Genomic DNA, 56,898 nt, shown 5'->3' on the forward strand with positions numbered 1-56,898 from the left:
GCATCAGCCAGCCTTTTACAAGCCTTTCCATGTCCAAGCATGCTTATCTGGAAGGTCTTGAAGCCTTAACATACAGGCTGCAATCCGGAAAGCGCGCGGTCATTTTCTTTGAGCATCTTGACCGGAACAAAGCGTTGCTGACCCAGTTTCCCAAACAGATTCAAAATGAGTTGTTTGAAGCGATTAAAGCGTGTGAAGAGGAAAAAGCAGCCGAGAAGCTCCGGCTTTTGCTGGACGCCATCTGCTCTGAGAACGCGAACCCGCATCAATGCCAGGTCGCCATTGCGAGACTGCTGAACAACTTAATCGAATATATGCACCTGCTCGGCATCGAACTGTTCGAATCGGATGGAAACAAAATGCTGTATGACGATATATTTGAGCTGACCACATTGGAAGAGATCGAAAGCTGGCTGAACAGACAGATGATCGGAAAAATGATCGAGACGCTCTCAGTCAGAGAAGAATCGCAGTACAAAAACATCTCAGAGCAAATCGTCCATATCATCCAGCAGGAGTTCGATACCGATCTGACCCTTGAATCCATCGCCGGAAGACTCCATTACAACCCGAATTATTTAAGCAGCATTTTCCGAAAAGAAATGAAGATATCATTCAGCGAATATTTATCATCATATCGTCATCATATCGCGAAAAGCTGGCTGACCGAAACGACCTTGTCCGTCAAAGAAATCTCTGAAAAACTGAAATATAAAAATCCGCAAAACTTCATCCGTTCATTCAAAAAACTGGAAGGGATCACACCCGGAAAGTACCGCGAATTGAAAAATCATTCGGCATAAATAATAACCACCCGTCATCAAGGGTGGTTATTATTTTTGATGTCCCCAATTATGCTGGACATAAGCCGCCATGGGTTTGCATTTATGTTAAATGATTTAAAATCATACATGAAAAGGATACTTCCTGTTAGGAGGTCATTAAATGCCATTAGGAACTTTAATAGTTTCCATCTTAGCCGTTATCGGTACTGTATTTCTGATTATTAGAGCATTTAAAAGACAAAGATCCAATTGAGTAAGAAGGAGGATGCCTCAAAAACATCAATTGGTTATTTTAGAACCAGAACAGACTGTTCAGTAGCAGGCGAAATCGCCCCATCCTATAGAGTCAAAATTACATAAAAACAATCCCGGGGGCCGGGATTGTCTCCTATTTCTCCGCTTTTTGAAACGCTTCTTCATACTCCTTTATCACTTGATCGCCGCCGTTTGAGCGCCATTTTTCGACCGCTTGTTCAAATTGGCTTTCATCTATCTTCCCGAGGATGAATTGATATGTGGCATCATCGATGATCTTTTGCAGTTCATCTCCCCTTTCCGATTCGGTTTGGGAGTACAGGCTCTCAGCCGGGTTTGAGACGATGATCTTTTGATTGTCTTCTGTCAGCTCTTCATATTTTGAACGAAGCGGATCTCCCGTGTTTTTCAAATAGGCTTTATCAATGCCGACAAGTGAGACAAGCGGCTGAATTTCGGCTTGCCAGTCTTTCAGGTTTTTCTCAATGCGTTTGAAATGTTGATCCCCTTCTTTTTTGTAGTGAACCCCTTCGATGCCGTATGTCATCAGGCTGTAGACATCCTCTTCTGCAATTCGGTCAAAAAAGGCTAAAATCCGTTTCAGCTCTTTCTCCGTTTTGACGCTCGTTTTCGGAAAGGCGAAGATTCCATTATGTCCGCCGGATGCCCAGACGTGTTCTTTCCCGTCAGGTCCTTTGATGCGGTTGATGATATCAAGCTCCATCTTGTCATCAACAGACTGGTCTCTTAAATTGACGGCATCGACCATGTTTCCTACATAAATGCCGGCTTTCCCTTGAGAAAACAGCTCCTGCTGCTGTGTTTTGCTTGTTACCGGAAAATCCTTATTGATCAGCCCTTCGTCATACAACTTTTTCATATACTTCATGGTGTCCATATATGCTGTCGTCATGAAAGCAGGTGTAAACTTGCCGTTCTGTTCTTTCCAGTCTGTCGGCATCCCCATATATGAACCCAATGTTTTAAACGCCCCGTAAATCAGATCATTTCTGTCGGCAAATCCAATCGTATCCTGCTTTCCGTCTTGATCTGGATCATTTTCTGTAAACGCTTTGGCCGTTTTGTATAAATCATCCAATGTTTTCGGCATCTCGAGACCCAGGTTGTCGAGCCAATCTTTGCGGATGACGATCCCTTGTCTTGATAGCGGGCGCTCTCTGTAGATGCCGTAAAGCTTTCCATCGATTGATGCATTTTTATTGATGAGCTTGTTCATTTTGCTCAGATTCGGATAATCCTTTAAATAAGGGCCGACTTCCCAAAACATCCCCGATCTGAAGGCATTCATGACAGATGAATTTTTGATGTCCTGAATGGTGACCACTTTCGGCAGGTTTCCGGCGGCGAGGGCGGAATTCAAGCGGTCTTCTTTGACCGCATCAGGCACCCACATTAAATCAAGCTTTGTATTGGTGAGCTCTTCAATTTTTTTAATCGCCGTATCCTTTGGCGGCTGCTGGTGATAGAGAATCACCATCCAGCTCAAATCAAGGGGAGAATCAAGATCCACCTTCTCATCCTTTGAAGAAGCCTGGTCGGCTCCCTTCGAGCAGCCAAGCAATCCCCCCGCCAAAAGCAGCAGCATCAACATCGGGATCAGCCATTTTTTCCCCATATCGTCCCCTCCGTTTTCATCCTTTTATAGATCCTAATAACGCTCCCTTTGCAAAGTGCTTTTGAATAAACGGATATACGAGCAGCACCGGTATGGTCGCAACGACGATAACCGCCATTTTAATCGTTTGCTCCGGAGGCGGTGAAGCCGCTCCCATTTCCGTCATATCTCCCTGCATTCCGCTTGATACAATCACGATTTGCCGAAGCAGAACCTGAATCGGCCACTTCGTCGAATCATTCAAATACAGAATCGCCTGCATATACGTGTTCCAATAGGTGACGGCATAGAACAGTGAAATCGTCGCAATCGCCGGCAGGGACAGCGGCAGAATGATGCGGAAGAAAATCCCCAGATCATTGCAGCCGTCCATTTTCGCTGATTCTTCCAAACTATCCGGGATATTTTGAAAGAAATTTTTTAAAATGATCAGGTTAAAGGCATTGATGGCGGTCGGGAGAATCAGAGACCAGTAGGAATCCAAGAGTCCAAGTGTTTTGACGACGAGAAATGTCGGGATCATACCGCCGCTGAAGAGCATCGTAAAGACGACTAAAAACATCAGCACCCGTCTGCCCGCCAGCTCTCTTCTCGACAATCCGTAGGCCATCAGTGAGGAAAGAAACATGCTGACCGCCGTTCCTGCGGCCGTCACAAGAATGGAAATGATTAAGCTTCTGTAGACAATATCGGTCGAAAAAATATATTTGTACGCCTCCAGTGAAAAAGTCGTCGGGATTAAAATGAACTTTTTCGAAATCACCTCTTCCACTGTCGCAAAAGAAGCGGCTATCACATGGATAAACGGCAGTACACAAACCAGTCCAAATCCCGCTAAAAATGAATAATTCAATATGTCAAACAAACGGCTACCTGCAGAATGTCTGATCGTCATTCCACCCCTCCTTGTAAGCGCTATCAAAAAATTACGATATCGTGTCTAAAATGTAGCAAACAGAGGTGAGAGCGTCTATAATCATTTTTTAAGCAGGGGCGGGAAAACGGAGAATCGGATTATGACCTTAAGAAATGACATGTCAGGTCCCGAGAAGGTCTGACGTGTTGACTTTCGGCGTGTAGCCCAGCTCGCGGACAGCTGAGTCAATCGACCACGGCTTCTGTGGATTGTCGCTGACTGCGTAATATGTACCATACGTGATCCCGGATTCGATGGCGGCTTTAAAAATACTGATAAGGTCCGTGTGCGACAACAGTGTTTTGATTGTTCTCGGCTTTTTATGAAGCGTTTCTTTTTCGTTGTCAGCCGCTGTTCCGATCCGCAAATTGATAACGGAATGCGGAGCCTCTGAATGATGTGCAAACAAATGACCGAGGTTTTCGGAAGCCAATTTCAACAGTCCGTACAAGCTTTTGGACTGCGGGTAGTCATCTGTCTGGATCTCCCTCTCTAAAAGAGACACCCCGTCTTTTTCATAAACATCTGTGACATGGTTGCTGCTGGCAAAAATAACTTTGGGAACACCGCACTCGGCTGCCGCCCGCAAAATGCTGTACGTCGCTTTAAAGTAGATGCCGGTCATTTTCTCGAATTCATTTCGGTCAAGGAGATCGCCGGACGGCTTTACAGCCAAAAGGTTGATCAGCACGTCTGTCCGCGCCGGAATACTGTTTACCACCTGTTCATAATCTGTTGCATCACCGCGGACAAACCGGGCTGACATTGCCGATTCAGGCTTTTTCAAATCCATGACCGTCAGCTCATACCCGTCCCGTGACAGCCCCTTGGCTAAAATGCGCCCCACCGTTCCGTTTCCTCCGAAAATCATCACCTTTTTCACAGCTTTTTCATTCCTCCTGTTCAGAGCCACGTTTTTAAAAAGTCAAGCGCTTTCTGCCTCATCACAGCCGTTTCAATGTGGCCGGAATGAGAGCGGAACACTTCATAGCGTTCGCCCGCGTTTTTTTCTTTATACACAGAAGAAAGCTTTTCCTCAATGATGTCAATTCCTGTGACAGGCGTCAGTTTGTCCGCTGTCCCGACAAGGCTCAGATGCGGCCTTGGTGCGATCAGACTTTCGATTTGGGCAGTGGAGAAGTGCTTGACGAGCCCCGGAACGTAAAAATACAGATTGTGGCGGTCCAGGTTTTGCGTTTTGAGCAGTGTTTCACTGTCGACTTGGCCGCACATATCAACGCATACGCTGACCCGTTCATCCAATGCCGCCGTCCACCAGGCCATCACTCCCCCCATTGACATTCCAAGCGTTGCCATCCGGCTGCTGTCCGAATCATCCCTGGCTTCTAGATAGTCGAGAGCCCTCAGGCTGTCGTACACCATCATTCCCCACATCACCCGGCCTGTCCACAGCATTTCTTTAAACGTCTCGCTTTCCGTTTTCCCGTGCCTGTCTCCGAACGCCCAATGATCGATGGCAAGCGCTGAGAACCCAAGGGATGTGAGCTCCTCGGCATATGGCGGCGACGCTAAATATTCCGCACCTTCAAGAAGCTCTTTTTTTCCTCTCTCATAACGCCCGCCGTGGGAATGGCAATAAAGCACGGCTGGAAGCGGGCCCTTCGCATGCTTCGGCTTTGCAAAATAAGCCGGAACCGGTTCCATCCCGTTTAAGTCAAGCAAAAGCGTTTCAACCATGAATGATTCCTTTTCTTCAATCCTAAGGGTGCTGGCTTGAATGTCCCTTTTTTCCGGCAAATCGCCGAGCAATTTGAAAAGGTGTTTGCGCATATTGGTGCTCCTTTCTTTTTATCGCTTGATTCATTAATACGATTTGAAAGGGCTTTTTACCTTTTTCCAGCTGAAAACGCGAGCCTTGTTCAAAACAAAAAAGGCGGTCATAAGAAAGATAAACAACAATACCCATGGTGATGAAAAAAGGAGAAGCAGTAAAAAACATGCCGTTAAAAAAAGGCAAACCATTTGGTAAACAAGGCCGGATAGCAGCTTATAAGCAGCGGCCAGACCGCACAGCGAATGGCAGATGAAAAAGGCGTTTGCAATCGCAACCAGGGCCTCAACATTCAGAATGTGAAAAAACAAACAGACAAAAACCATCGTATGGATGCAGAATATCAATCCTAAAGCTGCAAGCGGCTGATTGCTCTTTGACCGGTACGCAAAAAACCCGCCGGCTTGCGAAGCTATAAGCCTGGCAACTCCGCCCGCAACCTGAAAATAAGCGCTCATACACAGGACAGCAGTCAGGACTGCAATCACCGGCAATGCAAAAGAACCGAACAGCGGTGTCAGCATGATCACAAGCTTCAACTGTCCGCTTTCAAAGCGCTCAGGATCAATCCATTGAACAGCCGCGGCTGTCACCAGGTAAATCACGGTTACCGTGAGACAGCTGATCATGACGGCCCGGGGAATGGTTTTCTTCCGGTCTTTCACCTCCATGCTGTAATTGCCGACGATTTCCCAGCCGACCAACGCCCAAAACAGCAAAAGCAACCCCCAGCCAAAATCGGCAAACTGAAATGTCCCTTCCACGAGCGGCCCCTCCCTGAAATGAGGAACGGATGCCACACTGCTCCCAAACAAGACGAGCGCAGCCGCCGTGGAAAAGATGAAGGAAACCATCCCGACAAACGAAAGATTAAAGCACAGGACAATCATGCAAATGATGAAAAACAAAAAACCATATCCTGCGGCGGGGATCGAAACATCGCCTGCAAGCGAATGAATATATTCGCTTGCCGTCATTAACACTGCGGCGGGTCCGAAGCTGGCAGCCATGATAAAATAAAAGACAGCAACCTTTTTGATCCGGGGACCGAACGCTTTTTCAGCCGCATAGGCGACCCCCGCATCATTCGGATGCTCAACGCTTAACCTGGCAAAGACCCAGGCAAATAAAAAGCCGATGCCCATCATCAGCAGCCACGCAAAAATCGCGTAATCCCCCGCTATCTGATGAATCATCGGCGGCAATAAAATAATCCCCGATCCTAAAATAGGCCCTGTCATTAAACCGCTTAGCAACACGGACCCAAGCTTTTTTTCTTTCATAAAGAGCACAACCCTTCCAAGAAGCAATTTAAAATGATTGTAATCTTGTTTGTTTAATCAGTAAAATAGATATTATCGATTCCAAGATTCGAATTTTTCGATATTAGAAAAAAAGGAGATAGTTGAAATGGAAATCCGGCATCTGAAAACGTTCAAAACCATTGTGGAAATCGGAGGCTATACAAGAGCGGCCGATTATTTGGGCTATGCGCAATCAACCGTGACATCACACATTCAGGCGATCGAACAGGAAATCAGAAAGCCGTTGTTCTACCGGTTGGGGAAAAAAATGCTCTTGACAGAAGCGGGGAAACACCTTCTCCCTTATGCGGCGGAAATGATAGAGCTTTATGAAAAAGCGAGGCACATTCCCGAAAATGACCAGGAACCGTCGGGAAACTTAACCATCGGGGCTTCCGAATCTTTAACCGTTTACAGATTGCCTGCGATTCTTCATGAATTTACAAGCCAATATCCGCAGGTGACGGTGACATTAAAGTCCTCAACATGCTGGCAGCTGAGGGATGAGCTGAAACAGGGTAAAATTGACATCGCTTTTCTATTGGATAAGGAGCGCAAAGAGGATGACCTTCAGATCGAAAGTCTTGTCGCAGAGCCGATGGTGTTCGTGTTTCCAAAGGGACATCCATCCGGTGAGACAGCCTTTGACGACCTGGCTTTTTCCGCGAATGAAACGTTCTTATACACGGAACACGGCTGCAGCTACAGGGACTTTTTTGAGGAATACTTGCAAAAACAAGGCGTCATAACCGATCATACGATGGAGTTTTGGAGTGTAGAGGCGATAAAACAATGCGTGATGTGCGGTTTAGGCGTCTCTCTCCTGCCATTGATCACGACGAGGACTGACATCAGCGAAGGGAAGCTTCAGGGCACAATGGTCCGCGACGCCCTTTTTTCTACACAAATGGCTTATCATAAAAACAAATGGCTGTCGCCTGCCATGACGGCTTTCCTCGAAATTGTCCGCAGGCAGGCCAAAGAATGGGCGCAAGAGTTGGCAGAAGTTTAGATGCCTTCGGTATTCATCAGGACGATTCGCCATCCATCAGGATCTTCGACTGTCACGCCTTTGTCTTTCCAATATGGATTTTCCGGCGGCACTTCTTGATATCCCATAGCAGCGAGCCTCTGCAAAATGGCCTTGATTTCATGCGAATCAGGCATGTAAAACACGAGCAAATTGTCTTTTGTCGGTGCGGGGCAGGGGCTTCCGCTGACATGGGAAGTGAACTCCAGATGGTATTTTTCATTCGGCAGGCCGAACATCACACCGTCATAACCGGCATGTCCGGAAAATTCGCCAAGCCTTTCTAATCCCAGCCCTTTTTCATAAAAATCGATGACTGCACTCATGCGGTCTGTCGGCCGTGCCATTCTGACCTGCACAGCGGAAAAATCGGCAAACTTCATGATGATCACACTCCTTTATCCATATGTTACGACTGACGCCGGCTGCTGAAACCGGCTAAAATCATGAAAAACCCTCAGACTTTGGCCTTAAAGAGGAGCCGGTTAAAAAAAGAACCATTGCGAGAAAAAAGGCTTCGGCCCTGTGAAATCCAGGGCTGAAGCCTTTTCTTTAATAAGCCGGTTAATTCGCGACTATATTCACTAGCTTTCCGGGAACAGCGATCACTTTTCTGATCGTTTTTCCTTCCAGCTGTTCTTTTACTTTGTCATTGTTTTTGGCCAGTTCTTCAAGCTCTTCTTTTCCAGCATCAGCCGGTACGTTTAACTTCGCTTTCACTTTTCCGTTCAGCTGAACGACGATTTCGATTTCATCATCGACAAGCTTTGCTTCATCATAGACAGGCCATGATTCATATGTGATCGTTCCTTCATGCCCGAGGCGGCTCCACAGCTCCTCAGCAAGGTGCGGCGCTACAGGAGAAAGCAGCTTCACAAAGCCTTCCATGTATTCCTTCGGAAGCTCGTCCGCTTTATACGCTTCATTGACAAAAACCATCAGCTGGGAAATCCCTGTATTAAAACGCAAGCCTTCAAAATGGTCTGTCACTTTCATGACTGTTTCATGGTAGACGCGCTCAAGCGTTTCACCGGCGCCTTCTTTGATCTTGCTGTTCAGCTCGCCATTGTCATCGATAAACAGACGCCATACACGGTCTAGGAAACGGCGGGCTCCGTCAAGTCCTGTCGTTGACCAGGCGATCGATGCATCGAGCGGTCCCATGAACATTTCGTACAAACGGAGCGTATCCGCGCCGTGCGTCTCGACAATTTCATCCGGGTTGACGACATTGCCTTTAGATTTGCTCATTTTCTCGTTGTTTTCGCCAAGGATCATGCCTTGGTTGTACAGCTGCTGGAACGGCTCTTTCGTCGGGACGACACCGATATCATAAAGGAATTTGTGCCAGAAGCGCGCATACAATAAATGAAGAACCGCATGCTCGGCGCCTCCGATATACATATCGACAGGAAGCCATTCCTTTAATTTTTCCGGCGAGGCGAGTTGATTCGGATTATGAGGATCGATATAGCGCAGGAAGTACCAGCAGCTGCCGGCCCACTGCGGCATTGTATTCGTTTCCCGTCTTCCTTTTTTGCCAGTCTCAGGATCTGTCACTTCCACCCACTCTTTAATGTTGGCAAGCGGGGATTCACCTGTACCGCTCGGCTTGATTTCAGACGTTTTCGGCAGCATAAGCGGGAGCTCTTCTTCAGGGACGGGTGTTGATGTGCCGTCTTCCCAATGAATGATCGGAATCGGCTCGCCCCAGTAGCGCTGACGGCTGAACAGCCAATCGCGGAGGCGGTATGTCACCTTTTTCTCACCTTTGCCGTTTTCTTCAAGCCACTCGATCATTTTTGCAATCGCAGCCGCTTTATCAAGACCGTTCAGAAAATCGGAATTGATATGTTCGCCATCTCCTGTATAGGCATCTTTCTCAACATTCCCGCCTTTAACGACTTCTTTGACGGGCAGACCGAAGGCCGCAGCAAACTCATGATCGCGTTCATCATGGGCCGGCACAGCCATGACCGCCCCGGTTCCGTATGTAGCCAGAACATAATCCGCAATCCAGACCGGAATGTTTTCTCCGTTTGCCGGATTGACCGCGTAAGCCCCTGTGAAGACGCCTGTCTTCGTTTTGGCCAGGTCTGTCCGCTCTAAATCGCTCTTTGACTGAATCTCTTCAATATAGGCATTGACTGCATCCTGCTGTTCTTTCGTCGTAATTTTTTGAACAAGCTCATGTTCGGGAGCGAGTACGGCATATGTCGCGCCAAACAGTGTATCAGGACGCGTTGTGAAAACGGTGAACGTTTCATCGCTGCCGTCGATGGCAAAATGGACGTGAGCGCCTTCAGAGCGGCCGATCCAATTCCGCTGCATTTCTTTAATGCTTTCCGGCCAGTCAAGCTCTTCAAGATCTTCAAGAAGGCGGTCGGCGTATGCCGTAATTTTCAGCATCCACTGCTTCATCGGACGGCGTTCTACGGGGTGGCCGCCGCGTTCGCTTTTTCCGTCGATGACTTCTTCGTTGGCCAGAACCGTTCCGAGCGCAGGGCACCAGTTGACAGGCACTTCATCTATGTAAGCGAGTCCTTTTTCATAAAGCTTTAAGAAAATCCACTGTGTCCACTTATAGTAGGCCGGATCTGTTGTATTCACTTCACGGTCCCAGTCGTACGAAAAACCGAGGGCCCTAATCTGGCGGCGGAAGTTGTCGATGTTCTGCTTTGTAAAGACCGCAGGATCGTTTCCTGTATCAAGCGCATATTGCTCAGCCGGAAGCCCGAATGCGTCCCAGCCCATTGGATGCAGGACATCATACCCTTGCATCCGCTTCATGCGGGACAGGATATCCGTTGCTGTATAGCCTTCGGGATGGCCGACGTGCAGCCCTGCACCTGACGGATACGGAAACATGTCCAATGCATAAAATTTCGGTTTGGATTTATCTTCAAGCGTGGCAAACGTTTTGTTGTTCAGCCAATAGTCCTGCCACTTTTTTTCGATTTTTTGATGATCAAAACTCAATTGAAAAACCTCCTTATTGTGCGTACGGCTTCGTTGTTTCAAGTATGGACGGGCCTGACAGCTTTATATTCAGATTATTCTAAAATCAAAAAAACTCTCCCATCCCCAAAAGGGACGAGAGATTTTCCCGCGGTACCACCCTTGTTAGCGTGCAGGCTGCACACTCACTTGATATCTTTAACGCAGAAATGCGGCAGCAGCTTATCACTGCTGCAACTCTGAGGCGAGTTCAGAAGCGCATTTGATTGACTTTCACCAGCCGTCAACTCTCTAAACAAAATGGGCTTCTTACTGCTCCTCTTCACCGTTCTTGCCGTAACCGTAATCTTATCTGTATTTTATAGAATTCTGTTCATAAGTGCAAGCAGGTTTGTATACAATGGGAATGTGCTGAAAAAAGGGTAAGAGTGAGGATCTTATTCATGTGGAGATTTGTTTTGCCGTTCGGAGTTCTGTACATTTGCCTGCTGTTCTCTGACAAAGTCAAAACTTCTCAATACAGCTTCACCGCCGTAGCCTGCAATAATCGATAAAATCACAAGCTGAATTCCCGAGTCGGGTTCCGCAGATAAAACAAGCAAAATAGAAGCAACCATACTGACAAGAATATCTTCAAAAAATCCAAGGTAAATGAATCGTTTCGTTGTTCTCGGTTTCTCAAGGCGCCCTCTTTTTTTAATATGCCCGAGAACCCCCATAATCCCTCCAATCAAACAAGCAACAAAAACTTGATGCAGCATCTTCATCACCTTCCTAAAGCCCTTATTTAGTCAAGCGACTTCAGGCCATCGAGCAGCCCCCCTAGACCCCTGTGCGATGATATTCGATACTACCAAACAGAAAATGTGTTCTGTCTTTGAAGAAAAAAAGCTTGTTTCTTCCATTATATGTGAAGATTTGGTTGATAATCTTGATTCCTTTGATTCATTTTCGAGTAATTACAATTACCTATTTTTTCTATGCATTGTCATTACTGTGGTGATGGGTTGGCAGCTGCTTTTCTTTCCTTCCGTATAAACATGCCGTTCCGATGCCGATCGCTAATATGGCGATCATCACCGCCAACAAAGCCTGCATGCTGAAAACATCAACCAGCACGCCGCCAAAAAGAGGCCCGATCATCCTTCCTCCTGTGGCCATGCTGTTGACAAACCCTTGGTAAAACCCTTCTTTTCCCTGCGGGGCGAGGCGGTTGGCTATCGTCGGAACCGCCGGCCACACAAGCATTTCACCTATCGTCAGCACGATCATGGCAGCAAGGAACGCCGGAAAATGTTCCGCCGCAAACAAAATGCCGTAAGCAAACATAAAAACGACAAAGCCGATCACAATCTGTTTCAACAGCGATTCGGCTACCCGTTTCACAAAGAGGCCGATCAGCGGCTGTCCAAGGACGATCAGCGCTCCGTTTACCGTCCATAACAGGCTGTACTGGCCAAGGGATATACCAAGCTCCTGTGTGTGTGAAGCGATGGTTGAGGACCACTGGGAATAGGCGATCCAAGCCAGAAGATATCCCGTACATACGATCATCAGGGCGGCAAACCGCGGCTTCACATTGACCGTATCGGCATGATCGAGAACAGATGACTGAACCGTCTTTTCCGTCCGGATATGTTTCAATCCAAAAAACGCAATCAGGAAAAACAATGCATAGAGAAGCGCATTCGCAAAAAATACATAAGTGAAAGAAAAAGAGGCGACAAGCCCTCCGAGGGCCGAACCTACGGCAACCCCCGCGTTTTGTGCCACATACACTGCGTTAAACGCTTTTCTTCCGCCTTCCGGCCAAACCGAACCGGCCATTGCATAACATGCCGGAAAAACAATGCCCGAACCAAAGCCGGCCGCTGTCAACAGAAGAATGTAAGCGGTCCAGCCGTGAAAAAAGACAAGCCCTGACAGGCAGGCAAACGTCATCACAATTCCTAAAAGAACCGTTTTAAAACCGCCGATTTTATCAAAGAGAAGTCCGCCGCACAAGTTGCCGATGACATTCGCACCGGAGTTGAGCATCAACACGAATCCGGCTGCTGTTAAAGATTTGCCCAGGTGCTGGTGAATATAAATCGTATTCAGCGGCCACAAAAAAGAAGCTCCCGTTACATTGATAAACATCCCGATGACCAAAAGCCATAATGTTCGCGGCATTGTTTTTCCTTCTTTCTAAATTTAGTTCCTCCTAGATTCTATTCGTTCTCCTTGTTTTTTTCAATTGAAGAGAATTCTGTTTTCCTCATTTAAAAAACCCCTTTGAAAAGGGGCTTTTAATATTCAGCAAAAGGATCATTTCTGTTTTTCCGCTACAAACCGCTGATGAGCGCTTTTTTCAGGTCCAGGAGCATGATGTAATTGCATCTTCTCAGGCCCGCCGCCCTCTTTGTTCCATGCGTCAACAAACTGTTTTGCCTCGGGACGTTTACCGCATCCTGCTAACGGATGATCCGGCTCTTTCGCTTCAGCCGCTCCGCCGGGCTTTTTGCCTGTTTCTTTCGATTGAAGTTCTGCCAAAATCCCATTTTGAAACAAATCGATATAACGATTTTCTGCACTTAGTGACTCCGAAAAAACAGCCGCCGTTGCTTTTTTACGGGGTTGAAAATGAAAATACTGTTCGATCTCGTCCACGCTGATAATCTTTCGGCTGCCGCTGTCCGTCCCGTTTGCCCATGAGACGAAGAGCGTCATGATGACCGCCAATCCCAGCGCACCCGTCATCGTGATCACTTTGATCCCCTCCTAATCAAAAAAACTCTTCCGCACTCTGCAAGAGTTTTTTCCGCTTTCCTTTAAACATCCTACATCTTGGCTGCTCCGATCCCTCATTGTTCATCAGGTCTCAGCTTTCCTTTTTTCTATCGGCTATTTTGCCATTCATTTTATGCAGGTTACAGAAATATCTAGTTAAACATTTTTTTCATAATAAGTTAAAATATGATTATCAAAACAGAAAGGAGAGGAAAAATGGAATCTTTAATGGGGATTGGATTTTTATCTATTATGTTTTCCATCGGCTATTTGCTATTTGTCTTTATTCGAAAGTTCTTTTCCAAAGAAGACAAAAGGCTTTCAAGAAAAATCTTCTATCCTTGTTTTATCGGCGGGCTTCTTCTGATGTTCATCACTGCGCCATTTACAGATCAGCAAACATATTCCGCCGCAAAAAAATCTGAAGATTTGACGGCGGAAGTGAAAGAATTAACCTCTGAAAAGTCAAATTTACAAAAAGAACAAAAGACATTAAAACAGCAGATCAAACAAGCACAAGAAAAGCTAACAGCCACTCAAACAGAGAATAAAGCGCTGAAAAAAGAAAACGAAAAACTCGCCAAAGAAAAAGACAAGCTGACAAAAGAAAAAAAATCATTGACTGAAAAACTCGCAAAAGCTGAAATCAAAAGCGGGGAGGAAAAACCGGAGCTAAAAGAAAAGAGCGCTTCCGCCGCCCCTCCGTCAAACAACAACGACAGTTCTTCGGAAAATACCGCACAAAGCAATCAAGAGTGCAAAATCAAGGGAAGCGTCAACCACATTTACCATACACCGGGAAGTACATACTACAACCGCACGAAAAACGTCGTCCAATGGTTCTGTTCAGAAAAAGAAGCCCAGGCGGCTGGATACAGGCCGCCTAAACGTTAAAAAAGCCGGCATTGCGTGCCGGCTTTCATTCTATAATTCTCTTCTTAATGCCGTCAGCACATTCGTTCTAGTCGCTTTGACGGCCGGATTGAGGCCGGAAAGGATCGCGACGCCTGCGCTGATGGCGGTGGCGATGATGACAAGGCTCAACGGAATATAAGAAAATGTAATGTTGAACTCTTCCCCTCCGCCTTGAGTCATGGATGTCAGAAGCGGCGGAATCATTTTGTTCACTAAAAAGCTGACGCCGTAAGAAATGACCACACCGAAAACCGATCCGATGATGCCGATATAGGCGCTTTCCATCAAAAACATTTTGCGTATCACATTCGGGCTCGCGCCGATCGCCTTCATAATGCCGATTTCCTGTGTGCGCTCTGTGACCGCCATCGTCATCGTGTTGAAAATGCCGATCGCGGAAATCAGTACGGCAATGACGCCGACGAAAATCAGGCCGATTTTAAAAGCCATGAAAAACACATTGATACTGTCAAGCTTTTTCGTCACTGAATCAACGTAGAACCCTTTGTCTTCCAAATCGCTTGTCAGCTGTCCAACATGTTCAAAGCTGTCGGCAAAGACTGACAGCGTTTTTTGAATGACACCGTCGGCTTTGTCCGTTTTCAAAAAGTCGCTGAATTGTTTTGCCATTTCATCGCTGATATACACATTCGTATCGCTTGCCCAATCATATGAAGGCTTCTTCGTCACTCCGACAACTTTAAAATCGTACGTTTTTTCTTTGCCTTCTTCCCCTGTTTTCTCATCGATTTGCGAGACCTTTAATTCAATCGTTTTGCCGAGAATATCTTGTTGATAGCCTTTTGGCTCTTTTATATCTTCCGCATTGCTGCTCATCTGCTTTTCATATTCTTCGGCTTCTTTTTTCGTCCAGAATGTCTCTCCAAAATGATAGCCGACAACAATTTCATTCGGGGATTTCGCAACCCGTCCGCGGTCCAGGTCAATATTGGCCTTTTGCTCCGCTGCCATATCGGTTATCGTAACATACGGAATTTGCTGATTGGTCCTGTCGCCTAATTTGGCTTCAACAGGTACATTCACTTGTGCACGCTCAATGATGGCCGCCACATCATCGCGGTCTGCAAACTCATTTAAATCTTTCTTTTGTACGGGCTTGTCACTCTGCCCCTCTTGACCGACAATATCGATTTTCGTCACAACCTGCTCCTTCATCAGCTGCTCGGTCAGCGATTTTTGCAGGCCAAATCCGACGGAGGAAAGCACGATTAAAAACGCGCAGGCCACAGTCGTCGCAAGGATCGTCATAAACACGCGGAGACGGTTTTTCTTCATATTTCTTCTGATGAATGTCAGCTGATCCTTAAACTTCAACAGGCTCCACTCCCTTCTCCAGCACACCGTCTGCTAAATGAAATTTCGTATCGGCGATCGATGCCACTTCGTCATCATGGGTGATGATCACAAAGGTAATGCCCCGCTCCCGATTCAGCTGCTTGATAAATCCAAGGATTTCCTCTTCTGTTTCCGTGTCCAGGCTTCCCGTCGGCTCATCCGCCAAAATGATGGACGGATTTAAGATCAGCGCGCGGGCGATGCTGACGCGCTGCTGCTGCCCTCCTGAAAGCTCGTTCGGATAATGGCCGGCATGATTTTCAAGGCCGACGCGGTGCAGCATTTCGGTCACCCTTTGTTTGCGCTCCGCCGGGCGGACACCTTTTAACGTAAGGGGCAGCTCAATGTTGTCAAATGTCGTCAGACTCGGAATGAGCTGAAAGCTTTGAAAGATAAAGCCGAAATGTGCGAGGCGGAACTCCGCCCACTCTTTTTCATTGAAGCCCGTTACATCCGTCCCGCCGATCGCGATCTGTCCCTTTGTCGGCGCAATATAGCCGGAGATTAAGTTTAAAAGCGTCGATTTTCCCGAACCGCTTCGCCCAACGATGCAGGCGATTTCTCCTTTTTGGACCGTGAGCGAGACATCCTTCAATACCTTAATTTCGCTTTCTCTGCCTTTTTTTCCGATTTTGAATGAGTGGTGAATGTGCTGAATGTCAATCATTTTCCCTCTCCTTTATAACAATTTTGTCTTTTTATAAATGGCAAAATAGCTGATTAAAAAGCCGATGACAGCGCCCAGGATCATGCCGAGCAGATATCCGATAATGGAATCGCCGGCGGAATAGCCCATATATCCAAAGGCGAGAACACCTAGAATAATAACCAAGATTTGAATCGGCCGATCAAGCTTCTTCCATAAGAAAAAGCTCCCGTTTCGTTCGCATGGATGTTTAATAAAGCTGACATACCCGATAAGATAAAATAGAACTCCCATTGCAGCCGGAATCAGTAAAATATATTTCGAATCCATGACCCACGAAGGATTTACGTATATAATCGGGATTAAATACTGAAAAATCGGAGAATCCACAATTGGATATCTTCCCCAAAAATGATCACTTCCTATGATGATGCCGAGATTGATAGCAGGGAGCACCACAAGTAAAACGGGCAAAATCGTTACGGAAAAAGATGTTAACAACTGGGCAAATATATTTCCCGTTAATGCTCCTGCCGCCATCACCAGAGCATACGCCATAAAGCTGATGATCATCGAGCCGACCATAAAGTGATCGAAAAATTCGACGCTTCCGGGATTTAATAGCATGATCAAAAGCTTTGACAACATGTAGCCCAGCAGCTGGGCGCCTACGATAATAGAGCTTCCCATCCAAAATTTCGTGTTAAACACCTGGCCTCGTGAATACGGCAGGCTTAACGTAAAATCCAGCAGCCCTTTGCTTCGCTCAAGCCCCACTTGGACTATCGCCAACAGCACAGCCGGCGCCCAGAAAAATTGAAGTGAACCGCCGGTTTGATAATCTAGATAAAATCGGCAATCTTTAGGATAAAAATGATCACTCAAACATCCCTGATAAGTAAAATATTCGCTTATGATTGAAATAGGAGTGCTTAAAAAGAAAAGCAAGAAAATCACAAGCAATACGGCTTGATGCTGTTTCCATTCCTTATAAAACAGCCCTCGGTCTACCATCTTCGCTTCCCTCCAAACTTCGCGATGAATACTTCCTCAAGGCTGACTGGAAGCTCGTTCCACACCTTAGGAGACAAACTTTTAAGAAACTGCTTTTTTACGTCATCTTCTTTCGGGATGAGGACTGTATAAAACACGCCCGCATGATCTAAAACAGGAATTTCCCTCTCTCTGATTTTCAAATCGACATCTTCTTCTTCAAAAGCCATCTGAATTTTGATAAAGTCGCCTTTCAGATCGTCAAGATCCATGACATTTGACAATGTATTGTCTTCGAGAAATCCGATTCGGCTGCACATCCGCTCGATATCTTCAAGCCTGTGTGATGTGATCAGGATAGCCGTATTATTCTCAGCGACTTCATCGACCATCAGCTGAAGAACGTCGTGTCTTGTCACTGCATCAATTCCGTCTGTCGGTTCATCAAGCAAAATGACGGCCGGGCGGATGGCAAACGAAAGAATGAGTGACAGCTGTTTTTTCATACCCGTTGACAGCTCCCGGTATTTTTTTGAGTCGGATATGCCGTAACGGTTCATTAATTCATTGGCATATGTAACATCAAAATCGGGATAAACATTGCGTAAAATCGCAACGAGCTGCTTGTAGTTATACTTCTCAAAATAAGGGTTCTGGACCGGCATATAAACGATATTGCGCTTCACCAACGGGTGGTCTTTAATTTTGATGCCGTCAAATAAGATCTCCCCCTGATCAGGAAGCAGGATTTGCTGAATGAGCCGAAGGAGCGTCGTTTTCCCGGACCCGTTTCTGCCGAGCAGTCCGAAAATCTCCCCTTCTTCAAGCTTAAAAGAAATATCCTTGAGCACTTGTTTTCCATCTATCGTTTTAGAAACATTCTTTACCTCAATCATTCGTCTGGCCTCCTTTCACTTCTTCGCTGATTTCCGCCATCCATTCCTGCAGCTTTTTGATATCAACTCCTGCATAATGGGCATCGATGATCAGCTGCTTTAACTGCTCTTTCATCATCGTAATCTTCCCTTCATCAAGCGTGATTTTCGCATTTTCTGAAATGTATGTCCCTCTTCCCCGCAAAGTTTCGATAATTCCTTCGCGTTCAAGCTCTTTGTAGGCTTTGCTAACCGTGTTTGGATTTGCAATGATAATGGTTGCAAGCTCTCGGACAGAAGGAAGCTTATCTCCTGGTTTCATAATCCCTTTTAAACAAAGCTCTTTCATCTGCTGAATGATCTGTTCATAGATCGGTGTCGAGCTTCTCGGATCGATTTGAATCATCTATCTCCCTTCTTTCTGTCCAATTTCAATTTTCTTCATCGTACACCAGCTCCATCCTTATTAAGAACTTACATCAGGAGTCCAAATTTCTTTATAAGCCGCTCGAAGGCAGCTGATCTTTTGTTTACAGCACATGATGCTACTAGAATTGAAGACGCTATGTATCCCTGAACTCGCGGGTCCGCCGCTCCGTTCTTACGAGATCACTCTATTTTCGGCTTGATTTGTGTGTGGATATACTCGATGGAATCGCTCGTCAGGAATTCTTGCTCCATCTTTTTCTGGATGGCAAAACTGAACACCGTAAACATAAGCAGGAATGAGCAGGCAATAGCTACCGAGACAATCAAACTCATATATTTTCCATCACTGATCAAACGTTTCATCATCAATTTTATTTTATTCATTTTGAAACTCTCCTTTTAGATGAAGAGACTGTATTGGTGTATTATAAAACATAATACACTTAATACATTAATGACATGTTTGCAGATTGTCAACATATTTTCTTAAATTCGCGTTTAAAAATTAGGTTAAAAATACTATCCAATACGGAATTCGCAATGTTCAGCAAGTATTTCTATATAATAACGACAATAAAGGATGGTTTTACCATCAGGAAAGTTGAGGGTAAAAAAAGACAGCGCCCCCCCTCAAGGGACACTGTCCGTCAGAATATCATCATGCTGCAAACGGTTTACACATGGAAAAAGCTCCGTTTGCCATCTTTTTTCTTAGTCCAAAACACGATTGCATTTCCTGTAAGAATTAAAATGAAAGAAATCACACACCAAAAACAAATGGCGTTTATAACAAAAATTTCAAGATACGTTAAATAGATAGAGAATAGCAGACCGAATAGCAGCATCGCTTTCATCAACAAAGAAAAAAGTTTTCTTCCGCTAAACATAGAGACCGCGAATAGGCACATGTAATAAAAAAATCCAAGGACTGACATTGGGATTCCGCCGATTTGGGCATATTTGCTGTTATTGACTGCTGCACAATCCCCCAGCGGACAAAAAGTACTGCTTGATAAATGCGTGAGGTAGAGATAGAGAGAAACAAGCACCCCTAAAATTGCAATGATCTGCAGCAACAACAAACGTATGTGATTAAGCATTTTCACCGGCCTTCCTTAGCATGCCATTTAGCTGGTCTTCATCCAAACCATTCAATCTCTCTTCAATGGTACCTTGTTCATTGACCAAATAAAACACAGGGAAAATTTTAAAATTCAGTTGTTTACGGATTTGAGCATTCGCCGACATAATAGGAAATTGAAATTGATGCTCCTTTTTGACTTCGGCATATTTGCCTTTATCCCCTTGGCCGATCAGTATCAGCTTTGTATCCGGATACTCGGTCTTTAATTTTTCTAAAAGAGGATATGTCTGCTGACAAACTTCACAATCGATCCGGCCGATCATCACCACAAATTTCTTACCCTTATACTCTGTTAAGGAAACCGGTTTGCCATCTACTTCTTCTCCTTTTACCAACGGAAGTTCGGCTCCTTCCTTTAATCCGCCCATATCGACAAATGTCTCAATCGCAGCCTTGGGATTGGTCACCACCCAAATACCCAGGACAGCAATCCCCAACATCACGATCAACATACCCCACTTTAAATATTTTTTCATGAGATAACCTCCGCAGTTTTCTTGATTTGGCTTTTCTGCAAGTTAGCATAATGCCCATTGAGTTCCATCAATTCAAAATGCGTACCTTGTTCAACAATTTGCCCCTTTTCAACAACAAGAATTAAGTCTGCGCGAACAACCGTGCTTAAACGATGGGCGATGACGATTCGCGTACAATCCAATTCATCAAGGTTATCATGAATTTTTTGCTCCGTTTTCGTATCCAAAGAGCTGCTCGCTTCATCCAGCAGCAAAATCCTTGGATTGTGCGCCAATGCTCTTGCTAAAGCAAGACGCTGACGCTGCCCTCCTGAAATATTCGTGCCTTCCTCTGATAGCAGTGTTTCGTACTTCATTGGAAGATTCATGATGTCTTCATGAATTTCCGCCATCTGAGCCGCACGTATCACTTCTTTTTCCGACAAGTTTTGATTATGGAAGGCAATGTTTTGAAAAACAGACCGATTGAATAGATGGATTTGCTGCGTAACCACCCCGATTTGCTGTCGCAGCTGAGATTTGTGGAGTCCGCTGATGTCCTGGCCGTCAAATAAAATCTTTCCTTGTGTCGGCTGGTAAAGTCCCAATAACAAAGATGCCAACGTGCTTTTACCCGATCCGGTTGAACCGACGATGGCCACAAATTGACCGGGCTGAATCTTGACCGAAACATTATGAATCACCTGGGGACTGTATTGATGATACCGAAATCCCACATTTTGAAGCTCTATATCGCCTTTTATTTGCGGAGGACTGATCGCCTGCTCTTCATTTTGTTCCGGTGTGGCATCAAGAATGTCCATGATGCGCCTGAAATAAGTTCCCATGAAAATCATCTGATTTGCAGTTGTGACAATATTGGTAAGCGGCATTAAGAAGCTTACTGACAATGTATAGAATGCAAACATTGAACCGAGCGTCATTTTCTGGGCGATGACTTCCTGAGTTGCAACCCACAGGACAAGAAGTGGTGCTGCGTAGCGCAGCGTTTGCAGCATGCTGTCTACGTAAGCCGTAAAGAAGCCTCTTTTGCGGGCTGCTTTCATCTGCTCTTGAAACAGACCGGACCAATGGCCGTATACACCGGGCTCTACACCTTCAGCCTTCACGACCAATATCCCTCTCAATATTTCCGCCAAATAGCTCGAAGCGCGCGTTTGGCGCAGTATCTCTTCTTGGGCATACATCTTCGTATAACGCTGGCTGATCATGAGCAAACCAACCTGTAAAATTCCGATTGCCAGAACGTACATCGTTAAATGTGCCGATTTGCTAAACATATAGAAAAGAAATAGGAACACAAGGCCGCCATCAAGAAACATTGTGACTGTGCGGGTCGATAAAATTTCCCGGACAATCATGTTGCTGTTTGCCCGCAAAATTAAATCGCCGCTGGACCGCATTTGAAAAAAATGAAACGGAAGCTGCAGCAAACGGTTAAAGAACCGGCTCATTAAATTCCAATCAAGCCGTGTTTGCAGCCATACAAGGGTTCTTGACCTGAACAATGTAAAGATAAACTGAATAACGACCAGCAAGATGATGGCAATCCCTAGTACGTTCATATAATTTGCTTCTTCGCCTGGGGTAATCACCTGATCAACCACAAACTGTACGAACATCGGAGTTGCAATGGCCAATACTTGCACCCATAGGGAGCAGGCAATAATAAAGCTTACAAGCCAAGGCTCTTGCCATAAAAAGCGAAGGTATTCGCGCCATATTCCCTTTACTTTGCGGCGTTTCAAATGTTCGGAAGGCTTCATCGTTAAGCACATTCCGGTCAAATGGTTTTCCATATCTTTCATTGGAAGGATTCGACGCCCGACAGCAGGGTCTAAAATGTGAGCTTTTTTGCCCTTTACTTTCTCCAGTACGACAAAATGATTGCCCTCCCAATGCAAAACAGCAGGAGTTTCAAGCTTATCAAGATGCTCGGGCTGCACGCGCTTTCCTTCTGCTTTTAATCCCAATGTTTCAGCCATTTTTTTTATCGTCAATAAATTGATCCCGTCTCGGCCTCCGCCTAACATATCCCTTAATTCCGTCAATGTGTATTGACATTTGTAGGAGGATAATACCATGGCAAGACAGCATAGCCCGCATTCTGACTGCTCCATCTGTTCTATGAAAGGTATACGCAAACGTTTCATCATTCCCTCCTCAATGGAGTTCCGAGTACGACGACAGGCGGCACCTTCTCAGGAGCTGCAAGACGCAATAAGCCGTATCCGATCCCTGACAGCCCCAGCATTAAGCTCGGGGTTTCCTCATTTTGAGGTATTCCGCAGCACCATCCCTTATCCATCGCTTCTTCTACGATTGCACTTCCGATTTGCATGGCATTTTTCTTCAGCTTTTCATCTTTTAAAACATCTGAAGCCAATAACAAAACTTCCAAATTGCCGAAGTCACCGTGACATTGGCAATGACTTCCGCCAAACCCTTCACGGAGCGTCGTCTGGATTGCCGTTTCAAGTTCTTCCTTCATTTTATCGTCCCGCCAGTGCTGCATTGTCATAAGCCGTCCCAGTGCTATTCCAGCCGCGCCATGGCACCATTGAACCGGATTTGTAATGCCTAGATTCTTGCGTTCTTCCCGGTAGCGAAGATCCGCCCAATTTCCCTCTTCAGGTATAAACATTGTTCGCTCATAGGAAATGGCCTGTTTGCTGCATTCGAGAAAACGCGTATCTTTTGTGGCGGTGTACAGTTCCGCCAATGCCCAAGCGATCCCTGCAGTGCCGTGAGACAAGCCGATCAGCGCCCTGCTTTTGTCAACTGGCGATGTCCAGCCGCACCCTGCCTTTTGCTCAGCTGCATTTGCAAGCAGGTGTTCGCCGCATTGAACGGCAACCTGCAGAAGCTTGTCTGACTTTGTCAAATGGTAAAGACGCAATGCCACTAGGAGTGTTCCCGCCGATCCGCCGATCAGATCAAACATTTGATCTTTTTCGATCCACTTTTCACACTCTCCGATGGCATCCGCCGCTTTCCGGATATATTTCTCTTCCTTCCATAATGCCCACAGATGGCTGTACACATAGGCAATGGAAGCATACCCGTGAAAAGCGGAGAGAGAACCGAGACCATTATACCGGTGAAGAAAGTCTTCGGCTGATTTTACCGCGGCTTCAGCTACTTCTGCATAACGCCGATCCTCGGAAATTTCCGCCAAATACGCATAAAACAACGCGACGCCAAGCACGCCGTCATATAAGGTGGCATCCAAAGGCGTAAACAGCCACCGGTCATTAAGGGAAGCGCCGATACCGATCCAGCTGACATCTTCTTTTTTGTCGCCCCAATAAGCTGCTTCCAATAACCGATCACCGATCATCATGGCCTGCTTGACAAATTCCTCAGGCGGATGCTGATGTCCAATTTTCACGTTAGAAAAATCGTTTCGGTATTGCTTAAGGTCCCAGCGCTTCAGCATCGTGGCCATCGAGGTGCGGATATACCTAATCTGTTTGGAACAGTCCTCTCTGCTGAACATCTTGATCCTAGTCAATACTCGCTCTAATACCGTAATATGATAAAAGTTCTGAATCTCCTTGCCGTCGCTGTCCCAAGCAGACAAAGAATTAATTTTCGAATAGAAGTAAGGGATGTCCCCCTGCAGCAAATCCCGTGTTTCTGAAGGTATAAGTTCCAAAAATTTATCATTTGTGTCCACTATCCGCCATAAGTAATCAAATAGCCGAACTCTGTCAAGTCCGTTTCGAAGATAATCAGGATGTAAACCGGCTTCCAGCATAGTAGAATAGGACTGTGTATGCCGAAAAATCGAACGGACTGTATCATGTTGAAAAGCCTTGACAGGCCCCTCTGAAGAAAGCAGTTCTTCCCGATGCCGCATAAATATTAAGTAAACTCGTTCAAATCCGGCAGCGATATCATCGATATAATCCTCCGGCGAAATCTCGTTCCCATTATGGCTCGGCCGATTTTTCGCCCCTTTTGAAAATCCGCTTCCTTTTACAAGCCGCATTTTGTCTGTTCTGATATTTTCGTACTTATATTTTCCCCTCGGCAGTCTTTGTCCGCCATGTCCGCCGATTCCGCTCAGTTCAATGGAACGGAATGATCCCGACTTAAATAAGGAGGCAGGCAAGATGCCGGTTCTTAATACGGACTGTGACAGTTCTTCGGAAGTTCTCTGCAAGGCGGTAAATTCGTCCTCATCCGTCGGCTGGATGTTTTGGAATAAGGATTCCAAGTCGATAAATTGCGGAAATTCTCCTGAAGCGATCATGTTTTCCATGTGCATGTCAGTCGCATACAGCATATGTAGTACCGCTATACAGCCCCCGAGCCGCTGATAAAAATGGCTTACTTGCTCAAGAGTTTCGCACTCTCTTGCTTCAGCAAATTCCTGCCAGCCGTAGCTAGTGCAGTCCATTGTATGTAAAGGTTGAAAAGATGGAGTAGCGCCTTTTTCATTCAGCCAGAATAGCAGCTGATTGAAATGAAGATCGACGCCAAGTGAACGAGGCTTATACACCAGGCGGCTGCCTGAGGCAAACTCAAAAATCATCACGCTGCGCCCATTCCGATGCAAATCACCGCTCCCTGTATTAAGGTGTGTTAGATGAGAGAAGTCTCCTGAAAAAGAATGCTGAATAGAATCATAATCAGCAAATAAACGTTCAATTCCTTCACAAATGGCATTCTTTCTCCTCATTGCCGTTTCAACCATGATGCGGGCCAGCAGAGGATATTTAGATAATAATTGAGAAATGCTTTCCTTTTTTTCAGCGTATTCAGCAATGAAATATTCAAAACGCTTTTCCGGGGTGTCTCCTTTCAGACGTCCTTCCATCCGGGCAAGATTCAATTCATAGACAAGGACGCGTTCTGCCAGAGCCAATAAGTTTTTGCATACAGCGCTGAGGATGCTCCGCCTGATGACGGATTCTTCCGCACATACCCGTCCGTATTTTATCTTCCAAATCCGGTATGTATCGGCTATGCCGGTGTTCAGCCAATCCAGAAATGGCCTAACAAAACTGATGAACATATGACTTTTCAACTCGTCATCTTCCAGGTCCACCTTGCAATTGATCGGCAAATGCTCGTTAAAAAATATGTCATCCAGCTCATCCATCCACTCGGCCTTTTGGCGGGCGGCCGGAGAATGTTTGGCGGCCAGCAGCAATTGGAAAGAACGCTTATCAAGTCCGTCATTTTGCAGACGATGTTCCATCAAACGCAAAGGTAAACCAGTCTGTTTGCACCATTTTTCCAGTTCTATTTCTTCATCGATCTTAGTATCTGCGTCATTCTCAATTGCCCTTTCATGCAAATAAAGACCCCGATTCCATGCTGCTGTCTGATCTACTGTAGACAAGCGATTTGACATTTGCCTTACCTCCCTGTCTTTTACATCATCCGTAATGACAATAGAAGACAAGGGTGAACGAATTCTCCCTTGCCCTCTATAAAAGGTTTCCATTGTTGAAAATAAAATATATATAGCGTTTGGAAAACCTTCAATTTAATCCATGCTCAACGATGCTGCCTGTTGAATACTTTGCAGCTGCTGGCATAGATATAGAATGTATAATATTTTATTAGCAGCAGACAAACACGCTGTTAGGACAATCGTCAGTGATTGTGCATGCCCAGCCGCAGCCTGCAGCTCCTGCTGCTTCTTTCAATTCTTCATCAGATAGAGTAACAACCGTATTCTTCAATTCTTCCATTTTATTCACCTCTTTTTAATTTTAGAGCATTTCTCTCAAAAAATTGGTAAAGAAGAACTTGTTTACACGAGTTTGTACTTAGCAGCAAACAAACACGCTGTTAGGGCAATCGTCAGTGATTGTGCATGCCCAGCCGCAGCCTGCAGCTCCTGCTGCTTCCTTCAATTCTTCATCAGACAAAGTGACGACTGTGTTCTTCAATTCTTCCATCTTTTCACCTCCTTTCAATTGGGATTATTACCTGTATTTCCTATTATATGAAAAGAGAGGATGATGTCAAAGGGATTTTTCAAAATAATTCAAGACTTGCAACACCCTTTTAATTTAGTAATTTTCTAGTATAATTAAACCCATTTATTAGGGGTTATTTCGGTATATTTGAATCTATTTCGCATACTCATATGAAAGAAAACGGTTTATTCAATATTCCGAAAAGAGCACAACCTTTTTCATAAAAAGTTTTTTATTATATTTATATAAAGTGGAATTTAAAAAATTTTTTAAAACCCGACTAAACTTATATAAAAACAACAAGATGGAATATTTACACTTTTTGACGCTTTTTTAACCTGAATGTAAAATAAAAAAAGATAGACTCCCATCAGAAGTCCATCTTTTTTTTATTTCGATACGCCGCCATCATGATAAATGGCGTTTTTCAATTGTTTCAAATACTGAAAGCGAATAAACAAGAAATACATGCATTGAATGAGAAGAAATGCACCAAGCACGAATGCTGATTCTTTGATGAGTGAAACACCTGCCGCTTCAAAAACATGCTCCAGTGCAGTAAGTGCAACGGCCCCATGAGTCAGCGCCACGCCAATCGGAACAAAAAACAGCAACATAAGCTGCGTCGTTATGATGTTTGACATCTCTTGTTCGGTTAAACCTAATTTTTCGATTGCCTGCAGCTGAGCCCGGTCATTTTCAAAATCAGTATATATTCTAAAGTATAAAAAGCTCCCCGCAGCAGCAAAAAACACGGCCCCAATGAATAGACCAGCAAACAAAACATGCCCCATTTGCTGTTTTATTTCGTTAAAGTACAGCGCTTTTGCCTGAAAATGATAAGCGTCATCCTTTAAGGAACTTTCCAGTTTATGCTGAATCTCCTTTGAAACCTTTTCAGTCTGCTTCCAGTCCGCGATATCATATGCATAAACTTTTCTTTCATTCTCGCCATTTCCCAGCTGCGCGTATAGATCATCAGATACAATCAGGGCCCCGTTATAGCCGGTGAATTTCAAAAGAGGCGCTGGAACGGCTTGAGATTGAATGACATGAATCTTTTTTTGACTTTCTTCGAGCGTCCATTCACTTTTTTTAGCCGCGCTCATCCCTTTGTTGAAAAGAAAAACGGCTTGGCTTCCGGCAAGATCGATGGATTGTTTATGGCTTTCGATCACTTTATTATAGTCGGAAGCCTTTAATATGGTCAGCTTATTTGAAGTGCTAACATCGGTTTCGTTTTTTATACTCATGATCGTTTTTTCATAATGTATCTTTTCTTTGTTCAGTAAACGTTCGATCATTTGAATATCGTTTTGCTGATGAGAGCCGCCCGCTGGTGATTCATATTGAATGGCAGCCTCGGGTTTATCTTCTTCCATTTGCAGCAATAATGACCTTAATCCAACAAGTGTTCCGATTGCGGTGCACGCTACCGTTGAAACGATCGTTACAATAAAGAACATCCGGGCATTATCCCTCAACCGGTAAGCCAGATCAGAGAGCGTGATCAAATTTGTTTTTTTCCAATAAAATTGTTTTTTCTTCTTTGATAATTTGATGAGGAACACACTGAGTTGTGAAAACAATAAATAAGTGGCAATAATCACAGCTATCGTTACAGGAATCATTGCAGCTAGAACCATGATTCCCCTTACAAGCAATGCAGCCGTATATCCGCCGATCAGCAGCACAACGGCCAAAACAGTCAAAAATGGGGAAACTGCCGGGTCGGGCTTTGGCTTGGCGGTTCCTTTCAACAATGAAATAATGGAACTGTTTTTTAAAATCGCGGCTGTGAAAAAAGAAATAAACAAAAATAGAGCCATGAACGAAAAAAATGTAACCCCTATGGCCTTGAGAGGCCAATAAAACCCGAGGGAATAATCAATGTCCAGCAGCTTGGAACCGAGAGCTAAAATTCCCTGCGAGAGAACAAGTCCGGCCGCAATCCCGGAAATGGTCGAAGCAAATCCAATCAGCAGGTTTTCCAAAAACACAAGAAACTTTAATTGCATATTCGTCATGCCAAACATGCTCATAATTCCAAATTCTTTTTTGCGTGTTTTTAATAAAATGCCCATTGAATACAATATAAAAAAAAATGTAAATACATAGATGATAAACTGGGCAAAATACATTCCTGTCTGTGCTCCCGAACCCAGCGTTCCGCTTTTTTCCAAGTTGAGATTTGGATGAAAGGCGAGCATCGAATAAACGAAAAAGAGCATGACAGAGAAAGCGCTGCTTAGAAAATAGCCGGCATAAAGGCGTTTATTGCGCAACACATTATTGAACACCAGTTGGCGAAAGCTCATCTTTATTTCCTCCTATAGCCGATAAAACCGTCAAAATTCGATTAAAAAACGCTTGTTGATCCTCTTCTTTATAAATTTCGTTATACAGCGTACCGTCTTTAATAAAAATGATGCGGTCGCAATAACTGGCCGCCAATGGATCATGCGTCACCATCATCATGGTCACGCGGTTCTCCCTGTTGATCTTTTTTAAAATTTCCAGCACGTCTTTTGCCGATTTAGAGTCTAAATTCCCCGTGGGCTCATCTGCTAAAATTAATTTCGGTTGATGGATAATGGCACGGGCGATCGCTGTTCTTTGCGATTGTCCGCCCGATATTTCGTACGTGCGTTTGTTTAAAATATGCCCAATCCCGAGTTTTTTCGCGATCGCGACCGCACGTTCTTCCATTTCTTTCACATCCGTTCCCTCAAGCGTGAGGGGCAGCACAATGTTCTCGATGACAGTCAACGTTTTCAAAAGATTAAAGTCTTGAAATACAAATCCCAATTCTCTCCGGCGGAATAGCGCCAATTTCTTTTTGCTGAGGTTGCGGACGTTTTCTCCATTGATCAAAACATCACCGGAATCAGGCGTATCAATAGTCGAAATCACATTTAAAAATGTCGTTTTTCCGCTTCCGGAAGGACCCATGATTCCGACAAATTCACCTTCCTTAACCGTCAGGCCAATATTGGACAATGCCTGATAAGGAACCTTACCATTGTATACTTTTGAAAGATTTTTCACCTTTAAAATATCCACTATTAACACAATCCTTCTAATCAAATTTTAATCGTTAAACCGAACGCGCGGCTGCCGATTCTTTTATGAAAGGATCGCTCTGGAAGGATCTGAACGATCCTTCTCCAGAGCTACTGAACATCACGTCGTCTAAACATGGCAAACCCGATCACAAATATAATAAGAAATGAGATAAGCGAAATGCTTAAAAAGTAAGAGTACCCGGGAAGCTCATTTCCTCCAGTTCCGGGATTGAGTGTCAAAGAAGGAAGCGACCACAGATAATACTTTCCATAAGAGCTGTTTGAAATGACCATACCTGCAATCGATGCTGCCAGGCCAACACCGACCGGAACTCCAAGACTGTGAAATCGAATGCTGAGCAGCATTTGCACAGCCAAAATCGGCAAACACGTTATCCAGCACAACAAAACACTGATTGCCAGCGAATGATAAGGGATCGTCCCGATATCAACAATTTTTCCGGCAACAACCATTCCTGCGAAAAAAAACAGCATCGATATACCGACCAATAAAATATGGACAATTGTTTTGGCAACATAAATATGAACGTATTTAATCGGAAGAACAAACAAGTGTTTCCAATTGTTTTCGGAATGTTCAATTCGTGCGAGCCAAACAGCCATTACAGCAATTGATAAAGGAAGCAGCAGCATCGCGTAAAAGACGACGACCTGTCCGAGCAGTTTATCCCAAGGGACTGCATCCCCCTGCAAAAAGACTTCTTTATAGCGTACAAAGTTGAAAGCACCGAAGATAACCATGATCAAAGGTGCAATGATCATCAGCAGCCATACGTATGAACGTTTAAGTTTTAACAGCTCCATCTGCATAACATGCGTAAACTTCATAATTATCATGTCCCCCTTTCTATACATCCCTGCGGACAAACTCGCGGCATCCCGCCCATAAGCAAATGATGCCGACAATCAGGGACTGACAGATATACCACATCACATTTGTTCCTTCATTCAAGGTGATCGGCAGTGTCAAATACGGATAAACCCATGGAAGCCAATGTGTAAATGTAGACTGGACGAAAAAGATAGCTGCTACTGTGGCACAAATGGCTACACCAAGAGGAATTCCGGAATTTTTAAATCTGATGCTGAGCCAAAATTGGACTGCAAGGACTGCAAATGTTCCCAAAAGCGCAGCACCGATCGTTTTGACCAGATCATCAACCGGCACAGCGCCGGATAAATTCAACAGCATGGCGCTCGCAATCATTCCGATTCCTAAGATCACCGAGCTGATGATAATAAAAAAGAGAACAAGCGCCACTTTGACAAAATATAAATATCCCCGTTTAAACGGAAGAGAAAACATATACTTCCAGCTGTTGTTTGTGTTTTCGATTGAAACGACCATTCCGGACAGAATAGCGACAAGAATAGGCAAAATCAATAATGCCCACATCGATAAATGCTGTGCAATAAAAATCGTCCAAGGATCAGCCCCCGGTTTGACGACGCTATCGTAGCGCACAAAAAAGTTGGCGAGTTGGAGCAATACAATCAGCAAAGGAGCCAGGATGACCGGAAAAGCAATTCGGCTTTGTTTCAGCTTCATCAATTCTGCTCTCATTATGGTCCAAAACACTTACAGCGCCCCCTTTCCTCCGGTTAATTCAAGGAAGATCTCCTCCAGCGTCCGCACTTTCACAAACAGATGGGAAACTTTCAAGCCATTTTGAACCAGCAGGCTGTTAAGATCAGCCGGATCGTCTTCAAAATCCGGAATGCATAACACATCATGTCTTAAGTCAGCTTTTATTTGTTGTTCGCTGAGAAGTTCTTTCGCCTTTTTCGGATCATTTACTTTAATTTCTAAAACGGGCTTATTCTCATCTTGAAGTTTGGCTAATTTTCCGTGAAACTTTAATTTCCCCGTCTGAATAATGCCGACATGGGTCGCGACCATTTCAATTTCCGCCAGGTTATGACTGGAGATAATGACGGTAATGCCAAAATCCTCCGGCATCCTTTTGATCAGCTGACGAATCTCATGAATCCCGCTCGGATCAAGACCGTTCGTCGGTTCATCAAGGATCAGCAATTCTGGAGAACCGAGCAAAGCCAAGCCGATTCCCAAGCGCTGCTTCATTCCGAGTGAATACTGCTTCACCTGCTTATTGGCCGCTTCCTTAAGGCGGACAATGTCCAGCACTTCCTGAATGCGTTGATCTGATACGCCTAAAATTTTGCTGGACAGCTTCAGATTTTCGTACCCTGTCAAATTTCCATAGTAGGAAGGGGATTCCACCAGGGCCCCGACCTTGCTTAAAATAGCTAACCTATCCTTTGCAAAGGATTTTCCAAAGAGGCGGACCTCTCCTTCCGTCGGCTTCATTAAACCGAGCAGCATCCTGATCGTCGTCGTTTTGCCCGCGCCGTTCGGGCCCAGAAATCCAAATATTTGGCCTCTTTCAATTTCCAAATTAAGGTGATCGACTGAAACCTGCTCACCAAACTGTTTTGTCAATCCTTTTGTCTTAACCAATACTTCGTTGGAGTTCACGATTGATTTCCCCCTTTTTCTTTATTTCATCAATGATTTGAATAAATGCTGTCAATCTAAATAAATTCTTGTGATTCCCCCTTGGCAGTGAACTAAGTGTATTCATATAAGTAGTACACTTAATACAATAATGACACACAAAAGATTTGTCAACAATTTTTCCCAAAAAAAAGACCCCAATTAATGGGGCCTTTCGAATGACCTTTGCAGGATCATATTGTTTTGAAGGGTTTGCAGCTGAAGTCTTTTGCGGTAAATCTCTTCCCTTTGCTGTTCATTGGAAAACAATGAAAGCTTATTTAAATCATTTACGGCATCTTCAAGCTTCTGCTGCGCTTCGCTGTATTCTATCTCATTGTAATGTTCCTGCCTGCTTGCAGTTTCAAATTGAGATAACGCATATTCATAAGCGTCTTCGCTTCTTTGGATGTGTTCTCCGACGGATTGTCTTGTTGCCAAAGAAAACCCCTCCTTAATGGAAAAATCCATCGTGATTAGTTTGACCACTTCAGCCTTTATTCAATAAAGAAAATGATGGGGATTTGTTCAATTCGTATTTATTTGCTACAATTTTAGGATGTGCCATTTATTCTAAGGAGGTTCTTTAGATTTGCATCAGAACAACCCTTTTCCATACACGAACAGTGAAAAACGATACCATACATGGAATTATCATTTAAGGAAGCATTTCGGACATAAAGTCTTTAAGATAGCCCTTGACGGCGGGTTCGACTGTCCGAACAGGGACGGCACGGTCGCACATGGCGGATGCACATTTTGCAGTGCTGCAGGCAGCGGCGACTTTGCGGGAAACCGGGCTGATGACCTCATCACCCAATTTCATCAAATACGGGACAGAACGCACAAAAAATGGAAAGACGGCAAATATATGGCCTATTTTCAGGCGTTTACGAACACGCATGCCCCAGTCGACGTTCTTCGTGAAAAATACGAAACCGTGCTTGGCCTCGACGGTGTAGTCGGCCTTTCGATCGCCACACGGCCGGATTGCCTGCCGGATGATGTCGTCGAATATCTTGCAGAGCTGAATGAACGGACATACCTTTGGGTGGAGCTCGGGCTGCAAACCGTTCATGAACGGACGGCAGACTTGATCAACCGCGCCCATGATTTCCAATGCTATGTCGATGGCGTCAACAAACTGAGAAAACACGGAATACGCGTCTGCTCACATATTATTAACGGCCTTCCGCAGGAAGACTACGCTATGATGATGGAAACGGCTCAAGCGGTGGCAAACCTTGATGTACAAGGCATTAAAATTCATCTGCTGCACCTTTTAAAAGGAACCCCGATGGTGAAGCAATATGAAAAAGGCAAATTGACGTTTCTTTCCCAAGATGAATACGTCCAGCTTGTCTGCGACCAGCTGGAAATTCTGCCTCCGGAGATGATCATCCACAGAATCACAGGCGACGGACCGATTGAATTAATGGTCGGACCGATGTGGAGCGTCAACAAGTGGGAGGTATTGAACGCCATCAACGGTGAACTCGAAAAGCGCGGAAGCTACCAGGGAAAACGGTTTAACAAAACGAAAGAGGAAGCGATGTCATGACGCTGAAGAACATTTTGCCATACTCAAAAGAGCTGCTGAAATCAGCAGCCGGAGAAGGAGATATCGTCATTGACGCGACGATGGGAAACGGTCATGATACTTATTTTCTGGCTGAACTTGTCGGCGAAAGCGGACATGTTTATGCTTTTGACATCCAGGAATCCGCGTTGGAGAAGACCGCTGAAAGGCTTGGTCAAACATACGGGAAAAGGGTCACATTGTTTCAAAAAAGCCATGATGAGTTGATCTCCGCACTCCCGTCCGAGGCTTTTGGCCGGGTGGCGGCTGCCGTCTTTAATCTCGGCTATCTGCCGGGCGGAGACAAATCGGTCACAACGAAAAGCGAATCAACCATCTCAAGCATCAGACAGCTTTTAGAGGTTTTACAAGAAGGCGGGCTGATCGTTTTGGTCGTGTATCACGGCCATCCGGAAGGAAAGCGGGAAAAAAGCGATCTCCTTGATTTTTGCGCCTCCATTGACCAGGATGCGGCCCGCGTCCTCTGTTATCAATATTTAAATCAGCGAAATGATCCGCCGTTTATTATCGCGATTGAAAAAAAAGCTCAAATCAACCAATGATTTGGGCTTTCTGTTTGTTTTTATATTGCCGCATCTAGGAGCTTTTAATCCAGGGCATTTTTTGAATTTTACGATAGGCCCTGCCATTGATATAGAAGAAAAAGGATGTTTTGCCGCTCGCTTTGATCAGCCTTTTCGCCAGCCGGCCGATCTCCTTTTGCCCCGCGACTTTGTCATCTGACAAATAAACACCTAAAAGACCTCTGTTGATCAAGCGGTGGAAGTTTTCATGCGGAATACCGCGCAGATGCTCATCGGCCATTTGGATGAAATGTTCAAGCCTCTCCATCATCTCTGAATGTGACGGATAATATGTGCAAAAGTTCAAATCCCCGCCGATTAAATCCTCCTCTTGATCAATTAAATAATCGAGAAGGATGTGCAGCCCTTGTATGTATGGAAAATAACTGTCGCGTATTTTTCCCGCCATCGCTTTTGTAAAATCGGAATGGACCGAATAAGAGACTAGGCAAAAGATGCCGAGCGTTGAGCCTGCACATGCCGAAAACTCGTACCACTCCATTTCAGGCAAAGCGGATTTATAATTGTTAAACCATGCTTCAAGCCGCGGAACGCGTTCATGCTCAACCACGTGCTTATGGACTTGCAGATCACAGTAATAGCTGCAAAGTTCGAGGAGATGATCTTTGATGACATCATAATTTTCAATCTCAATCAGCACATCCTGGCACGTTTTGACCAGATCGTGCAGATAGCCGCCGTCATCCTGGTCTTCTCGAAACCGATAATAGTTCTTCAGTTCGGCTCCGACCGTCAATGCGTCTTTCATCGACTGATGGAGCATTGTAAAGTCATCCGGATCAAGAGAGGTGCTGCGGTCGCATAAATTGTCCAGATAGTCGCTTATCGTTTGATAGGCGGTAATAAACCGAATGGACTTGCTGATTTGTCTGCCTGAAAGAAGCGCCATAATGCCGCCCCCTTCACAGTGAAAGGTTTTGTCTCTGATGCTGGCCAGCGCCTGCAATTTCAGCTCTGGATTTTGAATATGTTCAGCTTTGGCCCGCCATTTGTCCAATTCCTGATGGACGAGCGGAAAAACCTCTCTGTAAACTTTCGCCATTAATCCAAATGGATGTTCCGGTACTGACAAAGAATGCACCTCCATTATGTGATATGTTGTTCAGCAAACGCTTTGGCCGCTTTAAAAACGTCCTCCCGTTCAGGCTCATTAAAGATTTCATGATACAAGCCCTCCCACTCCCTGTATGTCTTGTTGCGGGAAGCGAGCTGGTCAAACCATTTGAGCACCATTTTTTTGTCGACGAGCCAGTCAGTCCCCCCCTGCATGACAAGCAAAGGGATATTGAGAAAGGCGTCGGTCGGCTCCATCGCGCTTTGAATCGCTTTTAATATCTCCTGATACCATCTGACGGAAACTTTTGTGATATATAATGAATCATTGATATCCACTTCGATGACTTCTTTATTTCTCGTTGCTTTATCAGGCGTTATCCCGGATTCAAATCTGAGGGAAGGAGCCACAACATTAAGCCCTTTTGATATCACATCGAGAAATTTGTTCGGCTTCAATTGCAGCCCGAGACAAGGGGATGATAAAATGAGACCGGCAACATCGCTTTGGCGCTGTTTAAACCACTCGATCGCAATCAGACCGCCCATACTGTGCCCGAGAAGGAGTACCGGCACCTGAAAGGCTTTCGCCCGATCTATCCACTTGTCTACTTCATCAATATATTCTTGAAATGTGCGTATATGTCCTCTATCCCTCGTCGATGTTCCCTGGCCGGGGAGATCGCCCATGACGACATTGTATCCGGATGAACGCCACATCTCGGATAACCATTTATACCGGCCAGAATGCTCACAAGCACCGTGAACAATGACAATCGAGGCAACAGGTCTTTCCGCTTCCATGCACCACATGCTGGCCACCTCACGCTAGTTTTTAAAAACACTTGAAAGAAAGGATGAAACTGATGATCTACCCTTATCAAAACACCGAACCCGCTATTCATGAAACGGCCTTTATCGCCGACAATGCGTGCATCACCGGTGACGTCACCATCGGAGAGCAATCAAGCGTCTGGTTCTCCGCTGTTATCCGCGGCGATGTCGCACCGGTCCGGATTGGAAAAGGCGTAAATATTCAAGACCTTTCGTGCCTGCATCAAAGTCCAAACCGCCCCCTTTTGATCGAGGATGGTGTGACAGTCGGCCATCAGGTCACATTGCACAGCGCCGTTATACGAAAGCATGCCCTTATCGGAATGGGTTCGATTATTCTGGACGAAGCCGAGATCGGGGAAGGCGCCTTTATCGGCGCGGGCAGCCTTGTCCCGCCGGGAAAGAAGATTCCGCCGTTTCACCTTGCATTTGGCAGACCCGCAAAAGTCATTCGCCCGTTAACCGAAAGCGATCAGCAGGATATGGAAAGAATTCGCAACGAGTATGTTGAAAAAGGACAATACTACAAATCCCTGCAACAGAAAGATTAGCTTTGCTACAACTTTACCATTTTTTTAGGGATAAATTAAGCAAAAACCCTTCCGGCCGCGATCTGCGGCTTTTTTTTTTCGCCACGGCAATCTTTACAATTTCTTATTATGTGCTAAACATTTGTTTTTTACAATAAATGAGAAGCAACCATTCATCTAAGGGGGTTATGATGCTGAATAAACTGATGCTTGGCATGTACAACTTTGAATGCCGGATTTTTCTCGGCATGAACAGCTTGTTCGAACAAAAAGCATTAAATCGCTTTTTTCGTTCCTCAACCCATTTAGGAGGAGCTTTATGCACCATTCTCGCTTCCCTGTCGCTCATCGTTTTCGGATCAGGAAGCATACGTCAAGCCGGAACCGCGAGCGCACTTGCGCTGTTAATCAGCCATCTGCAGGTCGTGCTCATCAAAAAGCTCTACCCGCGAAAACGTCCGTATATGACGCTGAAACAAGCACAGGTTTTGAAAGATCCGCTGAAGGATCATTCCTTTCCATCCGGACACACGACAGCCATATTTTCTGTTATAACACCGATAATCGTATTCTTTCCGATACTTGCACTTTTATTAATTCCTCTTGCCATCAGTGTCGGTCTTTCGAGAATTTATCTGGGCTTGCACTACCCGTCAGATGTGCTCGCCGGCATGCTGCTTGGCGTCTCTGTCGGCATTCTGTCATCCTTTCTCATGTAACCCGTCTTTTGTTTAAGAAATCATCATCAGGAGGGAAACAATGAAAATTGCGATTTTTACAGACACGTTTACACCGGATGTGAACGGCTGTGCCAAAACGTTAAAAAGGTATACGGACTACCTTAACAGCAAAGGAATCCCGTTTAAAGTATTTGCGCCGGAAAGCACGCATGAGACACCTTTCTCAAGCGATATCCGGCGGTTTACAAGCCTTCCGTTCTTCTTATACCCCGAATGCAGAATGGCCCTTCCAAATCTCGTCCAAATCAAAGCTGAACTTCGCACGTTCAATCCTGACCTCATTCATATCGCCACACCGTTCAACATCGGCCTTGCGGGGCTGAAGCTCGCAAAAAAATGGAACATCCCCGCTGTCGCATCATATCACACCGATTTTGACCAGTACCTTTCTTATTATGATCTGCAAATGTTTTCCAATCTCTTGTGGAAGTATATGCGCTGGTTTCATAAATCTTTTCATAAAATCTTCGTTCCCTCCAATGAAACGCTGATGCAGCTAAAAGCGAAACGGTTCAGAAACCTTTCAATTTGGAGACGGGGTGTGGACTGCTCGCGGTTTCATCCGTCTTTCAAATCCGAACAGGTCCGCGAGCGCTATGGCATAAAAGAAACATACATCCTGAGCTATGTCGGCAGGCTTGCCCCTGAAAAGGACTTGGAAACGCTGCTTAAGATCGCAAGACACCCTTCATTGAGAAAAGATGTTCACTGGCTGATCGCAGGCGACGGCCCATTAAAGAAGGAGCTTGAAAAGCAGGCACCGGCCAACATGACGTTTGCCGGCTATGTGGAAGGAGAAGAGCTCTCCCGCATTTACGCCAGCTCAGACCTGTTTGTGTTTCCTTCCCCGACGGAAACCTTCGGAAATTCCGCTCTTGAAGCGCTCGCCTGCGGTACACCTGTCATCGGCGCAGACTCCGGCGGCCTGAAAGATTTTATTCAAAACGGAAAAAACGGATTTCTTGCAGAGCCAAAATGTCCGGAAGCCTTCACAGAAGCCATTATGCATGTCCTCGGGAACCCTTCTTTGAAAAAACGAATGGAACAGGAAGCAAGAAACTACGCTCTTGCCCAATCGTGGGAGGCTATTTTTGAGAACCTCCTTGCGGAATGTGAAAGCGTGCTTGCCAAATCCATTGGAGACAGAACAGCATAATAAAAAAAAGGTTTTCGACGAATCGAAAACCTTTTTTTGCAGTTAAACAATGATGACTTCTTTCGGCTGATGGTTTAATTCTTCCGGGACATAGCGCTTTTCGACAAAAATGCTGTGCCAGATCATAAAGATAAGTACCGTCCAGATTTTACGGCTGTTGTCCGCTTTGTTGGCGCAGTGGTCTTCAAGGAGCTGAAGCACATAGTCTTTATGAATATATGCGTCTGTTTCGCTCTCTTTAATAATGCCCACGGCCCAGTCATGCATTTCGTTTTTCAACCAGTGGCGGATCGGCACAGGGAAGCCGAGCTTTTTGCGGTTCAGCACATGCTCGGGAACGATGCCTTCCGCCGCTTTTCGAAGCAGGTATTTTGTCGTGCCGTTCTTTGTTTTCAGCTCTTCCGGAATTTTTGAAGCCGCTTCAAAAACGACTTTGTCCAAAAATGGAACGCGGAGCTCCAGGGAATTGGCCATCGTCATTTTATCGGCTTTCAGCAAAATGTCCCCGCGCAGCCATGTGTGAATATCAACATACTGCATTTTATTGATTTCGCTGTAGGACTTGCTTTCTTCAAAATACGGCTTTGTCACGTCACAGTAAGAGAGGTTGCTGTCATACTGGCGAAGAAGTTTTGATTTCATACCTTCTTCAAAAATCTTCGCATTTCCGATATACCTTTTTTCAAGAGGGGTGCATCCTCTCATTAAAAAGCTTTTTCCTTTCATTCCCTCAGGCATCGCTTGGGCAACGCGGAGAAGCATTTTTTTCAAAGGCGACGGAATCCGTTCAAACGGTTTTAATGACAGCGGTTCGCGGTAAATGTTATATCCGCCGAACAGCTCATCCGCCCCTTCTCCGGAAAGGACGACCGTCACCTGTTTTTTCGCTTCCTTCGCTACAAAATACAAAGGAATCGCAGCAGGATCGGCAAGCGGATCATCCAAGTGCCAGACGATTTTAGGAAGCTCGTTCATGTATTCTTCAGGAGAAATGACGGCGCTGAAGTTTTCCAAGCCGAGCTTGTCCGCGGTTTCTTTCGCAACGTCCACTTCGCTGAAGCCTTCATGTTCAAACCCGACCGAGAATGTTTTCAAATTCGGATGAAACTGTTTGGCCACAGACACGATAAAGGAAGAGTCAATTCCGCCTGAAAGGAATGAACCGACAGGCACATCGCTTCTCATATGGACTTTGACAGAATCAAAAATCGCGTCCCTTACTTCCTGAACAAGCTTTTCTTCTTCCGTCTGCACCGGCTTAAATTGAACTTTCCAGTATGTTTTAAATTGAAGATCTTCTCCGGGACGAATCGTAAACTGCTGACCCGGTTCCACTTTTCGCACCTTTTTGTCAAGCGTTTCAGGCTCAGGCACGAATTGGAAAGATGTATATTGCTGAAGGCCTTTTTCGTTAAATTCCAGCTCAGCACCGACAGGCATCAGGCTTTTTCGTTCTGATGCAAAATAAACATGGCCGTCCGTTTTTGTAAAATAAAGCGGCTTAATGCCAAACGGGTCGCGTGCTCCGTATAAAAGCTGTTCTTGTTTATCCCAGATTAAAAAGGCGAACATTCCCCGCAGTTTTGATGCAGCCTCCTGTTTATAATGGCGGTAGGTCGCAAGCAAAACCTCGGTATCGGAATCGGTCTGAAATTGATAGCCTTTTGAAAGAAGCTCATCTTTCAATTCTATATAGTTATAGATTTCTCCGTTAAAAATAATCCAGTAGGAATCATCTTCATATGACAGAGGCTGTCCTCCGTTTTCAACATCGATGATGCTCAGCCTTCTAAATCCGAAGCCTACATGCTCATCATGATAGTACCCATCATCGTCGGGACCGCGGTGTACAATCAATTCATTCATTTGTTTAATCAGTTCTTCCTGGCCTGCCGTCTCGGATGATGGGCGATGATTGAATACCCCTACAAATCCACACATAGTATTGCCTCCGATTTTTTTAAATTTCATGCAGAGTAAGATCTGCTTCTTGATTAGACATGTATTTAAAGAAAAACGTTTCAAAAAACTTGAAAAACGAGCATATTGCCCTCATTGTTTTCAATAAAAAAACAAACATATGAAACCTGTTTTTCAAGTTTCAAAAGCGTCCCGTATCCGTCGCGAAAAAGAAAGCCGCTTGATTAAGCGGCTATGCGGTTGTTATTCTCCTAGCGCCTCTTTGCGAAGCTGATCTGCTTTATCCGTGCGCTCCCAAGGCAGATCAAGATCAAGGCGTCCAAAATGTCCGTATGCTGCCGTTTGTTTATAAATCGGACGGCGCAGGTCAAGCATCTTGATAATGCCGGCAGGTCTTAGATCAAAGTTTTTGCGAACCACTTCAATCAAAGTCTCTTCGCTCGCTTTTCCCGTACCGAATGTATCAATCGAAATCGATACCGGCTGAGCGACGCCGATCGCATAGGCAAGCTGAACCTCGCATGACTCGGCAAGTCCTGCTGCGACGATGTTTTTCGCTACATATCTGGCAGCATAAGCGGCAGATCTGTCAACTTTTGTCGCGTCTTTCCCGGAAAACGCGCCGCCTCCGTGGCGGGCATATCCGCCGTACGTGTCGACAATGATTTTCCGGCCGGTCAATCCGGCATCTCCCTGCGGACCGCCGATGACAAAACGTCCTGTTGGATTAATGAAATATTTCGTGTTTTCATCGATCAGTTCTTTTGGCACAACCGGATTAATGACATATTCTTTCAGGTTGCGCTGAATCTGCTCAAGCGTAATCTCCGGATGATGCTGTGTAGAAATCACGATTGTATCGATGCGAATCGGTTTATTGTTCTCATCATATTCAACGGTTACTTGAGTTTTTCCGTCCGGACGCAAGTATGGAAGGATTTCCTCTTTCCGAACTTCCGTCAACCGGCGGGACAATTTATGAGCAAGGGAAATCGGCAGAGGCATGAGTTCCTTTGTCTCGTTGCAGGCAAAGCCGAACATCAGGCCTTGGTCTCCGGCTCCGATCGCTTCAATTTCTGCGTCGCTCATGTCACCTTCACGCGCTTCAAGCGCCTGATCGACACCCATTGCAATATCAGGAGACTGCTCGTCTATAGATGTTAATACTGCGCATGTTTCAGCATCAAAGCCGTATTTTGCGCGAGTGTATCCTATCTCTTTAATCGTTTCGCGTACTGTCTTCGGAATATCCACGTATGTGGATGTTGTAATTTCACCGCTTACCAGCACCAAACCGGTTGTTACAGATGTTTCGCATGCGACGCGTGCATTCGGATCTTTCTTTAAAATTTCGTCTAATATACTATCCGAAATCTGATCGCAAATTTTGTCCGGATGGCCCTCTGTAACTGACTCTGAAGTAAATAACCGACGATTTTTGCTCATGTTTATATTTCCTCCTGTATATGAAGATCAGCCGTGATCTTAATGATGATACGGAACCCGTCCCTTTTACATGATATGACGCACCGGGGCATCATGACCTCTCACTTTGAAAGAATTTCCATATTTCTTATTCTTAACGAGATCCTGAGCCGATATTCCCCTTTTGCAGGCGGCCTTTCCTGATCGGCTTCCCGGCTGCATCCCTTCACGTCCTGTGAAAAACGCCCAGTACCTTCGTCCTGCTTGATACTCGGCTAAAACCTTTCACGTCCTGTGAAAAACGCCCAGTACCTTCGTCCTGAAGGCATTTTTTTTAGCAGTTTTTGTATATGGATTTATGCAATAAAAAAACCTTTTCCTATTCTCTGAGGAAAGGGTCTGGTATTGCGTGCCTTTCACTCTTATCGCTCAAGGTATTCGACACCTTGCATCAGGTTAGCACCATAGTGTTCTCAGGAACTGTTTTACATCCTTTATATAGAGAGAAACCGGTTGCTGGGCTTCATCGGGCCTGTCCCTCCGCCAGCTCGGGATAAGAGTATCCGCTCAATGAAATATCTTATCTTAAAATGGCTTGTCATGTCAATATCGGTCGAGATAAATTTGGAACAACTCTTTGAAGAAAAAACCCGAACGAAATTGCAGAAAACAGTATAGACTATAAGAGTAAATGTGTTATACTATTTCTACATTAATGTTATACACATTAAAAAACACGCAAAGGAAGGTTTTTTATGAATTCTGTAGATTTGGCGACTGACTTGCAAACATTATTAACGGGTGATAACGTCCAGTTCAATTTATCCGTTCCGCATCTTGTTGAAAAAATCCTTCACCGCAATGAGGGGGTCTTGACATCATCAGGAGCCGTACGGGCGACGACCGGTACATATACCGGCCGTTCTCCAAAAGACAAATTCATTGTTGAGGAGGAAAGCTCTAAGGAAAAGATTGACTGGGGCGCCGTAAACCAGCCGATTTCAGAGGCCGCTTTTGAAAGGCTTTACACAAAAGTCGTCAGCTATTTAAAGGAGCGCGACGAACTGTTTGTGTTTGAAGGATTTGCGGGTGCAGATGAAAAATACCGCCTTCCGATCACTGTCGTCAACGAGTTCGCCTGGCACAACCTGTTCGCGAGACAGCTGTTCATCAGGCCTGAAGATCATCATCAAAAGCCGGCTGTAGAGCCTTTTACGATCCTTTCCGCTCCTCATTTTAAAGCCGATCCGCTCCTTGACGGTACAAGATCGGAAACATTTATCATCGTCTCATTTGAGAAGCGCACCATATTAATCGGAGGAACCGAATATGCCGGAGAAATGAAAAAATCGATTTTTTCGATTATGAATTTTCTTCTGCCGGAACGAAACATTCTGCCGATGCACTGCTCTGCGAACGTCGGCGAGGAAGGGGGAACCGCTCTCTTCTTCGGTTTGTCAGGCACCGGAAAAACGACCCTTTCGGCAGATCCGAAGCGGAGGCTGATCGGCGATGACGAACACGGCTGGTCAAGTACAGGTGTATTTAATATTGAGGGCGGATGCTACGCAAAATGCATCCATTTAAGCGAAGAAAAAGAACCGCAGATTTATAGAGCGATCCGCTTCGGCTCCGTTCTTGAAAATGTCGTCGTTGACACTGAAACCGGGGAACCGGATTACTCTGACAGCTTTTATACGGAAAATACTAGAGCCGCTTACCCGATAGAGGCGATCGACAACATTGTCAAACCGAGCATCGCGGCACACCCGCAAACCATTGTATTTCTGACGGCGGATGCGTTCGGCGTGCTTCCTCCGATCAGCAAACTGACGAAAGAACAGGCGATGTATCATTTCTTGAGCGGATATACGAGCAAGCTTGCCGGAACAGAACGCGGCATCACCTCTCCTGAAGCGACTTTTTCAACCTGCTTCGGCTCGCCATTCCTCCCGCTCCCGGCCCATGTTTATGCAGAAATGCTGGGACGCAAAATTGATGAGCACGGCGTCAGCGTATTCCTCGTCAACACAGGCTGGACCGGCGGAGGCTACGGCGTCGGAGAGAGAATGAGCCTGGCTTATACGAGAGCAATGGTTCAAGCCGCAATTGAGGGTGAACTGGATCATGCAGACATGAGAACGGACCGGATTTTCGGTCTGCATACGCCGATACACGTTCCGGGTGTTCCCGATCAGGTGCTCGAACCGGCAAAAACTTGGGCGGATGAAAAAGCGTACGAAGAAAAAGCAATTCTTTTGGCAAACGAATTTAAAAAGAACTTTAAAAAGTTTTCTAATACCGGCGATATCGAAAAAGCCGGAGGTCCTCTGATCTAAAACCAATAAGCAGCAGCGCAAGATCTTGCGCTGCTGTTGTTTGAAAATAAAGACTTTTTTCATTTTTAACAAAAGAAAGTTTTCATATGATAATATGATAAAAACATTTGTATACTTCAGGAGGACATATCGATGAAATTTGGATTGCTGCCGAGAATTATCACGGCAATTGTTCTTGGTGTTATCGTTGGAAGCTTTGCTCCGCTTTGGTTTGTCAAAACCGCCGCAACGTTCAATGACATTTTCGGAAACTTTATCAAATTTGCCATTCCTTTTATTATTATTGCTTTTATCATTCCGGGCATTGGACAAATCGGACGCGGAGCTGGAAAAATTCTTGGCCTTACAGCCGGTATCGCCTATGCGTCAACCATTATCGCGGGGCTTTTGGCCTTTCTCGTCGGCTCAAACCTGCTGCCCGCCATCATTTCCGGACATCAGCTGCAGGAATTTAAAAATCCGGAAGAAGTGCTGCAAAGCGGATTTTTCACGATTGAAATGACGCCTTTCATGAGCGTGATGAGCGCGCTGATTTTCGCTTTCATCATGGGTATCGGAATCGCCTATCTGCCTGGCAAAACATTAAAAAACGCGTTTGATGAATTTCAAACGGTTATCGAAAAGCTGATCTCGTATATCATTATTCCTTTATTGCCCGTTCATATTTTCGGCATTTTCACAAATATGACGTACGGCGGCCAGGTACAGACCATCTTATCCGTGTTTGCAAAAGTGTTTGTGATGATTATTGTGCTGCACTTCGTCATTCTCTTGTTTCAATACACGACGGCAGGCCTTGCCAATGGCAGGAACCCGTTCGCACTGTTGAAAATCGTGGCGCCTGCTTATTTTACCGCGCTTGGCACACAGTCTTCAGCCGCAACCATTCCGGTGACGCTCAGACAAGTGAGAAAAACAGGCGCCAGCCAAAAAGTGGCCGATTTTGCGGTTCCGCTTCTCGCCAATATTCATTTGTCAGGCAGTACGATCACCCTGACAAGCTGCGCAATGGGCGTCTTGATTTTAAACGGGCAGACGCCGACCTTTTCAATGATGATGCCGTTCATCTTAATGCTTGGCATCACAATGGTCGCAGCGCCGGGCGCTCCGGGGGGAGCTGTCATGGCTGCAGCCGGGCTTTTACAGTCCATGCTCGGCTTTAATGAAACAAGCGTCTCCTTAATGATCGCCCTTTATCTCGCCCAGGACAGCTTGGGCACGGCGACGAATGTCACGGGGGACGGCGCTCTTACGATGATCATTCACAGACTGACTTTCAAAAAAGGTCTTGGAAATGAAGAAGATGTACCTGCATAACTGCAGAAAAGCCAAGGACGCATTCAGCGCCTTGGCTTTTTTAATTCGTTGAATTTAAGGAAACGAGTCTATATGTTAAATGTGTGCGTCCTTCTGACCATTCAAGGCGCTCCGCATGCGCCGTTCCAGTAATGTCGCCCTTCTTTGTCTTTCTGACTTCGATCGGTACGTGAAGAGGGTACACCCGATAGCCTTCTTTTTCCAGTGTAAACAAGTTTTCCTCGACCCTTGTTTCTTTTCCTTTTGTCACAATCATCGTATTAAATTCAACTGGCATTCCCACGCGAAAGCCCCCTCCTTTATCTTTTACTTTAGTTTATCATAACTTGTCCATCACCTGCTCTTCATCCACCGCGAGAGCTCTCTGACAATCCTTCTGTTTTCCCCCGGAGGGAAGTAATGGGTGAACGCATTGAAGTACCAGGTTTCAACCGATTTCCTTCTTTTCATCAATTCCTGTTCCAGGCGGCGCGCATGTTCAATCGAGACATTTTGATCGTTCACTCCGTGAATCAAAAGGATCGGCGCATCAATATGATCGAGCTTGTCAAACGGCGTCCGCCAGGCATATGCCTGCGCCGCTTTTTCCGGCGTCCCGCCGATGACCCGCTTCATCATCCTCCGCAAATCCTTACGTTCGCGATAGGTCATGACCATATCGCTCACACCGCCCCAGGAAACAAAAGAAGCGGCGGCTGATTTCATTTCTATGGCTGTTAAAATGCCCATAATTCCGCCGCGCGAAAACCCGAATATATGAACGCGTTGTTCTTTCACAAGCTCATGCTTCTGCAGCAGACGGAATGCCGCAAACGCATCTTCCCGGTCATCCCCGGCAAAATCCTCGTTCCCCTCACCGCCTTGATTGCCCCTGTAATAGGGAGCGAGAACGACAAAGCCTTGCGAGGCAAACTGCACGATCCGCCCGGGCCTGACCATACCGACATTTTTAATCCCGCCGCGCAAATACAAAAAACCGTCGTAGCGTCCGGGCGCTGCAGGTTCCGCAAGCAGTCCCTTGACTTTCAGTCCTTGTGAAAGGTATGTAACGGAAAACAGCCGCACTTGGCCGTTCGGTGATGGGAATCTTCTTTTTTCTATCCACATTTGGTCATGTCACCTCTATTTAATCCGCAGTTGTCCCTCACACCTGTTTTGCATTTAACATAAACTATTTTATGCCGAAAACAACCGAAATTAAAGGAGGGAAATCGGTTTGAAGCGTTTCTTTTTGACCATATTATCCTTCACCGTGATGCTCTTTATCCTCGCTTCCTGCAGCGGGCAGCAATCAGAAAAAGTCCGCCTGGCGGAAGTGACCCGTTCCGTTTTTTATACGCCTTTATATATCGCCATCTCCGAAGGCTTTTTTAAAGAAGAAGGCATCGATATCGAGCTGAAAACGACCTGGGGCGGAGATAAAACAATGACTGCCCTGTTGTCAAACGGCGCAGATATCGCGCTTGTCGGATCGGAAACATCCATCTATGTGAATGCACAGGGAGCAAGCGACCCTGTCATTAATTTTGCCCAGCTTACCCAGACGGACGGAACATTTCTTGTCTCCAGGCAAAAGGCGGATGATTTCAGCTGGGATCAGCTGAAAGGTAAAACGTTCCTCGGCCAGCGGAAAGGCGGCATGCCGCAGATGGCGGGAGAATACGCCTTAAAGCAAAAAGGCATCGATCCTAAGAAAGACCTTCATTTGATCCAAACGATCGACTTTGCCAACATCGCCAACAGCTTTGCTTCCGGAACGGGAGATTATGTTCAGCTTTTCGAACCTCAGGCCTCCATTTTTGAAAAAGAAGGCATCGGCCATATTGTCGCCTCCTTCGGCAAAGAATCGGGCCGGATTCCCTACACGACTTTCATGGCAAAAGAAAGCTACTTAAAGAAGAATAAAGAAACAGCGGAAAAATTCACCCGGGCGATCTATAAAGCTCAAAAGTGGGTCAAGTCACATTCCTCAAAGGAAGCCGCGCTCAGCATTCAGGATTATTTTAAAGACACAGATCTGTCCATCATTGCATCCTCTATCGAACGATATAAAAAACAGGATTCTTTCGCACTCCATCCTGTTCTTGATGCAGAGGAATGGAATCAGCTGCAAACCATTATGGATGAAGCCGGAGAGCTGCCGAAACACATATCTCACCAAGAGCTGGTCAATACACAGATCGCCGAAAAGGTCACAAAAAATCAATAGGAGGTGGCCGCATGTCTTTTTTGCAAGTTCAGGATGTCACACATACTTATTTTTCTTTGCAAGAAAAAACCACCGCGCTGGAGAATGTCAGCATCAATGTTGAAAAAGGCGAGTTTGTCTCTTTTCTCGGTCCGAGCGGATGCGGCAAAACAACGCTGCTCTCGATCATCGCCGGCATCGTGGCGCCGACGGAAGGCCGTGTTTTATTTGAAGGGCAACAGCCTGATGAAAAAGACCGGCTGATCGGCTATATGCTTCAGCAGGATTATTTGTTCCCCTGGAAAACGATTGAAGAAAACGTCCTTATCGGCTTGCGCATCTCAAAAAAGCTCAGCCTTGAAACAAAACAGGCCGCTTTGGAGCTGTTGGAAAAGTTCGGACTTCATCAAGTGGAAAACAAGTATCCGAAAGAGCTTTCAGGGGGCATGAGACAAAGAGCCGCTCTCGCCCGCACACTCGCCGTCGATCCCGGAATCCTCCTGCTTGATGAACCCTTTTCAGCCCTTGATTATCAGACAAAGCTCAACCTTGAAGACCTGGTTTTCAACACGCTGAATACCTATCAAAAGACAGCCGTCCTTGTCACCCATGACATTGAAGAGGCGATCGCCATGAGCGATCGGATCCTGCTGTTTTCAAAGCAGCCGGGTACGGTTCATAAAACCTTTGCGATTCCCGAATCTTTACGAAAGCTGACACCGTTTGAAGCAAGGCAGGAACCGGAATTTCAGGCCATCTTTCAGGCCATATGGAAGGAGCTCAATCACCTTGAACAACACTGATTTCCTTCATCAACAGTTTTTAAAAAAGCAGCAGGCGGAAAAACGACGGGTCCGCTTTTACCAAATCGCGATATTTATCATCTTTTTCTCACTGTGGGAAACGGCAAGCCGCCTGGCATGGATCGATCCGCTCATCTTCAGCTCCCCTTCAGCCGTCTGGGGGCTTTTCCTTGAAAAAATGGGGGACGGTTCATTGCCTGGACATATCGGCGTCACGGTATTTGAAACCATTCTCGGCTTTCTTGCCGGCACCTTGCTCGGAATTTTCCTGGCCGCGCTCTTATGGTGGTTTCCAAGGCTCTCCAATATATTGGACCCCTATCTCGTCGTCTTAAATGCAATGCCAAAGGTTGCATTGGGCCCGATCCTCATCGTCGCCATCGGTCCCAGTCTCACAAGCATCATTGCGATGGGCGCCATCATCAGCGTCATTATCACGACAATCGTTGTCTACACTTCATTTCAGGAAATCGATGAAAATTATGTAAAGGTCATGAAAACGTTCGGCGCCAAAAAAAGTGAAATTTTCAAAGAAGTGATTCTTCCCGCTTCCATTCCGACGATGATTTCAACGCTGAAAGTAAACGTCGGACTGAGCTGGGTCGGTGTCATCGTCGGGGAATTTTTAGTATCAGCCCGAGGACTCGGCTATATGATCATTTACGGCTTTCAAGTTTTCAATTTCACCCTTGTCATGCTGAGCCTTCTCATCATCGCCGTGTTTGCAACGATCATGTATCAGTGCGTGGAGCTCTTGGAAAGGAAATGGATGAAGGGAAGAACTTGAAAAAAGGCCCCGCTTAACAGCGGGGCCTTTTCCTAGATCATCCCCTGCTTTTTCAGCTTTTCAAGGCTGATCGTCAGGACGGAATCTTTCATGATAAAACTATACTTTCTGTTTTTGGCCATGTCATCAGGCAGGTTCTTTAGCAAAACAGGGCCTTTCGTTTCATAGTATGTCTCCTGTTTTTCAATTTTTTCGATCTCGGCAAAATAAATATTTTTGACAATCACTTTTTCTCTGCCGAGAACTTTATATTGTCCGAGATATGTCAGCTTTCGTACATCCGCGCCTGTTTCTTCTTTCACTTCCCGCAGAGCCGCTTCTTCGGCGTTTTCGAAAGGCTCGACTTTGCCGCCCGGAAATTCGTAGCCCCTGTCCTGATGGTTTGTTAAAAGCCATTGATTTTGATAGCGGCAAATGACCCATACATGTTTGGGCTTCTGTGAAAAGGGATGCTTTTCAAATGAAAGCTGAACCGTATTGCGGTAGAAATCTTTAAATTCGTACATCATAATCCCTCAAATCCGTTTCCTTGCTTCTTCCACTCATCATATCATATATTGATTCGTTCGGTATGTTTTTTGTCGAGTTCCCGCCTTTTAATTAAAGCTAATCGATATGAGAGGGTACAAGGCGGACACACCGGGCGGCTCCCGTCTATAGGTTAATCAGCAGAATTCATGTCCGCCAGACCGTTTTCACTGATGAATGTTTTCGTTTCTTCCGTGCCGAGCCGATAGAGCATTGAATATATGTCCTTCCGCAGTTCATCCAGTTTGTCGTTGGAGCTGTCATAATGGTACTCGACAGCAGGTACATGGGATCGGAAAAAGTTGACCCAATCCTCGGAATGCATCTGATCAAAATACTCTCTCAAAATGATAATGTCATCGTCTGTTGCCTTGATTTCAAACTCCCACGGGGAAGCGTCAGAGCTTTGCGAAATCATTCCATCTTGAACCGAAACAAAGTATGTCCTCTTTTCCAAAGCCAATCATCCTTTTTCGTGTTAGTATGGCCAGTTGTTTTAAAATGTTACAGCTTTCCCCGCAGTTTTTCCTTAATGATTTCAAGAATATCCACCACCACCTGCGGAACCGGGATTCCCAATGAATGGGCGGTGCTGATGATTTGAAACGCCTCATATAAAATATAAAACATGATTGAAAAATCACGGATCGAATTATCGGTTTGCAGCAGCTGGTCAAAAAAGTGGGCAACAGATATGAGAAAAATCGTGACTAACTTTTTCGCCAGCCTTGTAAACAGCCCGTTGATTGTAAATTGATCTTTCACACATTCATTCAAGCTTTTGCTTACAAATTCAATTCCCATTAACGTGATTAAAATGAAGAAAAAATATTCGATCGCGCCAAACAAAAATCCGACGGCCGATAAGCTGACCGATAGCGAAAAGATGCCTATGCCTAAGTCCTTAAACATGCGCTTCAACATCCTTTCAAAAAAGACTTTTCATAGCTTATCCTATGAAAAAAAGCTTTGAAAGGCTTGGATGAATTGTTTGACAATTTTCAAAAGAGGCTGTAAAAAGAACGAATAACACAAAAAAAGCCGGGCATCAGCCCGGCCTTTCCGTATCATCCTAAATAAGCTTTCAGCATCCAGTTGTGCTTTTCTATCGATTGGTGGATCGCCAAAAACATATCGCCCGTCGTTTCATCATTGACTTCCTCAGCAAGCTCGATTCCGCTTTTCAGCTCGTCAGCCACCGTTGAAAAATCATCGTAAATGTTCTGCACCATTTGCTCGGCCGTCTCGCTGCCGTCCGCTTCTTTAATGGATGACAGCTCAAGGCACTCCTTCATCGTGCCCACGGGCGAGCCTTGCATGGCGAGCAGGCGTTCAGCCAAATCGTCGATATACTGTGCAGATTCCGTATAAAGCTCTTCAAATTTTTCATGCAAAGTAAAGAAATCTTTGCCTTTCACATACCAATGATAATTATGTAGCTTCACATACAGCACGGTCCAGTTAGCGACTTGTTTGTTAACCGTTGTTTTCAACTTTTCTGACATCTTGATCGTCCTCCTTTGTTTACTTTTTCTTTACCCGTTTAGGTTGTGCAGGAAACATTTCTTTTACTCTTGCTCATGATTTTCTTTCTCCCATATGGTAAACTGTTGGAAAAAGCATGCGGAGGTTGCATATGATCCTGTTCTGGATTATAGTAGGTGTTTTGATTACAGGCGCCGTGCTGGCAGTGTCGCTTGTCACTACGTCAAAAGCGTACGATTACAGGCATCAGGTCGATCCCCTGCCGAATCAGGAAGAAAAACAGACCCATCAATGATGATGGGTTTCCTCTTTTTCATCATCTCCCTGATGTTCATCCCCAGGCGAGCCGACTGTCATGTCGGCTACGGGCATCGTATGCTGATTTTTGGCCGTGACATGGACTTGGATTTTATAATGTCCGTCATCCGGAAACGATTTCTCGATGCTGTAGACTCCTTTTCCTTCATGCTTTGCTTTTTGAAGCTGGCTCTCTTCCTTGCTCCCCGCCTTCCAAGATTCAAATTCCACCTCATCTGCATCTGCCACCGGCTCGTCCCCGTAAAGCACGGTCGCCTTGATGACAGCCTTTTCATTTTTGGCGACTTGTTCAGGCGCCGAGAGCTTGGCTGTCAGCACTTTGGGATTTTCATCCGATGCCGCAGGCTTTTCCGTTTGGCCGCAGGCGGTGAGGCCAATTGCTAAAAACAAGAGAACAATCCATTTTCCCCAACGCATCCTATCACCCTTTTTGTCATGTTATGTACTACATAAACAAGTGTAGCAAAGTTCAGGGATTAATGGCATTATTTTCTTTGTGAACAAAATATGAAAAACCGGCGCCATACTCTTGGCGCCGGCTGCTTATGTTTTTAGCCAAATACTTTTAATAAATCTTCTTTGTTTTGCGAAAGCCAATAGCGCATCATGCGTTTCGCACCTTCAAGATCATGAAGCTTTGCCTGCCCGCACTGCTTTTCATTTGCGGCCGGAATCTCAGTCACTTCTACGGCTTCCTTAAACGTGTCCTCAAGCAAATCGACGATTTCTTCCACCTTCGGCTCACCGCTTACGACAAGGTAATAACCTGTCTGGCATCCCATCGGCGACACGTCAATAATATCAAAATGATCGTATTTTTCAGCATATGTGCGGATCGTAAATGCGAGCAAATGCTCAAGTGTATGAATTGTATCAGGCTTCATCGCCTGTTTGTTCGGCTGGCAAAAACGGATATCAAACTTGTTGACAACGCCGTCCGTCCCAACTTTGTGAACGCCGCAATGTCTGACATAAGGCGCTTTTACCGCATCATGATCCAGTTCGAAACTTTCAACTGAAGGCATATTCCTCTCTCCCTTCCATCGGTCTTTTTGTATTATATCATACTTTACCGGTCAGTTTTCAGGTGAATGCTTTTCCTTTTTGTGCGTGTTTTGCTTATATTATAATAAAGACAAAACAAAAAGGTGCTGAAACACATGAAATCACTATTCCTCTTGATTATCCGGCTCTATCAGAAATGGATATCGCCTGTTCTCCCGCCTTCCTGCCGATTTTATCCGACCTGCTCCAACTACGGCCGTGAAGCGATCGAAAAACATGGAGCGCTTAAAGGAGGCTGGCTTACCGTCAGGCGGATTCTAAAATGCCATCCTTTTCATCCCGGCGGCATTGATCCCGTGCCTGATAAAAAGCAAAAGGATTAATTCACTTCTTCATAGCCGTTGACAACAAGGTCAAGCTTTCCTGTTTCCGGATCGATAACAAGCCCGTGCACAGGAACATCTGCCGGTGTCAGCGGATGGTTTCGGATGACTTTCACACTGTCTCTGACGCTGTCTTCCACAGAGTGAAAGCTTTTCAGCCATTGCTCAAAATCAACACCGGAATATTCAAGCGTTTCGATCCGTTCTTTTGGAATTCCGCGTTCCACCACTTTTTCCAAAAAGCTCTCAGCTTTCAGCTTGCTCATTCCGCAGTCGTGATGGCCGATTACACATACTTCATCAGCGTTCAGCTCATAGACGGCGACAAGAATGCTTCGCATAATGCTTCCAAATGGATGGGCCACAAGCGCGCCGGCGCTTTTGACGATCTTCACATCCCCGTTCCGCATGTTCATGGCATGCGGCAGAAGTTCGACAAGCCTTGTATCCATACAGGAGAGGATGACCATTCTTTTATCGGGAAATTTGCTTGTTTCATATTTCTTGTAGTCTTGCCGTTCTACAAACTGCTGGTTAAATTGCAGAATATTATCCAAAAGTTTCATGATCCGATTCCTTTCTTTTCACTTTTTTAATTTTAAATATAACATATGTCTTTTCTTTTTTTCACCATTTGCCCACGATGAAATTCGTAATAATTACGTTTTATAAGAAAGGTTGCTTCGGATACCTCCACTTTCCAACACGATTTGACGAAGATTACCTCTTTTCAAATCGGAACTATTACGATACAATGATACAGGATTTATTAAATCGGAACGATTTCAGTTTTGATGTTGAGAGGAGAAATACGATGAAAAAAGCATTCGGATTAGCATCTGCATTTATTCTTGCTGCCGGATTAACCGCAGGCTGCTCAAGCAATGGAGCTTCCGGCGACCAAAAAGAAGACAACGGAAAATTGGACATTTATACAACGATATATCCGCTTGAGGATTTCACTAAAAAAATCGGCGGTGAATATGTGAACGTCAAGAGCGTTTACCCTCCTAACGTAGAGGCCCATACTTATGAGCCAAGCTCAAAAACAATGGCGGAAATTTCCGACTCCGATGCCTTTATTTATTCCGGCGTCGGTGTTGAAGGCTTCGCAGACAAAGCCGTCAATACGTTAAAGGGAAGCGACGTGAAAATCGTCAAAGCCGGGGAAGGCATTGATCTCCTGACGCATGAAGAAGAACATGGACATGAAGAAGAACACGGGCATGAAGAACATGGACATGATGAGGAGCACGAACATGCCGATGACGGACACGACCATGGAGATCATGACCCGCACGTCTGGCTCGACCCTGTACTTGCTGAAAAATTAGCGGAAAACATTAAGAATGAGCTTGTTCAACTCGATCCCGATCATCAAAAAACATTTACAAAAAACTACGAATCTCTAAAAAAAGATTTAGAACAGCTTGATCAGGAGTTTAAACAAACTGTCGACAAGGCTGACAAAAAAGAGATCCTCGTGTCTCATGCCGCATACGGCTACTGGGAAAAACGCTATGGGATTGAACAGATGAGCGTGCTCGGCCTTTCACCGACAGAGGAGCCTTCCCAAAAAGAACTTGAAAATATCGTCAAAACCGCGAAAGAACACAATATAAAATATGTTATTTTTGAAAACAATGTAAGCAGCAAAATCTCAGAGATCATTAAAAAAGAGATCGGAGCTGAGAGCCTGACGATGAAAAACCTCGAATCCGTTACAAAAGAGGATATCGAAAAAGGCGAAGATTACATCAGCATCATGAAAGAGAACTTGACTGTTTTGAAAAAGGCATTGTCAAATCAATAACAGCTTACACGCGCATGCATGTCATGCGCGTTTTTTATTGCATAAAAAAAGACCGGAGCATCCGGTCTTTTAATCCATATTGAACCTTTTCTTAAACTGTTCGACCCTTCCGCCTTTTTCGTTGAATTTTTGTCTGCCCGTGTAAAATGGATGGGTATCTGAGCTGACTTCAACTTTAATCACCGGATATGTTTTGCCGTCTTCCCACTCCGCCGTTTCAGTAGACGTTCTTGTTGAACGGCTCAAAAAACGGTATCCGCTGTTTACATCCTGAAAAATCACTTGATATGTTTTGGGATGAATATTTGGTTTCATTGACTATTCCTCCTTTTAAAGCGTAATAATTACGTTTTATTATAAACCTTCCGCTTCTTCATGTCAAAATCATACGATTGATATGACAAATTTTAAACATCCTGACAATTTTGCTGACAGACAGGAAGAATAATCTAAAAAAGGAGGTAAACAATAAAAGGAAACTGGTGTGAATGAAAGGTGGCTTTCCGGATGAATGATTTAATGTTTGCAAGAAGCCTTTTCGGAACAACGATGGGATTCCACATCATTTTTGCCTCGCTTGGCGTCGGAATTCCTTTAATGATTCTTTTGGCTGAGCTGATTTATCAAAAAACAAACGATCCCCACTATGCGATTATGGCAAAAAGATGGACAAAGGCCCAAGCCGTTTTGCTGGGGGTTGCGATCCCGACCGGAACCATTGCAGGAACACAGCTGGCGCTTCTTTGGCCGGGCTTTATGGAAGTAATCGGAAAAGTGATGTCCCTGCCTTTTCAAATTGAAATATACGCGTTTTTTATCGAGGCATTATTCATGTCAATTTATGTATACGCGGCAGACCGTCTCTCGCCTATGATGCGAATCACAGCCGTGGTCTTTATCGTGATTGGCGCCGCCGCTTCTGCCATTTTAATCACCAATGTCCACGCTTTTCAGGGAACGCCTGAAGGCTTCAAAATTGTAAACGGGGAAATTACCGATGTGCAGCCGTGGACGGCCTTTTTTAATAAAAGCTTTGCAGTAACGGCTGCTCATGTCGTTGTTTCTGCTTTTATGACAGGCGCTTTTATCATTGCGACAATCGCCGCATATAAAATGCTCCGTAATCGCGGGAACGAAAAAGTGTATATCCTGCACAGAAAAGCGCTTCTTCTCGGACTGCTCGTCGGAGGCGTGTTTTCTCTTATCACTGCCATAAGCGGACATGAATCCGCACAATACCTGCACCGTTATCAGCCTGAAAAGCTGGCGGGTGCGGAAGGGTTATTTGAAACCCAGTCCCATGCGCCCTTGGCAATCGGCGGTATAACCGATGAAGCCACACAATCGATCAAGTGGGCGATTGAAATCCCATGGGCTCTGAGCTTTTTGGCAGGTAACCGGTTTGATACCGTCGTCAAAGGTTTGAATGAATTTCCCAGAGATGAGTGGCCTCCGCTGTTCATCCATACGCTGTTTAACGGAATGGTATTAATCGGAGGGCTCTTGATCGTCTATGCTGCCTGCGGCTTTTTATGGAGAAAAGTGTTGAAAAAGGACCATTTTCCGCGCTGGATGCTCGTCTTTTTCACGACGGCAGGACCGCTCAGCCTGCTTGCGATCGAATTCGGCTGGGTGTTTGCCTGTACCGGAAGACAGCCGTGGGTGATCTATCACATGCAGAAAACGTCTGAAGTCGTGACCTCATCAGGGTCAATCGGGATTTTATTTCTTTTGTTTTTTATCGTTTATATCATTTTGGGGGCAGCGGTGGTGTTTGTTTTACAGTATTATTTTAAACGCCATCCTGTCGAAGAAGATCTCAAGGAAGCATAAACATTACGCCATAACAGAAGGGAAGTCATATGATGCAATTGGATGGGACAACAGATGCACTGCTGGCCATTTCGATCGTCTGGGGTTTCATATTCATCTACGCCGTCATGGCGTCCATGGATTTTGGAGCCGGTTTTTGGTCGATGATTTATATGAACAAAAAACAGCTGAAAGCAACGAATATTGCAAACCGCTACCTTTCTCCGACATGGGAAGTGACAAATGTCTTTATCGTCGGAATCGTCGTGGCTCTCTTCAGCTTTTTTCCCGGCGGAACTTATGTGTTGGGAACGGTGCTTTTGATTCCCGGCAGCATCATTTTGCTGCTGCTGGCGATTCGAAGCGGCTTTTTGGTTTTTTCTCACGCTGCGAAAGGGTATGAAAAAGCGTTGACATATGTTTCAGGCATCAGCGGCTTTATTATTCCCGCCGTCTTAA

General features: G+C 45.3%; 60 protein-coding genes, 1 riboswitch and 1 other annotated feature (2 of these 62 cut by a window edge). Of the genes, 18 read left to right on the plus strand and 42 right to left on the minus strand.

What is annotated here, in order from left to right; genetic code table 11:
* Window positions 1-803: the final stretch of a helix-turn-helix domain-containing protein gene (locus ACINLD_RS17490; protein WP_409444470.1), read on the plus strand. Its footprint begins 1,507 nt before the window's first position; 803 of the gene's 2,310 nt are visible here — the last part of the coding sequence; its start codon lies beyond the left edge, outside the window; the stop codon is at window positions 801-803.
* Window positions 804-1,173: 370 nt separating this feature from the next.
* Here the strand turns inward: ACINLD_RS17490 and ACINLD_RS17495 are convergent, their stop codons facing one another.
* The 5 genes from ACINLD_RS17495 to ACINLD_RS17515 all read right to left on the minus strand — a co-directional run bounded on the left by ACINLD_RS17495 (window position 1,174) and on the right by ACINLD_RS17515 (window position 6,667).
* Window positions 1,174-2,676, minus strand: coding sequence for an extracellular solute-binding protein (locus tag ACINLD_RS17495; RefSeq protein ID WP_077736184.1), 1,503 nt, complete (start codon window positions 2,674-2,676; stop codon window positions 1,174-1,176).
* Between the two features lie 16 nt (window positions 2,677-2,692).
* Window positions 2,693-3,571, minus strand: a complete 879-nt coding sequence (locus ACINLD_RS17500; protein WP_026588330.1) for a carbohydrate ABC transporter permease — start codon at window positions 3,569-3,571, stop codon at window positions 2,693-2,695.
* Window positions 3,572-3,713: 142 nt separating this feature from the next.
* A complete protein-coding gene (locus ACINLD_RS17505) occupies window positions 3,714-4,475 on the minus strand; it encodes an NAD-dependent epimerase/dehydratase family protein (protein WP_026588331.1) in 762 nt (253 codons plus the stop codon).
* A 20-nt stretch (window positions 4,476-4,495) separates the two neighbouring features.
* Complete coding sequence (locus ACINLD_RS17510) at window positions 4,496-5,383, minus strand: dienelactone hydrolase family protein (protein WP_409444469.1); 888 nt, start codon at window positions 5,381-5,383, stop codon at window positions 4,496-4,498.
* Between the two features lie 33 nt (window positions 5,384-5,416).
* Window positions 5,417-6,667, minus strand: coding sequence for an APC family permease (locus ACINLD_RS17515; protein WP_026588333.1), 1,251 nt, complete (start codon window positions 6,665-6,667; stop codon window positions 5,417-5,419).
* A gap of 127 nt (window positions 6,668-6,794) precedes the next feature.
* Here ACINLD_RS17515 and ACINLD_RS17520 point away from each other — a divergent pair, with 127 nt between their 5' ends.
* Window positions 6,795-7,700, plus strand: coding sequence for a LysR family transcriptional regulator (locus tag ACINLD_RS17520; protein ID WP_026588334.1), 906 nt, complete (start codon window positions 6,795-6,797; stop codon window positions 7,698-7,700).
* On the opposite strand, the gene ACINLD_RS17525 is transcribed toward ACINLD_RS17520, so the two are convergent.
* The 5 genes from ACINLD_RS17525 to ACINLD_RS17545 all read right to left on the minus strand — a co-directional run bounded on the left by ACINLD_RS17525 (window position 7,697) and on the right by ACINLD_RS17545 (window position 13,424).
* Window positions 7,697-8,101, minus strand: coding sequence for a VOC family protein (locus tag ACINLD_RS17525; protein WP_026588335.1), 405 nt, complete (start codon window positions 8,099-8,101; stop codon window positions 7,697-7,699). The genes ACINLD_RS17520 and ACINLD_RS17525 overlap by 4 nt on opposite strands.
* Window positions 8,102-8,282: 181 nt before the next feature.
* Window positions 8,283-10,697 (minus strand): leucine--tRNA ligase, encoded by a 2,415-nt coding sequence (leuS, locus tag ACINLD_RS17530; RefSeq protein WP_026588336.1) that lies wholly within the window; start codon window positions 10,695-10,697, stop codon window positions 8,283-8,285.
* 107 nt (window positions 10,698-10,804) lie between these two features.
* Window positions 10,805-11,011: a binding site (T-box leader), on the minus strand.
* 102 nt (window positions 11,012-11,113) lie between these two features.
* A complete protein-coding gene (locus ACINLD_RS17535) occupies window positions 11,114-11,443 on the minus strand; it encodes a DUF4257 domain-containing protein (protein WP_142246139.1) in 330 nt (109 codons plus the stop codon).
* Between the two features lie 211 nt (window positions 11,444-11,654).
* Window positions 11,655-12,848 carry an MDR family MFS transporter gene (locus ACINLD_RS17540; protein ID WP_026588338.1) on the minus strand — a complete coding sequence of 398 codons (1,194 nt, stop codon included), beginning with the start codon at window positions 12,846-12,848 and terminating at the stop codon, window positions 11,655-11,657.
* 135 nt (window positions 12,849-12,983) lie between these two features.
* Window positions 12,984-13,424: a hypothetical protein gene (locus ACINLD_RS17545; RefSeq protein WP_409444468.1), complete on the minus strand. Its 441-nt coding sequence runs from the start codon at window positions 13,422-13,424 to the stop codon at window positions 12,984-12,986.
* Between the two features lie 237 nt (window positions 13,425-13,661).
* Between ACINLD_RS17545 and ACINLD_RS17550 the strand changes: the two genes are divergently transcribed.
* Window positions 13,662-14,339, plus strand: coding sequence for a hypothetical protein (locus ACINLD_RS17550; RefSeq protein WP_409444467.1), 678 nt, complete (start codon window positions 13,662-13,664; stop codon window positions 14,337-14,339).
* Window positions 14,340-14,369: 30 nt separating this feature from the next.
* Here ACINLD_RS17550 and ACINLD_RS17555 read toward each other — a convergent pair whose 3' ends face one another.
* The 18 genes from ACINLD_RS17555 to ACINLD_RS17640 form a co-directional block, all read right to left on the minus strand.
* Entirely contained in the window at window positions 14,370-15,695 is a 1,326-nt protein-coding gene (locus ACINLD_RS17555; RefSeq protein WP_026588341.1) for an ABC transporter permease, read from the minus strand.
* On the minus strand, window positions 15,685-16,383 hold the full coding sequence (locus ACINLD_RS17560) for an ABC transporter ATP-binding protein (protein WP_026588348.1): 699 nt from the start codon (window positions 16,381-16,383) through the stop codon (window positions 15,685-15,687). Before ACINLD_RS17560 ends, ACINLD_RS17555 begins: the two co-directional genes overlap by 11 nt.
* Window positions 16,384-16,395: 12 nt before the next feature.
* Window positions 16,396-17,376 carry an ABC transporter permease gene (locus ACINLD_RS17565; protein WP_026588349.1) on the minus strand — a complete coding sequence of 327 codons (981 nt, stop codon included), beginning with the start codon at window positions 17,374-17,376 and terminating at the stop codon, window positions 16,396-16,398.
* Window positions 17,370-18,251, minus strand: a complete 882-nt coding sequence (locus ACINLD_RS17570) for an ABC transporter ATP-binding protein (RefSeq protein WP_026588350.1) — start codon at window positions 18,249-18,251, stop codon at window positions 17,370-17,372. The genes ACINLD_RS17565 and ACINLD_RS17570 overlap by 7 nt, the downstream gene beginning before the upstream one ends.
* The gene (locus ACINLD_RS17575; RefSeq protein ID WP_026588351.1) at window positions 18,244-18,636 is read right to left on the minus strand and encodes a GntR family transcriptional regulator; all 393 of its coding nucleotides are present in this window, start codon (window positions 18,634-18,636) and stop codon (window positions 18,244-18,246) included. Before ACINLD_RS17575 ends, ACINLD_RS17570 begins: the two co-directional genes overlap by 8 nt.
* 203 nt (window positions 18,637-18,839) lie before the next feature.
* Window positions 18,840-19,043, minus strand: a complete 204-nt coding sequence (locus ACINLD_RS17580) for a hypothetical protein (protein ID WP_409444466.1) — start codon at window positions 19,041-19,043, stop codon at window positions 18,840-18,842.
* Between the two features lie 290 nt (window positions 19,044-19,333).
* The gene (locus ACINLD_RS17585; protein ID WP_051290395.1) at window positions 19,334-19,759 is read right to left on the minus strand and encodes a vitamin K epoxide reductase family protein; all 426 of its coding nucleotides are present in this window, start codon (window positions 19,757-19,759) and stop codon (window positions 19,334-19,336) included.
* Window positions 19,752-20,279 (minus strand): TlpA family protein disulfide reductase, encoded by a 528-nt coding sequence (locus ACINLD_RS17590; RefSeq protein WP_026588353.1) that lies wholly within the window; start codon window positions 20,277-20,279, stop codon window positions 19,752-19,754. The genes ACINLD_RS17585 and ACINLD_RS17590 overlap by 8 nt, the downstream gene beginning before the upstream one ends.
* Window positions 20,276-22,432, minus strand: a complete 2,157-nt coding sequence (locus ACINLD_RS17595; protein ID WP_026588354.1) for a peptidase domain-containing ABC transporter — start codon at window positions 22,430-22,432, stop codon at window positions 20,276-20,278. The genes ACINLD_RS17590 and ACINLD_RS17595 overlap by 4 nt, the downstream gene beginning before the upstream one ends.
* Window positions 22,432-25,644 carry a type 2 lanthipeptide synthetase LanM family protein gene (locus tag ACINLD_RS17600; RefSeq protein WP_409444465.1) on the minus strand — a complete coding sequence of 1,071 codons (3,213 nt, stop codon included), beginning with the start codon at window positions 25,642-25,644 and terminating at the stop codon, window positions 22,432-22,434. The genes ACINLD_RS17595 and ACINLD_RS17600 overlap by 1 nt, the downstream gene beginning before the upstream one ends.
* Window positions 25,645-25,855: 211 nt before the next feature.
* Window positions 25,856-25,987: a type A2 lanthipeptide gene (locus tag ACINLD_RS17605; RefSeq protein WP_035428248.1), complete on the minus strand. Its 132-nt coding sequence runs from the start codon at window positions 25,985-25,987 to the stop codon at window positions 25,856-25,858.
* Window positions 25,988-26,065: 78 nt separating this feature from the next.
* A complete protein-coding gene (locus tag ACINLD_RS17610) occupies window positions 26,066-26,197 on the minus strand; it encodes a type A2 lanthipeptide (RefSeq protein WP_035428248.1) in 132 nt (43 codons plus the stop codon).
* Window positions 26,198-26,607: 410 nt separating this feature from the next.
* On the minus strand, window positions 26,608-28,536 hold the full coding sequence (locus ACINLD_RS17615; RefSeq protein ID WP_277691541.1) for an ABC transporter permease: 1,929 nt from the start codon (window positions 28,534-28,536) through the stop codon (window positions 26,608-26,610).
* Window positions 28,508-29,281, minus strand: coding sequence for an ABC transporter ATP-binding protein (locus tag ACINLD_RS17620; protein WP_409444464.1), 774 nt, complete (start codon window positions 29,279-29,281; stop codon window positions 28,508-28,510). Before ACINLD_RS17620 ends, ACINLD_RS17615 begins: the two co-directional genes overlap by 29 nt.
* A gap of 110 nt (window positions 29,282-29,391) precedes the next feature.
* Window positions 29,392-30,132, minus strand: coding sequence for an ABC transporter permease (locus tag ACINLD_RS17625; RefSeq protein WP_026588358.1), 741 nt, complete (start codon window positions 30,130-30,132; stop codon window positions 29,392-29,394).
* Window positions 30,133-30,151: 19 nt separating this feature from the next.
* A complete protein-coding gene (locus ACINLD_RS17630) occupies window positions 30,152-30,883 on the minus strand; it encodes an ABC transporter permease (protein WP_026588359.1) in 732 nt (243 codons plus the stop codon).
* Window positions 30,884-31,801 (minus strand): ABC transporter ATP-binding protein, encoded by a 918-nt coding sequence (locus ACINLD_RS17635; protein WP_035428250.1) that lies wholly within the window; start codon window positions 31,799-31,801, stop codon window positions 30,884-30,886.
* Between the two features lie 180 nt (window positions 31,802-31,981).
* Window positions 31,982-32,260, minus strand: a complete 279-nt coding sequence (locus ACINLD_RS17640; RefSeq protein ID WP_026588361.1) for a YtzC family protein — start codon at window positions 32,258-32,260, stop codon at window positions 31,982-31,984.
* A 151-nt stretch (window positions 32,261-32,411) separates the two neighbouring features.
* On the opposite strand from ACINLD_RS17640, the gene ACINLD_RS17645 reads away from it, so the two are divergent.
* Both ACINLD_RS17645 and ACINLD_RS17650 read left to right on the plus strand, forming a co-directional pair.
* A complete protein-coding gene (locus ACINLD_RS17645; protein ID WP_077736174.1) occupies window positions 32,412-33,380 on the plus strand; it encodes a TIGR01212 family radical SAM protein in 969 nt (322 codons plus the stop codon).
* Entirely contained in the window at window positions 33,377-33,961 is a 585-nt protein-coding gene (locus ACINLD_RS17650; protein WP_026588363.1) for a tRNA (mnm(5)s(2)U34)-methyltransferase, read from the plus strand. The genes ACINLD_RS17645 and ACINLD_RS17650 overlap by 4 nt, the downstream gene beginning before the upstream one ends.
* Window positions 33,962-33,995: 34 nt before the next feature.
* Here ACINLD_RS17650 and ACINLD_RS17655 read toward each other — a convergent pair whose 3' ends face one another.
* Together ACINLD_RS17655 and ACINLD_RS17660 are read right to left on the minus strand one after the other, a co-directional pair.
* Window positions 33,996-35,075, minus strand: coding sequence for a tetraprenyl-beta-curcumene synthase family protein (locus tag ACINLD_RS17655; RefSeq protein ID WP_077736173.1), 1,080 nt, complete (start codon window positions 35,073-35,075; stop codon window positions 33,996-33,998).
* Between the two features lie 14 nt (window positions 35,076-35,089).
* Complete coding sequence (locus tag ACINLD_RS17660; protein ID WP_026588365.1) at window positions 35,090-35,869, minus strand: alpha/beta hydrolase; 780 nt, start codon at window positions 35,867-35,869, stop codon at window positions 35,090-35,092.
* A 53-nt stretch (window positions 35,870-35,922) separates the two neighbouring features.
* On the opposite strand from ACINLD_RS17660, the gene ACINLD_RS17665 reads away from it, so the two are divergent.
* The 3 genes from ACINLD_RS17665 (at window position 35,923) to ACINLD_RS17675 (ending at window position 38,316) form a co-directional block, all read left to right on the plus strand.
* On the plus strand, window positions 35,923-36,441 hold the full coding sequence (locus tag ACINLD_RS17665; RefSeq protein WP_026588366.1) for a gamma carbonic anhydrase family protein: 519 nt from the start codon (window positions 35,923-35,925) through the stop codon (window positions 36,439-36,441).
* Window positions 36,442-36,611: 170 nt separating this feature from the next.
* A complete protein-coding gene (locus ACINLD_RS17670) occupies window positions 36,612-37,139 on the plus strand; it encodes a phosphatase PAP2 family protein (RefSeq protein ID WP_409444463.1) in 528 nt (175 codons plus the stop codon).
* Window positions 37,140-37,179: 40 nt separating this feature from the next.
* Window positions 37,180-38,316 carry a glycosyltransferase family 4 protein gene (locus ACINLD_RS17675; protein ID WP_409444462.1) on the plus strand — a complete coding sequence of 379 codons (1,137 nt, stop codon included), beginning with the start codon at window positions 37,180-37,182 and terminating at the stop codon, window positions 38,314-38,316.
* Window positions 38,317-38,358: 42 nt separating this feature from the next.
* Here ACINLD_RS17675 and asnB read toward each other — a convergent pair whose 3' ends face one another.
* Window positions 38,359-40,257, minus strand: a complete 1,899-nt coding sequence (gene asnB, locus ACINLD_RS17680; RefSeq protein ID WP_277691547.1) for an asparagine synthase (glutamine-hydrolyzing) — start codon at window positions 40,255-40,257, stop codon at window positions 38,359-38,361.
* Window positions 40,258-40,479: 222 nt separating this feature from the next.
* Window positions 40,480-41,682, minus strand: a complete 1,203-nt coding sequence (metK, locus tag ACINLD_RS17685; RefSeq protein ID WP_026588370.1) for a methionine adenosyltransferase — start codon at window positions 41,680-41,682, stop codon at window positions 40,480-40,482.
* Between the two features lie 398 nt (window positions 41,683-42,080).
* A riboswitch (SAM riboswitch) is annotated at window positions 42,081-42,221 on the minus strand.
* A gap of 195 nt (window positions 42,222-42,416) precedes the next feature.
* Between metK and pckA the strand changes: the two genes are divergently transcribed.
* Both pckA and ACINLD_RS17695 read left to right on the plus strand, forming a co-directional pair.
* On the plus strand, window positions 42,417-44,000 hold the full coding sequence (gene pckA, locus ACINLD_RS17690; RefSeq protein WP_410207100.1) for a phosphoenolpyruvate carboxykinase (ATP): 1,584 nt from the start codon (window positions 42,417-42,419) through the stop codon (window positions 43,998-44,000).
* A gap of 132 nt (window positions 44,001-44,132) precedes the next feature.
* Window positions 44,133-45,317: a dicarboxylate/amino acid:cation symporter gene (locus ACINLD_RS17695; RefSeq protein ID WP_026588372.1), complete on the plus strand. Its 1,185-nt coding sequence runs from the start codon at window positions 44,133-44,135 to the stop codon at window positions 45,315-45,317.
* Between the two features lie 40 nt (window positions 45,318-45,357).
* Here ACINLD_RS17695 and ACINLD_RS17700 read toward each other — a convergent pair whose 3' ends face one another.
* Complete coding sequence (locus ACINLD_RS17700; RefSeq protein WP_026588373.1) at window positions 45,358-45,600, minus strand: DUF2584 domain-containing protein; 243 nt, start codon at window positions 45,598-45,600, stop codon at window positions 45,358-45,360.
* Window positions 45,601-45,650: 50 nt separating this feature from the next.
* The gene (locus ACINLD_RS17705) at window positions 45,651-46,424 is read right to left on the minus strand and encodes an alpha/beta hydrolase family protein (RefSeq protein WP_026588374.1); all 774 of its coding nucleotides are present in this window, start codon (window positions 46,422-46,424) and stop codon (window positions 45,651-45,653) included.
* A gap of 109 nt (window positions 46,425-46,533) precedes the next feature.
* Here ACINLD_RS17705 and ACINLD_RS17710 point away from each other — a divergent pair, with 109 nt between their 5' ends.
* The 3 genes from ACINLD_RS17710 to ACINLD_RS17720 are packed head-to-tail and all read left to right on the plus strand — an operon-like array spanning window position 46,534 to window position 49,095.
* Window positions 46,534-47,526, plus strand: coding sequence for an ABC transporter substrate-binding protein (locus ACINLD_RS17710; RefSeq protein WP_035428253.1), 993 nt, complete (start codon window positions 46,534-46,536; stop codon window positions 47,524-47,526).
* 11 nt (window positions 47,527-47,537) lie between these two features.
* Window positions 47,538-48,308: an ABC transporter ATP-binding protein gene (locus tag ACINLD_RS17715; RefSeq protein WP_409444461.1), complete on the plus strand. Its 771-nt coding sequence runs from the start codon at window positions 47,538-47,540 to the stop codon at window positions 48,306-48,308.
* Entirely contained in the window at window positions 48,295-49,095 is an 801-nt protein-coding gene (locus ACINLD_RS17720) for an ABC transporter permease (protein ID WP_236251152.1), read from the plus strand. The genes ACINLD_RS17715 and ACINLD_RS17720 overlap by 14 nt, the downstream gene beginning before the upstream one ends.
* A gap of 32 nt (window positions 49,096-49,127) precedes the next feature.
* Here the strand turns inward: ACINLD_RS17720 and ytkD are convergent, their stop codons facing one another.
* From ytkD to ACINLD_RS17740, 4 genes are all read right to left on the minus strand, one after another.
* Entirely contained in the window at window positions 49,128-49,601 is a 474-nt protein-coding gene (ytkD, locus tag ACINLD_RS17725) for an RNA deprotection pyrophosphohydrolase (RefSeq protein WP_026588378.1), read from the minus strand.
* 155 nt (window positions 49,602-49,756) lie between these two features.
* Window positions 49,757-50,080: a hypothetical protein gene (locus ACINLD_RS17730; RefSeq protein WP_026588379.1), complete on the minus strand. Its 324-nt coding sequence runs from the start codon at window positions 50,078-50,080 to the stop codon at window positions 49,757-49,759.
* A gap of 47 nt (window positions 50,081-50,127) precedes the next feature.
* Window positions 50,128-50,535: a holin family protein gene (locus tag ACINLD_RS17735; protein WP_026588380.1), complete on the minus strand. Its 408-nt coding sequence runs from the start codon at window positions 50,533-50,535 to the stop codon at window positions 50,128-50,130.
* 155 nt (window positions 50,536-50,690) lie between these two features.
* A complete protein-coding gene (locus ACINLD_RS17740) occupies window positions 50,691-51,128 on the minus strand; it encodes a Dps family protein (RefSeq protein ID WP_026588381.1) in 438 nt (145 codons plus the stop codon).
* 131 nt (window positions 51,129-51,259) lie between these two features.
* Here ACINLD_RS17740 and ytzI point away from each other — a divergent pair, with 131 nt between their 5' ends.
* Window positions 51,260-51,403: a YtzI protein gene (gene ytzI / locus ACINLD_RS17745; protein ID WP_077736168.1), complete on the plus strand. Its 144-nt coding sequence runs from the start codon at window positions 51,260-51,262 to the stop codon at window positions 51,401-51,403.
* Here the strand turns inward: ytzI and ACINLD_RS17750 are convergent.
* Both ACINLD_RS17750 and ACINLD_RS17755 read right to left on the minus strand, forming a co-directional pair.
* Complete coding sequence (locus ACINLD_RS17750) at window positions 51,397-51,843, minus strand: FixH family protein (RefSeq protein WP_026588382.1); 447 nt, start codon at window positions 51,841-51,843, stop codon at window positions 51,397-51,399. The two genes, ytzI and ACINLD_RS17750, sit on opposite strands and share 7 nt — an antisense overlap.
* Before the next feature lie 134 nt (window positions 51,844-51,977).
* Window positions 51,978-52,451, minus strand: coding sequence for an S-ribosylhomocysteine lyase (locus tag ACINLD_RS17755; protein ID WP_077736167.1), 474 nt, complete (start codon window positions 52,449-52,451; stop codon window positions 51,978-51,980).
* Window positions 52,452-52,586: 135 nt separating this feature from the next.
* On the opposite strand from ACINLD_RS17755, the gene yidD reads away from it, so the two are divergent.
* Window positions 52,587-52,814 carry a membrane protein insertion efficiency factor YidD gene (yidD, locus tag ACINLD_RS17760; RefSeq protein ID WP_026588384.1) on the plus strand — a complete coding sequence of 76 codons (228 nt, stop codon included), beginning with the start codon at window positions 52,587-52,589 and terminating at the stop codon, window positions 52,812-52,814.
* Here the strand turns inward: yidD and ACINLD_RS17765 are convergent.
* The gene (locus ACINLD_RS17765; RefSeq protein WP_026588385.1) at window positions 52,811-53,380 is read right to left on the minus strand and encodes a beta-class carbonic anhydrase; all 570 of its coding nucleotides are present in this window, start codon (window positions 53,378-53,380) and stop codon (window positions 52,811-52,813) included. The two genes, yidD and ACINLD_RS17765, sit on opposite strands and share 4 nt — an antisense overlap.
* A 248-nt stretch (window positions 53,381-53,628) precedes the next feature.
* On the opposite strand from ACINLD_RS17765, the gene ACINLD_RS17770 reads away from it, so the two are divergent.
* A complete protein-coding gene (locus tag ACINLD_RS17770; RefSeq protein ID WP_410207101.1) occupies window positions 53,629-54,627 on the plus strand; it encodes a metal ABC transporter solute-binding protein, Zn/Mn family in 999 nt (332 codons plus the stop codon).
* Window positions 54,628-54,696: 69 nt separating this feature from the next.
* On the opposite strand, the gene ACINLD_RS17775 is transcribed toward ACINLD_RS17770, so the two are convergent.
* On the minus strand, window positions 54,697-54,942 hold the full coding sequence (locus ACINLD_RS17775; RefSeq protein WP_026588387.1) for a type B 50S ribosomal protein L31: 246 nt from the start codon (window positions 54,940-54,942) through the stop codon (window positions 54,697-54,699).
* A 192-nt stretch (window positions 54,943-55,134) separates the two neighbouring features.
* Here ACINLD_RS17775 and ACINLD_RS17780 point away from each other — a divergent pair, with 192 nt between their 5' ends.
* Both ACINLD_RS17780 and ACINLD_RS17785 read left to right on the plus strand, forming a co-directional pair.
* Window positions 55,135-56,460: a cytochrome ubiquinol oxidase subunit I gene (locus tag ACINLD_RS17780; protein ID WP_026588388.1), complete on the plus strand. Its 1,326-nt coding sequence runs from the start codon at window positions 55,135-55,137 to the stop codon at window positions 56,458-56,460.
* Between the two features lie 32 nt (window positions 56,461-56,492).
* A protein-coding gene (locus ACINLD_RS17785; RefSeq protein WP_077737182.1) for a cytochrome d ubiquinol oxidase subunit II crosses the window boundary here: on the plus strand, window positions 56,493-56,898 show its start. The gene runs 644 nt beyond the window's last position; 406 of the gene's 1,050 nt are visible here — the first part of the coding sequence; it begins with the start codon at window positions 56,493-56,495; its stop codon lies beyond the right edge, outside the window.

The sequence above is a fragment of the Bacillus sp. z60-11 genome (assembly GCF_046464135.1).
Classification (GTDB): Bacteria; Bacillota; Bacilli; order Bacillales; family Bacillaceae; genus Bacillus; species Bacillus sonorensis_A.

Bases quoted from the DNA above. Each gene is read 5' to 3' on its own strand.
- ACINLD_RS17750 (WP_026588382.1), bottom strand. From the start codon at position 51,843: ATGCGTTGGGGAAAATGGATTGTTCTCTTGTTTTTAGCAATTGGCCTC.
- ACINLD_RS17740 (WP_026588381.1), bottom strand. From the start codon at position 51,128: ATGTCAGAAAAGTTGAAAACAACGGTTAACAAACAAGTCGCTAACTGG.
- ACINLD_RS17515 (WP_026588333.1), bottom strand. From the start codon at position 6,667: ATGAAAGAAAAAAAGCTTGGGTCCGTGTTGCTAAGCGGTTTAATGACA.
- ACINLD_RS17500 (WP_026588330.1), bottom strand. From the start codon at position 3,571: ATGACGATCAGACATTCTGCAGGTAGCCGTTTGTTTGACATATTGAAT.
- ACINLD_RS17550 (WP_409444467.1), top strand. From the start codon at position 13,662: ATGGAATCTTTAATGGGGATTGGATTTTTATCTATTATGTTTTCCATC.
- ACINLD_RS17695 (WP_026588372.1), top strand. From the start codon at position 44,133: ATGAAATTTGGATTGCTGCCGAGAATTATCACGGCAATTGTTCTTGGT.
- ACINLD_RS17780 (WP_026588388.1), top strand. From the start codon at position 55,135: ATGAATGATTTAATGTTTGCAAGAAGCCTTTTCGGAACAACGATGGGA.
- ACINLD_RS17540 (WP_026588338.1), bottom strand. From the start codon at position 12,848: ATGCCGCGAACATTATGGCTTTTGGTCATCGGGATGTTTATCAATGTA.
- pckA (WP_410207100.1), top strand. From the start codon at position 42,417: ATGAATTCTGTAGATTTGGCGACTGACTTGCAAACATTATTAACGGGT.
- ACINLD_RS17560 (WP_026588348.1), bottom strand. From the start codon at position 16,383: ATGATTGACATTCAGCACATTCACCACTCATTCAAAATCGGAAAAAAA.
- yidD (WP_026588384.1), top strand. From the start codon at position 52,587: ATGAAATCACTATTCCTCTTGATTATCCGGCTCTATCAGAAATGGATA.
- ACINLD_RS17535 (WP_142246139.1), bottom strand. From the start codon at position 11,443: ATGAAGATGCTGCATCAAGTTTTTGTTGCTTGTTTGATTGGAGGGATT.
- ACINLD_RS17520 (WP_026588334.1), top strand. From the start codon at position 6,795: ATGGAAATCCGGCATCTGAAAACGTTCAAAACCATTGTGGAAATCGGA.
- ACINLD_RS17590 (WP_026588353.1), bottom strand. From the start codon at position 20,279: ATGAAAAAATATTTAAAGTGGGGTATGTTGATCGTGATGTTGGGGATT.
- ACINLD_RS17765 (WP_026588385.1), bottom strand. From the start codon at position 53,380: ATGAAACTTTTGGATAATATTCTGCAATTTAACCAGCAGTTTGTAGAA.
- ACINLD_RS17705 (WP_026588374.1), bottom strand. From the start codon at position 46,424: ATGTGGATAGAAAAAAGAAGATTCCCATCACCGAACGGCCAAGTGCGG.
- ACINLD_RS17775 (WP_026588387.1), bottom strand. From the start codon at position 54,942: ATGAAACCAAATATTCATCCCAAAACATATCAAGTGATTTTTCAGGAT.
- ACINLD_RS17510 (WP_409444469.1), bottom strand. From the start codon at position 5,383: ATGCGCAAACACCTTTTCAAATTGCTCGGCGATTTGCCGGAAAAAAGG.
- ACINLD_RS17585 (WP_051290395.1), bottom strand. From the start codon at position 19,759: ATGCTTAATCACATACGTTTGTTGTTGCTGCAGATCATTGCAATTTTA.
- ACINLD_RS17580 (WP_409444466.1), bottom strand. From the start codon at position 19,043: ATGAATAAAATAAAATTGATGATGAAACGTTTGATCAGTGATGGAAAA.
- asnB (WP_277691547.1), bottom strand. From the start codon at position 40,257: ATGTGTGGATTTGTAGGGGTATTCAATCATCGCCCATCATCCGAGACG.
- ACINLD_RS17650 (WP_026588363.1), top strand. From the start codon at position 33,377: ATGACGCTGAAGAACATTTTGCCATACTCAAAAGAGCTGCTGAAATCA.
- ACINLD_RS17605 (WP_035428248.1), bottom strand. From the start codon at position 25,987: ATGGAAGAATTGAAGAATACGGTTGTTACTCTATCTGATGAAGAATTG.
- ytzI (WP_077736168.1), top strand. From the start codon at position 51,260: ATGATCCTGTTCTGGATTATAGTAGGTGTTTTGATTACAGGCGCCGTG.
- ACINLD_RS17595 (WP_026588354.1), bottom strand. From the start codon at position 22,432: ATGAAACGTTTGCGTATACCTTTCATAGAACAGATGGAGCAGTCAGAA.
- ACINLD_RS17525 (WP_026588335.1), bottom strand. From the start codon at position 8,101: ATGAAGTTTGCCGATTTTTCCGCTGTGCAGGTCAGAATGGCACGGCCG.
- ACINLD_RS17715 (WP_409444461.1), top strand. From the start codon at position 47,538: ATGTCTTTTTTGCAAGTTCAGGATGTCACACATACTTATTTTTCTTTG.
- ACINLD_RS17600 (WP_409444465.1), bottom strand. From the start codon at position 25,644: ATGTCAAATCGCTTGTCTACAGTAGATCAGACAGCAGCATGGAATCGG.
- ytkD (WP_026588378.1), bottom strand. From the start codon at position 49,601: ATGTACGAATTTAAAGATTTCTACCGCAATACGGTTCAGCTTTCATTT.
- ACINLD_RS17770 (WP_410207101.1), top strand. From the start codon at position 53,629: ATGAAAAAAGCATTCGGATTAGCATCTGCATTTATTCTTGCTGCCGGA.
- ACINLD_RS17675 (WP_409444462.1), top strand. From the start codon at position 37,180: ATGAAAATTGCGATTTTTACAGACACGTTTACACCGGATGTGAACGGC.
- ACINLD_RS17615 (WP_277691541.1), bottom strand. From the start codon at position 28,536: ATGAGCTTTCGCCAACTGGTGTTCAATAATGTGTTGCGCAATAAACGC.
- ACINLD_RS17610 (WP_035428248.1), bottom strand. From the start codon at position 26,197: ATGGAAGAATTGAAGAACACAGTCGTCACTTTGTCTGATGAAGAATTG.
- ACINLD_RS17670 (WP_409444463.1), top strand. From the start codon at position 36,612: ATGCTGAATAAACTGATGCTTGGCATGTACAACTTTGAATGCCGGATT.
- ACINLD_RS17755 (WP_077736167.1), bottom strand. From the start codon at position 52,451: ATGCCTTCAGTTGAAAGTTTCGAACTGGATCATGATGCGGTAAAAGCG.
- ACINLD_RS17625 (WP_026588358.1), bottom strand. From the start codon at position 30,132: ATGAAGTTTACGCATGTTATGCAGATGGAGCTGTTAAAACTTAAACGT.
- ACINLD_RS17735 (WP_026588380.1), bottom strand. From the start codon at position 50,535: ATGTTTAAGGACTTAGGCATAGGCATCTTTTCGCTATCGGTCAGCTTA.
- ACINLD_RS17570 (WP_026588350.1), bottom strand. From the start codon at position 18,251: ATGATTGAGGTAAAGAATGTTTCTAAAACGATAGATGGAAAACAAGTG.
- ACINLD_RS17495 (WP_077736184.1), bottom strand. From the start codon at position 2,676: ATGGGGAAAAAATGGCTGATCCCGATGTTGATGCTGCTGCTTTTGGCG.
- metK (WP_026588370.1), bottom strand. From the start codon at position 41,682: ATGAGCAAAAATCGTCGGTTATTTACTTCAGAGTCAGTTACAGAGGGC.
- ACINLD_RS17565 (WP_026588349.1), bottom strand. From the start codon at position 17,376: ATGGTAGACCGAGGGCTGTTTTATAAGGAATGGAAACAGCATCAAGCC.
- ACINLD_RS17665 (WP_026588366.1), top strand. From the start codon at position 35,923: ATGATCTACCCTTATCAAAACACCGAACCCGCTATTCATGAAACGGCC.
- ACINLD_RS17575 (WP_026588351.1), bottom strand. From the start codon at position 18,636: ATGATTCAAATCGATCCGAGAAGCTCGACACCGATCTATGAACAGATC.
- ACINLD_RS17660 (WP_026588365.1), bottom strand. From the start codon at position 35,869: ATGTGGTGCATGGAAGCGGAAAGACCTGTTGCCTCGATTGTCATTGTT.